Origin of the sequence: Curtobacterium sp. SL109 (genome assembly GCF_026672405.1) — a bacterium.
Classification (GTDB): Bacteria; Actinomycetota; Actinomycetes; order Actinomycetales; family Microbacteriaceae; genus Curtobacterium.
The window spans coordinates 1,870,055-1,927,725 of sequence record NZ_JAPPRB010000002.1 but is presented as its reverse complement, the minus strand read 5'-3'; the positions used below and the strand labels follow the sequence as shown (position 1 = coordinate 1,927,725).

The window sequence follows — 57,671 nt, the reverse complement described above, 5'->3', positions numbered from 1 at the left end:
GCCCTTTGGACTCCCAGAACCGCTGGAACGTCTCGGCGAGTTGTTTGGTGTCTGTCTCCACTTGCACCGGCACGTAGTAACCGAACCTGACGCCACTCTCGCAACGCTCTGCACTTGGTGACGGCGTTGTCGGCCAGGCCAGATCGGCCTGACGCTCCGATTCTTCAAGCAGACGGATCGCCGCTTGCTGCGCCTCATGTGGCGATGTCATGGCTCCCTGCCCCTTTGCGCACCCGCCCGCACTGAGTCCGACGACCAGGCCGAGCAGGACGACGCGAACGATCTTGTCTCGATTGCGGGTCAAGGCATCGTCACTTTCGCTGTCTCGGCAAGCGTTCTTGTACCCACGTCAAGGTACCCGTGATCCGGCGATCCCTTCGGTGCAATCAGGTCGTGGATGTCGACGTCGACCGCTCCCCGTGTCTCCATGACGGAAGCTCCGGCGAAGCCATCCGCCGGATCAGCTCGATGTGGAACGCTGTACTTCCGACCGATGTACGCCACATCCCCTTTCTCAGCTGCTTGCGCCGCATACATGTGTTCTGCGTGCGTGGCCGCAGCATCCGGAACAGTAGCTGGGATGCCCGCCGACCCGTATGTCACGAAGGAGTGCACTCCCACTGTCGGAGTCTGCGACAGCGCGAGTGACGCCATAGTCGAGCCGTACGAGTGAGCTGCGACGTTGAGCTGCGCATCCTCGCGGACCGACCTGAAGCCTGAGAGATCCGCTGCGAGTTTCGGAGCGCCTGAATTCGCATACGACTCCCCGAGAACGCCGAGGTTCCCAGTGGTCAATGCATTGGGCGGGGCCGCGTACCCAAGCCAGGTGACGACTGCGCTGTCGACCGTGTCGTCCAGCTGTTGCTGGGTTCCGATCACGTTCGCCCCCGCCCGCATGTACTGGGTCGTATCCGCGAGAGACGACCCCATTCCGGGAACGAGGAAGGTCACGCCGTCCACGGTGTCGAGGTCACCCACCGAGAACGCCCCGAGGGGTGGATGCCCAGGATGGAACGTGACCATCTGCCGAGGCACCTGCTTCACCAGGTCGAGTTCAGTCCGTGGCGCTGCCAGGTAGTTCTTGATTGCATCGTGCTGCTGCTCCGCGGCACGGAGCTTCGCCAGGGCCCGGGAGTAGGCGGTCCGACCCACTGCACTCGCGACCGACTCCTTCGCACGCTTCAGATCAGCCTTCGCAGAATCGAAGGCCTTCTCCGCGCTGATCCGGTTCGCCTGGTCCCGCGCCCAGTACGCGACGCCGTTGAGATTGCCGATCACTGCGGGCAGGGCGGTGATCAACCCGTCCTGGGCAGCGGAGTGCTCGCCCGCACTCCCACGGCCGCCCATGCTGTCCCACCACTGCTTCACGACGTCTGGCTCCATCGATGCGAGTCGCGTCTCGATCTGCTTCTGCAGCGCGGCGAGTTGTTCCGGCGGCATCGTGGTGAGGGCCGCGAGGAAGGCAGCGTCGGACATCGACGGCATCGATGCGGCGAAGGAGATGGTGTTCCCGACGACGTCCGAACCGGAGAGTGCGGACGCGGCCGCACGGTCGGCAGCCTGGCGACGCGCCACGAGCTCCGTCCACTGCGTCGCGAGCCGCGCTTGCGTCAGAGCGAGGTCATCGCTCGAGCTCTGGAGACGACGCAGGGCAGCCCGATCAGCATCGGACGCGTCATCGGCGTGCGCGGCGTGCGCTGCTCGGGCAGTCGAGTTCGCGTTTCTCGCGACGTCGGCCGCCGCGTTGTCCTGAGCGATCCGGATGCGCTGGGCTTCGTCCTGGATCTGCCGGACCTGTTCGGCGTAGGTCTCCAGCGCGGTCGCGGCGGCGTCGACCCGATTGCGGACTCGGTTCGCGGCATCGGGGAGTGTCGATGCCGTCGCGGTGAAGCGTTGCCTGGACGCACCTTGCCATCCGTCGGCAAGGGCGGAGGCTCGGGTCGTCGCGCTCGCGCCGGCCGCGATGGATCGTGAGCGCTCGGTGAGCTGCTTCGCCAGTCGCTTGATCGTTCCGGGGTCCCCGGACAGGGGATCCGCGGTCATCTGCCCGCCGCCTTCCCGGCGAGGTCCTGGTCAACGTCTTGGAACGACGACTTGGTGTCGTGGGCATAGGTCGAGAGAGTCATCGCGCTGTCGCTGAGCCACTGGGCCATCTGCTGCTGCATTGCTCGCATCGTCGCGAACGCCTGGTCGACCTCGGAAGCACCGAACGCGCCAGTTGGACCGTCGACCGAACCGTGCGCGAATGACCTGGCCGCCGAGTCCATCCGCTCAGACACCTGGTCGAGCACGTCGTACGACACCGTGAGTGCGGCCATGCGGATCCCCCTCTTCGCCGGGACAACTCCCCGACGGCAACATATCAGACGTACCTCGATCGGACAGCTTCCTCGACCGGAGCACGGCGGAAAGTCCATACGCCATCCTCCGAGCGGATGCGTCGGATGTCCGTCCCACTCGAAGCAAGCGAGCCAGCGAACGGCCGTCGTGAGCTCACGACCGAGGTTCGTCGGTCCGGTACCCCTGGTCCTCCCAGTGCCGAGCTGCTGCATGGACGGGGCTTCTAGGGCTCGACGGGCTCCATGCGGCATGCTCGCGGGCACCAACCGAACTACGCGTCCTCCTTCGTTGTGATGGCATGAGTGATGTTCTTCTCTCCCCTGCTAGCGTGACGGACGGTCGGCGGAGGGGCTGGCGACCAGACGCCGTCAGGATGCGGCCAGGGGATGTGGTGATTCGTGCGGCGAGCAGTCAGGATCGGTGGCACATTCGCGGTCGCGGCGACCTTGGTCCTGGTCAGCGGGTGCGCAATGAATGACGGCGCCCCACTGGATGCTCAAGTCGAAATCAGCCGAGCAAAGGCTCTGACTCAACGGACGGAACTCGCGGCCGTCTGGCTGCTCCCGAAATCGGACGTCAAGAACATCAAGCAGCTCTCGAAAGGAACGTTCCTGCGCTGCTCCGCCGGATATCAGTGGAGCGGGAACACCCGAGTGACGTTGGGCGACGGGGTGGACGGCGCTACAGCGCAGAAGCAAATCGCCGTCGCAGCAAAGAAGCGCGGTGACGACGTCAGCCTGGACACCGTTCTGGCCGGAGGCAAGCGCTACTCCAGCACGACGGAACAGGGTGTCCTGCTGCTCGTGACGGTGTGGGACGAGGGCCGAGCGATCGAAGTGAACTCCGCGTCGCCGTGCTTCGACCCGCCGTCGGACTTCGACAAGCCTCGGACGTTCTGAGTTGCGTTGGATCGTGATTGGCATTGCGGCAAGTGTCGCGCTGCTCCTCAACGGGTGCGCGCGTTCCGACCAGCCCCAGCTGGAGACGCCCTCAGAGACGATCGAGAAGGCGAAGAGCGCAACCCAGGACGGTGTCGTGCAGGTGGCTGATCTGGCACCCGACACCCTGGTTCAGGGGCTGGATCAGAGTCCGACCGGATCGTTGGTCTCTTGCCGGGACGGCAAGCAGTGGGCCGGGCACGCGACGGTGACGCTTCGGCGGAGCGCGAACGCAGCTGCGGTCATCGATGGCATCGAGGACTCCATCTCCGACACAGAATGGATTGCCTCGCGAGACACGACTGGTCAGGGCAAGAGCCGACTCACCCTTCGATCGAACTCGGGCCTGTCCCTTCTGATCAGACCGGATGGCGGAGCGTCGATCAACATCGCCTCGTTCTCGGACTGTTTCGCTCTGCCATCCGACTTCGTACCTGCACGGTCGTACTGAACCGTGTCCGATGCTCGCGATGGCCGTGGTTCGCTCAGGGGTGGTGCACGATGAAGTCCGCACATGTGTTGCTCGGGCTGACATTGGTCATCGGACTCAGTGGATGTGCATTGAAGAGTGACCTGCCAATGAACCCTCAGGACCGGATTCTCCTCGTCAAGTCACAAGCGCAGGCAGCCGAGATGAAAACGGCTGAGCTCGTCCCCCGCGATGTCCGCGCCGATATTCGACAAGCAGACAAGGGAACGCTCCTGTCGTGCTCCGGCGGCCGGCAGTGGTCTGGCAGCACCAGGATCCAGCTGAAGAACCCGATCGACGGTGAGCGGGTGGTGAACCAGCTCGGCAAGGTAGCGCTCGACCACGGCTTCAGGGTCACGCGCAGCACCACGCCCGATGGAGCTGCCCGCTTGCGCCTCGTCGATGGCCGCGGAACGACGGTGTACGCGTCGACGTGGGTGGATGGGAGATCGATCGAGGTCAATTCGTTCTCGAAGTGTTTCCCGCTCCCGAAAAGCTTCCACCCTGAACGCTCCTACTAGCGCGTCGGGCGAACGGCCGGGCGGAAGGAGAACTGTCAGCATGAACCCTAGAAGGCGCCCCTGGGTCGGGTTCGGAGCGCTCACGCTCCTCATCGCGCTCGCAGGCTGCTCCTCGTCGAGCCTCCCCGATGAGCCGAGCGAGCGAATCGCAGCCGCGAAGGCCGCAAGCCAGTCGGCAGAAGACACCGTGGCCGACTTCGTTCCTCGTGAAGAGGTTGAACGCCGTCACCAGATCCCCACCGGCAACCTCATGTCGTGCTCGTCCGGCAAACAGTGGTCAGGCAACACGACCATGCACCTGGTGCGTCGGTACGACGCGGATCGGCTCGTCGACACCGTCGCCCGGAAGGCGACTCGCGCAGGTTTCACGCTCGAACGAGACGTCTCCCGATCGGGAACGCCTCGCTTGAGCCTGACGAACGATGCGGGTGTCTCGCTGCTCTTCGGGGTCTGGAATCACGGCACAGTCGTCAACATCGACTCGTTCTCGATGTGCTTCTCACTACCGACCGGCTTCTCGCCACACCCGTCGTACTGACTTGGCTCGACCTTCATCCCCCACGGCTCGTACTAGCCGCGCGCAGGTTCGTTCTGACACTGCTGCGAGGTCCCGAGCGACTTCAGGACGAGCTGAGACCTCGAGCACCATCCTCCGATCGGAGGACCCCACCCCGCCCGCCCCACCGATCCGCCGACCGCCTCCCCCGATCAGGCTGGTCTCATGCCCGACTCCTCCGCCATCGAGGTCCACCACCTCGCGAAGCAGTACCCCACCGGCAGACGCGCCGTTGACGACGTCTCCTTCACGATCGAGCGCGGGGAGACCTTCGCCCTCCTCGGCCCCAACGGCGCCGGCAAGTCCACGACCGTCGAGATCCTCGAGGGCCACCGCTCCCGCACCGGCGGCGACGTCCGCGTCCTCGGCCACGACCCCGCGAAGGCGAGCCGCAGCCACAACGCCCGCATCGGCATCGTCCTGCAGTCGAGCGCGGAGTCCCCGAACGTCACGGTCGCCGAGCAGCTGAACCACTTCGCCAAGCTCTACCCGAAGCACCGCACCACGGACGAGCTCCTGCACGCGACAGGGCTCGAGACGCACCGCAACGTCCGCCTGAGCAAGTTGTCCGGCGGTCAGCGTCGCCGCGTCGACGTCGCGCTCGGAATCATCGGCCGCCCCGAGGTCCTCTTCGTCGACGAGCCGACGACCGGCTTCGACCCCGAGGCGCGTCGCCAGTTCTGGGACCTCCTCCGACAGGTCCAGCGTGAGGGCACGACCATCCTCCTGACGACGCACTACCTCGACGAGGCTGCCCACCTGGCCGATCGGGCGGCGGTGATCGTCGACGGCCGGCTGCTGGACATCGCGCCGATCGACGAGCTCGGGGGTCGGGCAGCCCGGCAACCTCGAGTGATCTGGCGGGATCCCGACGGTCAACGAAACGAAGAACGAACCACCGACCCGACCACGCTGATCCGCAGCAACACGGACCCGATGCACGACCTCGAAGTCATCCGCCCGTCCCTCGAGGACGTCTACCTGGAGATGGTGGGACACGCATGAACCCGGCAACCGTGGGCATCGCCCGCATCAGCTACGAACTCCGCTCCTACTTCCGGGCGCCCGAGTCCGTCTTCTTCACGTTCCTGTTCCCGATCATCATGCTGGCGCTGTTCTCCGTCGCGTTCAGCAGCGCCGCCGACATCCAGGCCGGTCCCGGCACGAGCGTCGACTACGCCACCTACTACCTCCCCGGTCTCGTCGCGACCGGCATCCTCCTGTCGGGCACCCAGGCCCTCGGTGTCGACATCGCGACCGAACGCAGCGACGGCACCCTCAAGCGCCTCGGCGGCACGCCCCTCCCCGTTCTGAGCTACTTCGTCGGCAAGATCGGCATGGTCCTGGTGACCACGTTCGTCCAGACGGCGATCCTGCTGGCCGTGGCGAGCCTCCTGTTCGGTGTCGACCTGCCGACCGACGTGAGCCGCTGGGGTGTCTTCGCCGGCGTCCTCCTCCTCGGCATCGCCACCAGCTGCGTCCTGGGCATCGCGATCTCCGCCCTCCCCCGTGAAGGTCGCCGTGCCACCGCCACCATCGTCCCGGTGGTCCTGGTCCTGCAGTTCATCTCCGGCGTCTACCTCCCCTTCACCCAACTTCCCGCCTGGTTGCAGGATGTGGCGTCCGTCTTCCCCCTCCGGTGGATGGCGTCCGGCATGCGGTCGGTGTTCCTGCCGCAGGCGTTCGAGTCCGGTGAGCCGGGAGGCTCGTGGCAGCTCGGCCTGGGAACCCTGGTGCTGGTCGGTTGGCTGGTCCTGGGCACGGTGGCCTGCGTGGTCACCTTCCGGTGGAACCGCAAGGACGCCTGATGCCCCGGCACGTCCGGCCTGTGGACAACTGCCTGCGGCCCCCTGAAGGGTGGGATGCTGTCGGCATGGACACGGTCACGGAGCGCGAGGACACCTGGGTACGGAACCGGTGGCTGCACGCCTTCTTCGCTGCCACCATGTCCCTGACCGCGGTGATCGCGGTGTTCGGCTGGTCCCCCTGGTCGACCCGGTGGCCGGCGTTCGCGATGATCGTCGTGCTGGTCGTCGCCTACGCGGCGTACGGGCACCGGGGCTATGACAGTCATCGACCGGCAGCGGCGTTCCTGCCGTTGGTGGTCCTCGCCGCTGCCGTGCTGCCGGCAGTGACACCGAGCACGGCCTTCGTGCAGTGCATCCTCTTCCCGCTCGTGTGGTGCCAGTCGCAACGCATCCGCACCGGCGTCGTGCTCTCGGTCGCCGTCGGCGTCGCGAGCGGCATCGGCCTGCAGGTCAGCGGCGGCCCGGACGAGATCGTGAGCACCCTGCTCATCGAGGGCATCAGCGTCGTGGGCGCGTCCGCGATGGGCGTCTGGATCTCGAGCATCGCCGGCCTGTCGGAGTCCCGCCGCGCCCTGCTCGACGAGCTCCGAGCGACGCAGACATCCCTCGCTGAGGCGAACCGCGCCGCCGGCATCGCGAGCGAACGGGAACGTCTCGCCCGGGAGATCCACGACACCGTCGCGCAGAACCTGGCCGGCATCGTCATGCTGACCGAACGCGCCCGCCGTGACCTCGCCGACGACCACAGCGACGCGCTCGAGGAACGCCTGACAGTCCTCGAGGAGTCAGCCCGAGCAGCACTCGAGGAGTCACGCGTCCTCGTCGCCGCCGGAGCCGCTGGAGCGTCCCACGACAGCCTCGCCGGCGTCCTGCACCGCCTCGGCGAACGGCACACCCGCGAGACCGGCACACCGGTGACCATCGAGGCGGCGGACTGCCCGCTGGACCGCGACGCGCAGGTGGTCCTGTTGCGTGTCGCCCAGGAGGCCCTGGCCAACGTCCGCGCGCACGCCAACGCCGCCTCGGTGGGCGTCGCACTGCACCACGCGCCCGAGCAGACCGTCCTGCGGATCCAGGACGACGGCGTCGGCTTCGCCACCGCCGCCCGGAGCGTCGGCCGCGGGCTCGCCGGGCTCAGGGAACGGCTCGCCCTCGCTGGCGGGACCTGCGTCGTGACCAGCGCTCCGGGCGACGGCACCACCGTGACGGCGACGCTGCCCACGGTGACCACCGCCGGACCGGTCCTCCCGCACCAGGGGACGCCGAGCCTCCCGGCCGTCGCGCGCCCCGTGGCGGAGGTGACCCGGTGATCCGCGTCGTCGTGGCGGACGACCACCCCATCGTGTGGGCCGGCATCGTCGCGCTGCTGCAGTCGGCGCCGGACGTCGACGTCGTCGGTCAGGCGTCCGACGGCGAGGCCGCCGTGTCGATCGTCCGCGCCGAACGCCCCGACGTCGTGCTGATGGACCTTCGTATGCCGCTCCTCGACGGCGACGCGGCGACCGCGCAGATCGTCGCTGCGCAGCCCGACGTCCGCGTGCTCATCCTCACGACGTACGAGTCCGACGACCAGATCCTCGCGGCGATCGAAGCCGGCGCCACCGGCTACCTGCTCAAGGCCGCGCCCGAGACGGAGATCCTCGCCGGCGTGCGGGCGACAGCCCGAGGCGAGACCGCGCTCGCTCCCTCAGCGGCCGCGGCCCTCGTGCGTCGCGCGACCGGAGGAACGCCCGTCGGCCCGAACCTGACACCGCGGGAACTCGAGGTCATGCGGCTCGTCGCGCAGGGCAACAGCAACCCCGCCATCGGCAGGGCCCTGTTCCTCAGCGAGACGACCGTGAAGACACACCTCGGCCACGTGTTCGAGAAGCTCGGCGTGAACGACCGCACGCGTGCCGTGACCCGCGCGATGGAGCTCCACCTCCTACCCTGATCGCGGAGCTCTATATATCACACTCCGGCTGATGTACGGTCGACGCATGAGCAACCAAGCCACTGCCGCATGGGTCGGCGTCATCATCACACTCGTGATCTCGATCTGGAGCATCACCGTCGCACGACGCGCCGAACGCACCGCGAGGACGGAGCGGAGCGTTCGCGAGGCCGCCAAGGTCAGCGCCTGGATCTCCACCACCTGGTCGGTCTCCGCGCCGGAGGACGACTCCCAGAAGAGCAACATCCTGGTCATCCGGAACTCGTCCGATGCGGTCATCCACGATGTGGAGGCCACGGCGCTGATGAACAAGCGAGAAGCGACCTTCTCTGCTGCGGTGTGCCCGCCAGGAGAGTCCTTCGCGACCTGGAAGCCGGGCGGGCGCTTCGCGTGGGAACTCCTCGCGTCGTGCAGTGAACTGGCCACCGGGAACCGGGGATCCCGGGCGTTCACGAAGAGCCCGAACTGGAGGCTCGTCTCCCTCCGGTTCACCGATGCCTTCGGGGCTCGCTGGGAGTACCGGTCCGGCGAGGGCGTCACGCTCGTGCGGTGACCGTCACCAGGTGAGGACGAACCGGCCTCGGGTCCCGCCGGCCTCGAGCCGCTCGTGCGCCTCCGTGGCACTCGACGCCGGCAGCACCTCGGCGATGCGCGGCGTGATCGTGCCGCCCTCCACGCCGTGGCGCAGTCGCTCGAGCTTGTCGAACGAGCGGTACTCCTTCCCGACGAGCGCCCGCTCGAACCGGACGCCCTCGGCGCCGTTCCCCTCCCAGCCCCGCACGTCGATGAACACGCCGCCCTGGCGGAGTGCCGGGACGACGACGTCACGCTGGACCGCACAGTCGGCGAGGGCGTCGACACCCTCGGGCACGATGCGCCGGACAGCCTCCGCGAAGGACTCGCCGCGCGGGACGATGTGGTCCGGCCCGAGGGACCGCACGAGGGTCTCGTCCTTCTCGGCAGCGTCAGCGATCACCGTGATGCCCTCGGACGTCGCGAGCTGCACGAGGTAGTTGCCGAGCAGGCCGGCTGCGCCGGTGACAGCGAGGGTGTCGCCCCGGGAGAGCCCCGCCAGCTCGAGGATCTGGATGGCGGTGAGCCCGTTCATCGGGATCGTGGACGCCAGCTCCATCGAGGTGCCGCGCGGGATCCGGGTGAAGGACCCGACCGGGGCGACGAGCTCCTCGACGTAGGCCCCGCCGTGGGCGGTCAGGGGCAGTGCGATCGCCATGACCTCGTCACCGACGGCCCACCCGTCGACGTCCGGGCCGACCTCGTCGATCACCCCGGCAGCGTCCATGCCCGGCACGTAGGGAGCGGACGCGTGCGAGCTGTCTCGCTGCCCCGCGCGCACGCCCGTGTCCGTGGGGTTGACGGCGAACGCTCCGACCCGGATGCGGACGGACCCGGCACCGGCGTGCGGCTCCTGGACCTCGTGGACGGCGAGGGCCTCGGGCCCTCCGAACTGCTGCACTCCGACGACCTTCACCCGTCCGGTCTACCGGCCTCGACGACGCAGCGTTCTCAGGCGTCGGACCCCGAGCGAGCAGGACCAGGGCCAGGGCCAGGAGCAGTACCAGGACCGGCCCCGGTGGGCACGACCGCCCGTCGCATCTCGACCGAGTCACCAGGAGCGAACCCGATCGGCCGTCGACGCCCCGTCCGGACGAACCCGTGCCGCTCGTAGAACGCCCGCGCCCGTGCGCCCGCCGGGTTCTCGTCCACCCACAGCGCGATCGTGTCGCCACGTCCCCGAGCCCACGCCAGGACCTCCGCGAGCAACACCTCGGCGACACCGTGTCCGCGGCCGCGGAACTCCGGCACGACCCACACGCCAGTCAGCAGCAGACCGCCCTGCTGCTGCGCGCTCATCATCCCGATCCACCGCCCACTGACATCGTCGATCGCGACCAAGCTCGTCGCGTCGGTCGCGTGCCCTCGTCGAGCACGCATCCGCCAGTCGTCCTCGGACATCGCCGTCGTGGTCTCGAGGCTGGCACCGTACGACACCGGGTTGTCCGTCGCGTTCTCGATCCGCGCGGCCCGCACCGCGGGCCAGTCGTCCTCGGTGGTCACGCGGACGGAGAACCGCGCTCCTGGAAGCCCCGAGCGGTCCAGCACCGAGACGAGTTCCCGCTGCAGGGCACCGGGCAGAGCAGTGCCATGCGGCGAACTGATGGGTACGCCGAACGCAACTGCGGCCGCAGACCGTATCACCACCTCGAGCGCGCTGCGGGTGGCGGGCAGTGGGACGTCGGCAAGGTCCGCCGAGAGCGCCGCCCAGGAACCGGGACCGCCCTCCGAGCGCACGCTCGAGAGCAACCCGCCGATCGTCTGCATCGCCCCATCGTGCCAGGACCCACCGGACGGGAGGCGCGGGACCTGCCCGCCCCGCACCTCCCGCCCGACAGGACAGCCGGACAGCAGGACGCCTGCCTGCGCCTGCGACCCGACTGGACAGGAGGACGCCTGCCTGCGCCTCCTGCCCGACCCGACGAGCAGCGCTGCCATCGCCACCCGTCCGTTCTCGACACCGACCGATCAGCGGATGCGGAACACCCGCGCCGTCGGTGTGTCGCCTCCGTTGTCGACGTGGAGCACCCCGTCCTCCCACGTCACCGACCACGGCCCCGCCTCCCGCGGGAACAGCGGCTCCACGGAGACGTCCCGCCCCCGGAGTGCCGGCACCGGCAGCGACACCGAGTCCGACGCCCCGGGCAGCGACCACACCGACAGGAACAGGTCGCCCCCGGGGACGGCGAGCCCCAGGGCGATCCAGGTGTCCTCCCACGCCGGCAGCCCGAGCGGCCACACGGGGACGGTCGTCGGCAGCACCTCGAGCACCGTCCGGTGGGCCGCGATCGCCGCTCCCACGACCTCGAGCTGCGCCGGCGACATCGTGTTGAGGTACCCGGACAGGTACATCCGCCCGAGCACGCCGTTCACGAGCGACAGCACGAAGCGCTCATCGCTCATGTCGACAGCGGGGTAGGCCCAGTTGCCCGCCTGCTCGGGCAGCATCGCCGCGGGTGCGGCAGCCGCGATCGAGGCGTACAGCACCGGGTCCTGCTGGTCCGACGTGGACTGCATGTGCAGCCGTGAGAGCATGGCCTGGTCGGCCCGCATCGCCCCGGAGGCGCAGTTCTCGATGAGCAGCGACGGGTGCCGCTCCTGCACGGCGTCAATCCAGTCGAGCAGCGCCCGCTGGTGCTCGAGCATCCCCGGGAACGGCCCGGTCAAGGTGTTGTCGTCCATCTTGATGAAGGTCACCCCGAGCGTCCCGACCAGCCGGTCGACGACGGCGTCGAGGTGTGCGCGGGCCTCCGGCGAGCGCAGGTCGAGCAGGTGTCGCCCGTGCTCGGCGACCCGTACCCCGTGGTGCTGCACGAACGCGCGGTCCGGCAGGGTCGACGCCAGCGGGGAGTGGATCCCGATGACCTCGGGCTCGAGCCAGAGCCCGGCCTGCATGCTCCGGTCGCGGATGTGGTCGATGACGAGCGAGAGCCCGCCGGGGAACCGGGAGGCGGCCGGCTCCCACGCGCCGACGGTGTCCCACCAGTGCCCCTCCGCGTACCAGCCGGCGTCGATGCAGAACAGGTCGGCCCCGGCGTCGGCGGCCGCGTCGATCAGGGGGAGGAGCTTCGCCGTGGTCGGGTCCCCCATCAGGGTGTTCATGTAGTCGTTGAACACGAGCGGCATCGCGAGGTCGGCCGGTCGGAGGTTGCGCGTCGCCCGTCGTTGCCTGGTGAGCACCGCGAAGGCCTCGTCCACGGTGCCGGCGATCCCGACGGACACGGGCACCGAGGTGAACGGACGGTCCCTCGTCACCTCGGTCGTCCACTGGTGGTCCTGGTCCGTCGGTCCGCTGAGCAGCACGTACGCGTGGTGTCGGGTCTCCCCCAGCTCGTACAGCCACGGCCCGTTGTGCTCGACCTGCCAGGCGAGGGCGTACGACGGCGCCAGGAGCACGCCGATCGGCAGCGCCTCTCCTGTCGACCACGACCCGCGGTTCTGCACGACCGCCCGGCTCCGCGGCGGCTGGTGCTGGACGTCGCGGTCGATCCGCGCCAACCCGATGTCCCGCAGGGGGTCGGTGCGCCAGCGGCTCTCGGCCACCCAGTCGTTGTCGGCGTGCGCGAGCGCGAGCTCGTCGACGGTCGCGCCGGAGTCCGTCAGGAACGCGCCGGTCGCGAACGAGGACACGAAGTCCACGACGTGCTCGCCGTGCTCCGCCGACACTTCGGTCCAGGTCCGGAACGCGGGCACGTCGGCGTGCGCCCGGAAGACCGATTCGACCTGGAGGCCCGTGGTTGCGTCCGACTGGAGGATGCGGAACTCATGATCGGTCCCCTCCTCGGACGCCCGGTGCGACACCGGGCGCAGGCGCGCCCCGATCGTGGAGTCGACGTGCCGGAAACCGCCGGGGAACCGACCGTGCCCGATGGTCGTCAGCTCGACGAGCGGCTGCGGGTCGTCCGGCCCGTCGGCGAGGACGCCGGAAGCGAAGACGCTGGAAGCGAAGACGCCGGAAGCGAGGACGCCGCCCTCGCGGGTCCCACCGGCGGCGAGCGAGCCGAGCGCCGCGGGCACGAGCGACACCAGCGCCGCGGGCCCGTCGCTCCCGATCCGGAACCGGGCGGAGAAGCCCGGCGTGACCCAGTCGACGAACGTCGACCCGTCGCTCATCGTGCTCCCACCGGTGCCGGCTGGCTCGGGACCCACGCGCCGACGGTGTGGTCGTAGCACGTGGTGTTGTCGATCGTCGACCGGTCGAGCGCCGGACCCGCCGTGACCCGCCGCTCCCCGCGCTCGGGGTCCGGTGCCGCGTCGGCGAGCAGCCGGGTGTAGTCGTGGTGCGGGTCGAGGATCACCGCGTCCGAGGGCCCTCGTTCGACGACCCGGCCGCGGTAGAGCACCAGGATCTCGTCCGAGAAGTGTCGTGCGGTCGCCAGGTCGTGGGTGATGTAGAGGACGGCGAGGTGGTCCTCCCGCTGCAGGCGTCCGAGCAGGTTGAGGACGCTGAGCCGGATCGACACGTCGAGCATCGACACGGGCTCGTCGGCGATGAGCACCTGCGCACCCGGGGCGAGTGCGCGGGCGATCGCGACGCGCTGCCGCTGGCCACCGGAGAGCTCGTGCGGTCGGCGGGAGGCGAAGTCCTCGTCGAGGTTCACCCGCCCGAGCAGCTCCCGCACCCGGTCCGCGGTCTCCTCGGCGCCGCGGGCCCGGTGGTGCAGCTGCAGCGGCCGGGCGATGTGGTGCTCGATCGAGTGGAACGGGTTGAGCGAGGCGAAGGGGTCCTGGAACACCATCTGCACGTGCCGGCGGTACATGCTGCCGACGACGGGGGTGCCGTCCTCCAGGCGGACGTCGATCGATCCGTGGGTGACCGACTCGAGCTTGGCGAGCATCCGCGCGATGGTGGACTTGCCGGACCCGGACTCCCCGACGAGGGCGACGGTGCGGCCGGGGAGCAGCTCGAACGACACGTCGTCGACGGCCCGCAGCGTGGTGCGCCGGAGGCCCTTGCGGGTGTGGAAGTCCTTGCCGAGGTGGCTGACGGTCACACTGGTCATCGGTCCGTCTCCTGTGCTGCCTGCACCAGGACGGCCCTGGTGTCGGTCTCGGGTTCGACGCCGTCCTCGACCCCGCTGCGGATGAACGCGCCGCGCGCACCCGACAGGCTCGGGAACGACCGCAGCAGGCGCCGCGTGTACGGGTGCTTCGCGTCGTGCTGGATCACCGATGCCGGCTCGCACTCGACGACCTCGCCGCGGAGCATGATCGCGATCCGGTCGCTGATCTCCAGCAGGAGCGGCAGGTCGTGCGTGATGAACACGACCGCGAACCCGAGCTCGTCGCGCAGGCGGACGATCTCGCGGAGGATCTCCCGCTGCACGACGACGTCGAGCGCCGTCGTGGGTTCGTCCATGATCATGATCTGCGGCTCGAGCAGCATCGCCATCGCGATCATCACGCGCTGCCGCATGCCGCCGGAGAGCTCGTGTGGGTACGCCGTGATGCGCGACGGGTCGACGCCGACCCGGCGCAGAGCGTCCTCCGCGATGGCCCGTCGCTCCTTGCGGGACAGCCCCTTGCGGTGTTCGACGAGGGCGTCGTCGAGTTGGGCGCGGATGGTGGTGACCGGGTTGAGCGCGTTCATCGCCCCCTGGAACACCATCGACAGCTTCGACCAGCGCACGGCTCGGAGCGCTTCGTGGCCGAGGCCGAGCAGGTCCACGTCGGAGCCGTCCCGGTCGTGGAACGTGATGCTGCCGGAGGTGACCTTCGCCGGCGGTCGGTGCAACCGCGTGATCGCATAGGCCAGGGTGGTCTTGCCGCACCCGGACTCCCCCGCGAGTCCGAGGATCTCGCCGGGTGCCAGGGTGAGCGACACGTCCTTCACCGCGTGGACGGGGTGTTCGGCCTCGTAGACGACGTCGAGGTGCTCGATCGTCAGGACTGCGGTGGCGCTCATCGGGCGACCCCCTTCGTGTCGTGGGCTGCGGGGGCGACGCGGGGCGAGCCTCCCGACCGGGCAGCACGCTTGGCGCGACGGTCACGGCGACGCTGGGCGCGCACGTTGCCGAGCCGGGGGTTGATGACCTCGTCGATCGAGAAGTTCACCAACGAGAGCCCCATGCCGAGCAGCGCGATGAGCAGCCCCGGCGGGACGAACCACCACCACGCGCCGTTGGCGAGCGCGAACCCGTTCTGGGCGTAGAAGAGCATCGTGCCGAGCGTCGACGAGTTCGACGCCCCGAGCCCGAGGAAGGACAGTCCCGCCTCGCCGAGGATCGCCGCGATCACCGCGAAGACGAACTGCGACGCCAGCACGGGCAGCAGGTTCGGCAGGATCTCGACCGCGATGACCCGCCAGGGCCGCTCCCCGGCGACCCGGGCGGCCGACACGTAGTCGCGGTTGCGGATCGACATCGTCTGCGCCCGGAGCACCCGGGCGGACCCGGCCCACGACGTGATCGCGAGGACGACGGCGATGGTCCAGAGCCCGCGGGCTTCCCGCGGGACGAGACCCGAGATGACGATGACGAGCGGCAGGCCCGGGATGACGAGGAAGACGTTGGAGAAGAGCGAGAACGCCTCGTCCATGATCCCGCCGAGGTACGCGCCGAGGATCCCGAAGAAGGCGGAGAGCACGGTGGCGAGCAGCCCGACGATGAGGCCGATCTGCAGGCTGCCCCGGGTGGCGAAGGCGAGCTGCGCGAGGACGTCCTGCCCGGTCTGCGTGGTGCCGAGGAGGTTCTCCGCGCTCGGGCCCTGCAGCCCGGAGTCGCGGATGGTGGTCGGGTCGCCGACGAGCAGCGGTCCGATGACGCCGAAGAGCACGACGCCGAGGACCAGCGCGATGCCGGCGACGAGCCACGGGGTGAGGGTCGGGAGGAAGCGACGGATGCCGCCCTTCGACGCCCGTCGGGTGGCGATCGACGTGGTGCTGTCGGCCTCCTCCGTGAGCGCGCCGATGGTGGGCTCGGTCTCCTGCTGGATGTTGGTCATGGTCGTCTCTCCCTAGCTCCGCGCCCGCGTCCGCGGGTCGATGAGCCCGTACAGCAGGTCGACGACGAGGTTCGCGCCGAGGACCGCCAGGGTGATGAACAGGAAGATCCCCTGCATGAGCGCGTAGTCGTTGTTCGTCACCGCGGAGAGGAGCTTCGACCCGATGCCCGGGTAGGAGAACACCTGCTCGGTGACGACGGAGCCGGACACGATGAACCCGAGGGAGATCGCGAACCCGGCGACGGAGGGCAGCACGGCGTTGCGTGCGGCGTAGTTCCGCAGGATCTTGCCGTCGGGCAGCCCCTTCGCCTGCGCGGTGGTGATGTAGTCCTCGGACAGCGTCGACACCATCATGTTGCGCATCCCGAGCAGCCATCCGCCGAGGGACGCGAGCACGATCGTCACCGCCGGCAGCACGCCGTACTTGATCGCCGAACCGATGAAGTCGCCGTTGAACCCGGGCGTCAGCACGACGTCGTAGCCGCCCTGGGCGGGGAACAGGTGCAGTCCGGTGGCGAAGAAGTACACCAGGATCAGCGCGAGCCAGAAGTACGGCACCGCGGCGAGCAGGGTGGTGGCGGGCACGAACGAGTCGAGCCAGGTCCCCGGTCGCCACCCGACGAAGGCGCCGAGGCCCACGCCGATGACGGCCGCGACGATCGTGGCGATCCCGACCAGGGCGATCGTCCAGGGCAGGGAGCTGCCGATGACCTCGGTCACGGGTGCCGGGAAGTAGCTGACGGACACCCCGAGGTCACCGCGGAACACGTTGACCAGGTAGTGGCCGTACTGGGACCAGAGCGGCTCCGAGGTGTCGCCACCGAGGAGCAGCTCGTACGCCTTCCGTGTCGCCGGGGTGACCTGCCCGCCGCGCTGCTGGAGCTTGGCGAGCAGGATGTCCACCGGGTTCCCGGGCAGCAGCCGCGGGATGATGAAGTTCAGCGTCAGTGCCGCCCAGAGGGCCACCACGTAGAAGCCGATCTTGCGCAGGAAGTACGTCATCGTCGAGTGCTCCTCGGTCGCGATGCCATCGTGGTCAGCCCTTGGCCGGCTTCAGCGCCTTGAAGACCTCGGCGTTGTCCGGGCTCGCCCAGACCGCCGGGAAGGCGTAGAGGTCGTCCTTCGTCGGCCATCCGGTGAACTTCGCCGAGTGGAACTCGCTCGTCGTGCCGCCGGTCATCACCGGGATGTAGGGCAGGTCCTCGACGATGTGCTGCTGGACGACGTCGAACTCCGGCTGCGTCTTCGCGGTGTCGGTCGGGTCGATCGTTGCGAGCTTCGCGAGGGCGGCGTCGACGTCGGGGTTGCTGTACCGCGAGATGTTCATCGGGGCCGCCTCACCGACCTTCGCGGTGTTCGCCGTCGTGAAGTAGTTGTTGTAGAGGTAGTACGGGTTCGACGCCGGCCCCTGGCCGAGCGAGTCGATCGCGAGCTCGAAGTCGCCCTTGGTCTTCTTGTCGGTCCACTCGTTCCAGGACGACTGCTGCGCCTTCAGCTCGATGCCGGCGGCCTTGAGCTGCTGGGTCATCGTGTCGATCGCGGTGATGTAGTCGGTCCAGCCGGTGACCACCTCGACGGTCAGGGACAGCTTCTGGCCGTCCTTGGCGTAGATGCCGTCGGAGCCCTTCGCCCAGCCGGCGCCCTCGAGGGCCTCCGCCGACGCGTCCTTGTCCGCGTTGTCCGGCATGACCGCCGGCGACACGTCCTTCGAGATCGTGTCCTCCTGCGTGCTGGTCAGCGCGAAGGTCGGCGAGATCTCGCTCGCGGTGTTCTCGAACGCCAGCGAGTTGAGCTGCTTGCGGTTGATGGCGTCCGCGATCGCGTGCCGCACGGCCGGGTCCGTCTGGGGTCCCTTGCAGCCGAGCGCCGTGTTCGAGCAGGTGAGCAGCGCCATCTGGTTCTGCGGGACCGTGATGCCGTCGTACCCGGGGTACTTCGCGGCGATGTCGGACATGCCGGGGACCGGGCCGGTCTGCCAGTCGATCGAGCCCTGCGACAGGGCGTCGGCGCCGGCGGTGTTGCCGGAGAGCGAGAGGTAGCGGATGGTCTTCACCTTCGGCGCCCCGCCCCAGTACTTCGCGTTCGCCTCCAGGGTGAACGCCTGCGGCTTGAACGTGCCGAGCGTGTACGGACCGGTGCCGACGGGCTTGCGCATCACGTCGGTGGTCGGGTCGATGTCCTTCCACAGGTGCTCGGGCACGATCCAGGTCTTGCCGAGCAGGTTCGGGCCGAGCACGAACGAGGGCTTCGCGAACGACACCACGACCGTGTCGTCCCCCTCGGCCTTCGCGGTGCCGTCGTACCCGATCGAGTTCAGCGCCTTCTGCTTCTTGAGCATGTCGAGGGTGAAGACGACGTCCTTCGACGTGAAGGGCTTCCCGTCGCTCCAGGTCGCCCCGTCGCGGAGCGTGATGGTCAGCTGCGTGCCGTCCGCGTTCCACTCGTAGGACTTGCCGAGCAGCGGCTTCGGGTCGTTCGTGTTCACGTTCGTGATGAAGAACAGCGACTCGTAGATCGTCCCGACGCCACCGATGTTGGACGGCGACCACGGGTTGTAGTTGATCTGGTAGTCGCCGGACTGGCCGGTGTACGCGACCAGGGTCGAGGCGGCGTCGCCACTCGTGCTGGCGGAGCCGCTGGAGCTGCAGCCACTCAGCGCGAGGCCGGCTGCCAGGAGAACGGCGCCGCCGATGGCGAGCCGCGAACGGGTTGGGTTGAACATCGTTGTCCTCTCGGTCTGCGTCATCGCAGGTCCACGTTGTGAGCGTGATTGTTACACGCATAAACTAAGTCGGTCAAGGGGTGGCATCGTGTGACCCTGGGAACCCTGAGGAGACGCAATGGAGCGGACGACACTCGACGGCACGTGGACGGTCGAGGCGGTGCGCGGTCCGGCAGCAGCCGACGCTGCCACGACCCCGATCGAGGCGGTGGTCCCCGGCGTGGTCCACACCGACCTGCTGCGGGCCGGGTTGATCCCGGACCCGTTCGACGGCGACAACGAGGCCGCGACTCAGTGGATCGGCGACACCGTCTGGCGCTGGCGTCGCACTTTCGACTGGCACGCCCCGGCCGCCGAGCGCCACGACCTGGTCGCGGACGGCCTCGACACCCTCGCCACGATCGAGCTCAACGGCATCGTCGTCGCGACCACGGCCAACCAGCACCGGTCGTACCGCTTCCCCGTCGGGCACCTGCTCCGGGAGGGCACCAACGAACTCGTCGTGACCTTCGACGCCCCGGTCCCCGCGGCCGAGCGGCTGTCCGAGCTGCACGGCGGCGAGCTCCCCCACGTCAACCACCACCCGTACAACGCACTCCGCAAGAACGCGTCGAACTTCGGCTGGGACTGGGGCATCGACGTCGCGACGAGCGGCATCTGGAAGTCGATCGGCATCGAGTCCTGGAGCGGCGCCCGGATCGCGTCCGTCCGGCCGCTCGTGGACATCGACGGCACCGACGGCGTGCTCACCGCACACGTGGACGTCGAGCTCGCCGGGTCCGGCAGCCGCTTCACGCAGGCCATCGGCAGCGCGCCCGTCACCGCAGCAGGCGGTGCCGACACCGCCGGACTGGAGGCCCGGGTCACCCTGGCCCCGCACCGCGCGTCCGCAGCGTCCGCGGTCACCGGCACCGAGCCTCCCGTCGGAGCCGGAGCGGTCGGCGTCAGTGTGGTCGGTGGCACCACCGCGGTCGGATCGCGCCGCGTCGCGGACGGGTCGGCCACCGTCCGGCTCGTCGTGCCGGAGGTCGCCGTCTGGTGGCCGCGCGGCGAGGGCGACCAGCCCCTGTACGACGTCCGCGTCGAGGTCGGCGACGACGTCTGGACCGGCCGGGTCGGCTTCCGGACCGTCACCCTCGACACCGCGGCGGACGCGGGCGGGGCACCGTTCCTGCTGCGCGTGAACGACCGACCGGTGATGGTGCGCGGCGCCAACTGGATCCCCGACCACGCCTACCTGACCGAGATGACGCCCGAGCGGTACGCGGACCGGATCCAGGACGCGATCGACGCGAACATGAACCTGCTCCGGGTGTGGGGCGGCGGGATCTACGAGTCCGACGACCTGTACGACCGGTGCGACGAGCTCGGGGTCCTCGTCTGGCAGGACTTCCTCTTCGCGTGCGCCGCGTACGCCGAGGAGCCGCGGCTCCGGGACGAGGTCGAGCCCGAGGTCCGCGAGGCCGTCACCCGCCTCAGCCCGCACCCGTCCCTCGTGGTCTGGAACGGCAACAACGAGAACCTCGTCGCCTACGCGGAGTGGGGGTGGCGCGCCTCGCTCGTCGGTCGGACCTGGGGCAACGGCTACTACCGGGACCTGTTCCCGGCGGTCGTCGCCGAGCTCGACCCGACGCGTCCGTACACGCCGGGCAGTCCGTTCTCGTTCGACGAGTACCTGACGCCGAACGACGAGCGGAACGGCAGCGTCCACATCTGGGACGTCTGGAACCGCCTGGACTACCGCGCCTACGCCGACTGGCAGCCGCGCTTCGTGGCGGAGTTCGGGTTCCAGGGACCGCCGGCGTGGTCCACGTTGACGGCGGTCGTGCACGACGAGCCGCTCGACCCCGACGGCCACGAGATGCTGGTGCACCAGAAGGCCGACCAGGGCAACCGGAAGCTCGCGGACGGCATGCGGGGGCACCTGCCCGAGCCGACCTCCATCGAGGACTGGCACTTCGCCGCGCAGCTGAACCAGGCGCACGCGATCCGGTTCGGCATGGAGTGGTTCCGGTCGCGCACCCCCGACAACACCGGGATGGTCGTCTGGCAGCTCAACGACGACTGGCCCGTCGTCTCGTGGGCGCTCGTCGACCACGCCGGCATCCGGAAGCCCGTCTGGTACGCCGTGCGACAGGCGTACCAGCCCGTGCTCGTGACAGTGCAGCCCGGGGCCTCCGCGTCGTCGGTGCTCGACGTCGTGGTCGTCAACGCGTCCGGCGCCGCGGTCGAGGGCCAGGTCGAGGTCGCCCGGATGTCGTTCGACGGCACCGTGCTCGCGTCGGGGTCCTTCCCGGTCACCGTCGGGGCCGCCGATGCCGCTCGTGTGGCCCTGCCGGCGTCGCTGGCGGTCCCCGGGGACCCGGCGTCGGAGGTGCTCGTCGTCACCGGGACACTCGGCCGGACCGTGTACGACTTCGCCGAGGTGATCGACCAGGCCCTCGAGTCGGCACCGTTCACCACCGCGGTGGAGCCGACGACGGACGGCGCCCGGGTGACGGTCACCGCGACGTCGTACGCGCGGGACGTGTCGCTGCTCCCGGACCGCGTCGACGCTGCGGCCCGCGTGGACGACGGGCTGGTGTCGCTGCTGCCGGGCGAATCCGTGACGTTCACCGTGACGGCGGCCCCCGGGATCGACACCGGGGCGCTCACGACGCGCGAGGTCCTCCGGCACGCGGGGTCCCTGCTGCGTTGACCCACGCGCCCGCTCCGCCCGGCCGACCTGGCCGGGCGGAGCGGGCAGCGCTCAGTCGAGCGCCACGCACTCCAGCACGATCGCCGTCGCCGGCGCGAGCATCGGCAGCCGCACCCCGACGTCCTCGAGCACCGCCCCCGACAGCTCCACCCACCCGCGACCGAGCCACGGCGGCGGCACCATGTCGAGTCCGCGCGGCACGCCGATGCCCGTCGCCGGGGCCACCCGGTAGCGCCGCGACCGGTCGAGACCCCGCAGCCGGACCGGCACCGCGAGCGACTGTGGGCCGGTCACGGTCCGGGCCACGCGGACGAGCGCCCGCGACCGGTCGACCGCCACCACGGAGGTCGCGTCGAGCCCGGGGTCCCCGAGGTCGAGGTGCCGCAGCCGTCCGGTGTGCAGCAGCGCCCGTGACCGTCGGTACAGCGCCGTCCACGCGCGGAGCCGGTCCAGCTCCGCCGGGGCCAGCCGCGTGACGTCCGTCTCGATGCCCGCGGAGCCGAACAGCGACACCGCCATCCGGAAGTCCAGGTCGAGGTGCCGACCGGTCGTGTGCGACACCTCGGGGCCGACGTGGCTGCCGATGAGCTCGAGCGGCAGGAGCGCCTCGGTCCACCGCTGGATGGCCAGCCGCTCCACCGCGTCGTTCGTGTCGGACGGCCACACGCGGTCGGTGTGCTCGAGGGCGCCGAGGTCAACCCGGGCTCCGCCGCTCGCACACGACTCGATCTCGAGCCACGGGTGGCGTCGGCGGAGGTCGTCCATGAGCGTGTACACGCCCCGGGTGTGTGCGTCGATGCCTGCACGTCCTGCGTGCACCGCGTGGACGACATCGCGGTTCGCGTCCCACTTGACGAACTCCACGTGGTGCCCACCGATGACCGCCGACATGCTCTCGAGCACGAAGGCGCGGGCTGCCGGGTTCGCCAGGTCGAGCACGTGCTGGTTCCGCCACGTCCGCACGTCGTCGTCGGGTCGCTGCAGGAGCCACTCCGGGTGCGCGGCGGCGAGCTCCGACGCGGGGCTCACCATCTCCGGCTCGAACCACAGCCCGAACTCCATCCCGAGCTCCCGCACCCGGTCGACCAGGGGGCGGAGCCCGTCGGGCCAGACGGCCGGGTCGACCTGCCAGTCGCCGAGCGACGTGGTGTCCGACCGGCGTCCGAGGAACCAGCCGTCGTCGAGCACGAACCGCTCGACGCCGATGTCCGCGGCCGTCTCGGCCAGGGCCACCAGCGGAGCGAGGTCCTGCTGGTAGTACACCGCCTCCCACGTGTTCAGCACGACGGGCCGCGGGCGTCGCGGGTGCCCGGGCCGCGCGCGGATCGAGCCGTGGAGCCGGTCCGACATGCCGTCGAGTCCCTCGTCGCTCCACACGAACACGGCGTCCGGGGTCGTGAACGTGTCGTCCTCCCCGAGCACGACCTCGCCCGCGCGGAGCAGTTCCCCGGCTCCGAGCAGTGGCCGCGCCTCGGCGAGCACGTCGTGGCGGTGCACGGAGTCCGCGCTCCACGCCAGGTGCACGGCCCAGACCTCCCCCGCGTCGTCCGAGAACCCGGGCGTCCCGAGCACCAGCAGCGTCGGCGCGTCGTGGCCCGTGCGCCCTCGGCGGCTCTCGCGCGCGTGGCTGCCATGTGTCAGGGTCCGCCGCTGCGGGGTGCGTTCCCGCGTCCAGCGCCCCGCCAGGTCGAGGACCTCTCCCGCCCGTTCCCCGACGGGCAGCACCGCCTCGAGCGCCTGGAGGTGCACCACCGCCGCACCGTGGTTCGTCACGGCATGTCGGACCCGCAGGACCCCCGCGGAGTCGAGCGCGAACTCGCTCCGCAGCCGCAGTTCGGCGGAGGCCGCGGTCACCGTGACGAGCCCCTCGTCCGACACCACGACGACGTCCTGCCACCGCGGGACGAGCGGCAGCCCGTCGACGTGTCCGGCGATCCCCGGTCGCCCTTCCCAGCCGTCCCGTTCCGTCGGCAGGACCGTCAGTGGCCAGGGCGCGTCGAAGGCACTCGGTGAGACGGGTCGCCCCACCGCCAGCAGGAGCTCGTCCGTGTCGATCGTCCCGACCGGTCCGACGTCGCGGCCCCAGTGCAGCACCTCCGGCAGACCGTCCGGCGCCGTCACGAGCACGAGCGACACCCCGGCGGCGCGGAGCACGTGTGCCTGCCGGGCCTGGTCGGACGGTCGTGTCCGTGCGGCGTCCTGGTCGACGACGGTCACGCGTCCCGCTCCTCGCGGAGCACGCGGACGCGGCCTGCCGGCACCACGGTCTCCGGCCCGTGGCCGGAACCGTCGAGCAGGTCCACGCCGGACGCGCGCACCGTGACGGGCTCGGCCAGGTGGTTGACGAGGAACAGGAACGCGGAACCGTCGCGTCCGACGCGACGCACCGCCTCCAGTCCGGGAGGCCCGGTGACGGTCCGCGGGACCGCCCGCTCCGCCACCACCTGGTCCACCACCCGCTGGATGCTGCCGTCCGCGAGGGCGGCGGAGACGTACCAGGCACCGCCGCCGACGTCCCGGCGAGTGACTGCGGGGCGTCCGGTGAGCGGGCCGTCCGCGTAGCAGAGGACCACGTCGGCGTCCTCGGTGACGACGGCCTCGGCCCAGTCGGTGACGACCTCGCCGTCGTCGAGGGTCCAGCGTTCGTCGGGCTGCAGCGGCGTGAACTCCTCCGACCACGCGCCGAGCAGGTCGCGGAACGCCCCGGGGTAGCCCCCCGTCCGGATCCGGGCGTGCTCGTCGGCCACGCCCGAGAGGTACGTGACGACGAGGGTCACGCCGCGCTCAGCGAGGTCCGCGACCCGGGCCGCAGCGGCGTCGTCGACGATCAGCAGCGTCGGCAGCACCACCACGTCGTACCCGGTCAGGTCGGCCTCGAGCGGGACCACGTCCGTCAGCACCTGTCGGTCGAAGAACGCCCGGTGCCAGGCGCGGACTTCCCGCGATGCCCGCAGGCCTCGATGCGGCTTCAGCCCGGACTGCATCGCCCACCCGGACGGCTCGTCCACGACGATCGCCACCCGGGCCGGCTCCACGGTGCTGCCCTGGACCGGCGCGAGGGCGCGGAGCGCACGCCCGAGGGCCGTGACCTCGCGCCAGATGCGGGTCGCGGTGCCGGCGTGCGGGAGCATCGCGGAGTGGAACTGCTCAGCCCCGGCGGTGGAGGCACGCCACTGGAAGAACAGGGCTCCGTCGGACCCGCGAGCGACGTGCGCGAGCGAGTTCCGGAGGATCTCGCCCGGCTCCTTCGCCCGGTTCCGCTGCTGCCAGCTCGGGCTGCCAGTGGAGTGTTCCATGAGCAGCCACGGCGTGCGGTCGGTCGTGATCCCGCGCATCCGGTCGGCGGACGCGGCGAGGTCCTGCTCGCGGCGGGGGTCGTCGACGAGCGTGTAGTGGTCGTTCGCGGGGATCGCCACGTGCTTCGCCCACTCGGCGTAGTCGACCGTCTGTGACCCGGCGCCGACCATGAAGTTCGTCGTCACGGGGACGCTCGAGTGGCGTTCGATCGTCGTCTTCTCCATGGTGAAGTGCGCGAGGAGCGAGTCCGACGAGAACCGTTCGGCGTCGAGGAACAGCCCCGGGTTCGGGGCCAGGTTGTGCCCGCCGTGTGGCAGCCCGATCTCCTCGAAGTCCGTGTACGTGTGCCCCCAGAAGGCCGTTCCCCACGCGGCGTTCACGGCGTCGACGTCGGCGTACCGCTCCCGGAGCCACCGGCGGAAGGCTGCCGTCGACGCGTCGCAGGCACACCGGGCGTTGCCACCGCCCAGCTCGTTGCTGACGTGCCACAGCCGCACGGCGGGGTGCTGCCCGTACCGCTCGGCCACGGCGTCGACGATGCGGTGTGCGTGCTCGCGGAAGACCGGGGAGTCCGGGCACCAGCCGAGCCGCTCGCCCGGACGGCGGACGACGTCGTCGCGGTCCACGGGCAGCACCTCGGGATGCGCCGCGAGGAGCCAGCTCGGCGGTGCAGCCGTCGGCGTCGCGAGGTCGACCGCGATCCCGTTGGCGTGCAGGAGGTCGAGGACGTCGTCCAGCCATGCCCACGTGTACTCCCCCGGTGCCCGCTCGAGGAGTCCCCACGAGAACACCCCGACCGTCACGAGGTTGACCCCGGCCTCGCTCATCAGCCGGACGTCCTCGTCCCAGACCTCACGTGGCCACTGCTCGGGACTGTAGTCGCCGCCGAACGACAGACCGTCGGTCGGCCAGGGGACGGATGGGGCTTCGGACACGGCATCTCCTTCGATGGTGGGTCCGTTCCAGCCTCCCGTGCTGGTGCGCCTTTGTCAACGTGCGTAACTAACGCGCTGGAGGCTCTGCTGCTCGTGTCATGTGGATCGTCACTCGGCGAGCAGCCGGCGAATCGCGAGCACCGCTCCCGCCCGGGCCCACTCGGAGAACTCGAAGGGCTGCACCTCGACCGTCACCGGCTCCGTGTACGGCTCGAGCGCCCCGCGCAGCGCCTCGTCCACCGCGGATCGAGCGATGTCGTACACGGGCAGTCCGTCGCCGGTGAGCACGAGTGTCGAGGGGTCGGCGATGTGCACCACCGTCGCCAGGACCACGCCGAGCGCGCGGCCGGCATCCGCGAAGGCCGCGAGGGCTCGCTCGTCACCGGACCGCGCACGTTCGACGACCTCGTCGTAGGTGGCATCCGTGTGCCCGGAGTTCCGCACGATCACCGGGCTCGGGAGGTAGCTCGACGCACATCCGAGGTGCCCGAGCCCACAGTCGGGACCACCGCCCAGCACCGGCAGGTGTCCGATCCGCCCGAGGCGACCGTGCTCCCCCGTCGACACCTGCCCGTTGGCGATGAGTCCGAGTCCAAGGCCTTCCCCGACCGTGACGAGCGCCATCGACCGCCCACCCGTCGCCGCGCCCGCGCCGAACCAGTGCTCCTTCGCCGTGAGCGCGTGTACGTCGTTCGCCGTGAACGCCGCCAGGCCCGTCCGTTCCGTCACCATCCGCGCGAACGGCACGTCCGTCCACCCGAGGAACAGCGAGTGCGCGACGACGGCCTCGCCCCCGACCGTGCGGACGTCCCCGGGCAGGGACACCCCGATCGCACACATCGCGGGATGCGCCGTCCGGAGCCGCTCCTCGACCGCGCGGATCTGCTCGGCGACGTCCTCGGCGCGGGTCGTCGGCATCGACTCCTCGTGCAGGGCGAGGACACGTCCGCCGAGGTCGGTGACGGCTGCGTAGAGCCGGTCCTTCGTGAGCTTGATCCCGAGGAACTCCCACTGCCCCGAGCTCGGGTGCAGGAGCTCCGACGGCCGACCAGTGGCTCCTCGGACATCCGTCCCGACTTCGACGACGAGCCCGTGCCCCACGAGGATGCGCATCGCCCGGGTGAGGCTGGCACGCGAGAGCCCGAGCGACCGAGCGATCTCCGCCCGTGACAGTTCCCCGTGGATGAGGATCTCCCGCAGGGCCAACCGGGATCCGTCCGGCAGGACCGGCCACGCATTCGTCATCGTTCCTCCGTCGTCGGCTGATCCTAATGCCGGCGACGCTCACCGTCGTTCCCGAGAGCACAACGGCCCCGCCGAACGCAGAAAACCCCTGACCACGAATGGTCAGGGGTTCCCTGGTGTTGCAGAAGAAGTCCGGCGGCGTCCTACTCTCCCACAAGGTCCCCCTTGCAGTACCATCGGCGCTGAGAGGCTTAGCTTCCGGGTTCGGAATGTGACCGGGCGTTTCCCTCTCGCTATGACCACCGGAACACCATCGACCAGATCCTGGTCTCAGACTGCTCCGCCGTAGCGGTGTATTCAGTTTGATTCCCGATCATCTGTCGGGAACCACAAAGTGGACGCGAGCCCCCACCGAAGTGGGGAAATAGTTGGTGTCAAGTCTTCGGCTTATTAGTACCGGTCAGCTCCACGGGTCGTTAGTCCCCGCTTCCACATCCGGCCTATCAACCCAGTAGTCTGCTGGGAGCCTCTCACACTCAAGGTGCATGGAAATCTCATCTCGAAGACGGCTTCCCGCTTAGATGCTTTCAGCGGTTATCCGGTCCGAACGTAGCTAATCAGCGGTGCCCTTGGCAGAACAACTGACACACCAGAGGTTCGTCCATCCCGGTCCTCTCGTACTAGGGATAGATCTTCTCAAATTTCCAACGCGCGCAGCGGATAGGGACCGAACTGTCTCACGACGTTCTAAACCCAGCTCGCGTACCGCTTTAATGGGCGAACAGCCCAACCCTTGGGACCTACTCCAGCCCCAGGATGCGACGAGCCGACATCGAGGTGCCAAACCATGCCGTCGATATGGACTCTTGGGCAAGATCAGCCTGTTATCCCCGAGGTACCTTTTATCCGTTGAGCGACAGCGCTTCCACAAGCCACTGCCGGATCACTAGTCCCGACTTTCGTCCCTGCTCGACCTGTCAGTCTCACAGTCAAGCTCCCTTGTGCACTTACACTCGCCACCTGATTGCCAACCAGGTTGAGGGAACCTTTGGGCGCCTCCGTTACTCTTTAGGAGGCAACCGCCCCAGTTAAACTACCCATCAGGCACTGTCCATGAACCCGATCAGGGTCCTACGTTAGACATCCAAAGTGACCAGAGTGGTATTTCAACAATGACTCCACGAACACTAGCGTGCCCGCTTCACAGTCTCCCACCTATCCTACACAAGCCACTCCGAACACCAATACCAAACTGTAGTAAAGGTCACGGGGTCTTTCCGTCCTGCTGCGCGTAACGAGCATCTTTACTCGTAGTGCAATTTCGCCGAGTTCACGGTTGAGACAGCTGGGAAGTCGTTACGCCATTCGTGCAGGTCGGAACTTACCCGACAAGGAATTTCGCTACCTTAGGATGGTTATAGTTACCACCGCCGTTTACTGGGGCTTAAATTCAGAGCTTCGCCCAAAGGCTAACCCCTCCTCTTAACCTTCCAGCACCGGGCAGGCGTCAGTCCGTATACATCGTCTTGCGACTTCGCACGGACCTGTGTTTTTAGTAAACAGTCGCTTCCCACTGGTCTCTGCGGCCTTCAACGCTCACGGAGTAAATCCGGTCACGCGTCCGGCCCCCCTTCTCCCGAAGTTACGGGGGCATTTTGCCGAGTTCCTTAACCATGATTATCTCGATCTCCTTGGTATTCTCTACCTGACCACCTGAGTCGGTTTCGGGTACGGGCGGCTGCAACCTCGCGTCGATGCTTTTCTCGGCAGCATAGGATCACTGATTTCCCCTCACGGGTACGCGTCGGATCTCAGGCATACAGACGACGGATTTGCCTATCGTCAGCCCTACATCCTTACACCAGGATCACCTTACGGATACCATCGCCTGGCTCAGCTACCTTCCTGCGTCACACCTGTTCATACGCTAACCGCACCAGCATGGGGTCGAGCGTTAGACCGGCCACCATCACCCCGAAGGGATCCGGTTGATCCGGGTTAGGACTCTTAGCACCACTGGATTAGCTTGGGCGGTTGTTCGCCGGTACGGGAATATCAACCCGTTGTCCATCGACTACGCCTGTCGGCCTCGCCTTAGGTCCCGACTTACCCAGGGCGGATTAACCTGGCCCTGGAACCCTTGGTCTTTCGGAGGACGGGTTTCTCACCCGTCTTTCGCTACTCATGCCTGCATTCTCACTCGTGTAGCGTCCACGGCTGGATCACTCCGCCGCTTCACTCGCCACACGACGCTCTCCTACCACTCCGCACGACTGAACCACGAAGGCTTGTCTATAGTGCGAAATCTACAACTTCGGTGGTGTGCTTGAGCCCCGTTACATTGTCGGCGCGGAATCACTTGACCAGTGAGCTATTACGCACTCTTTCAAGGGTGGCTGCTTCTAAGCCAACCTCCTGGTTGTCTGTGCAACTCCACATCCTTTCCCACTTAGCACACGCTTAGGGACCTTAGTTGGTAGTCTGGGTTGTTTCCCTCTCGACGATGAAGCTTATCCCCCACCGTCTCACTGCTGCGCTCTCACTCACCGGCATTCGGAGTTTGGCTGACGTCAGTAACCTGTTGAGGCCCATCGGCCATCCAGTAGCTCTACCTCCGGCGAGAAACACGCAACGCTGCACCTAAATGCATTTCGGAGAGAACCAGCTATCACGAAGTTTGATTGGCCTTTCACCCCTATCCACAGCTCATCCCCTCCATTTTCAACTGAAGTGGGTTCGGTCCTCCACGACGTCTTACCGTCGCTTCAACCTGGCCATGGATAGATCACTTCGCTTCGGGTCTAGGACATGCGACTGAATCGCCCTATTCAGACTCGCTTTCGCTACGGCTGCCCCACACGGGTTAACCTCGCCACATATCACTAACTCGCAGGCTCATTCTTCAAAAGGCACGCCGTCACCCCTACTAAGGAGGCTCCGACGGTTTGTAAGCAAACGGTTTCAGGTACTATTTCACTCCCCTCCCGGGGTACTTTTCACCTTTCCCTCACGGTACTTGTCCGCTATCGGTCATCTGGGAGTATTTAGGCTTATCAGGTGGTCCTGACAGATTCACACGGGATTTCTCGGGCCCCGTGCTACTTGGGATACACATCCGGCCATAACACCATTTCGTCTACGGGGCTGGCACCCACTACGGCCCGGCTTTCAAACCGGTTCGACTATGATGCGCTGTAACCGTCCCAGTCCGGCAGAACTGAGTGACGTGTCCCACAACCCCGACCATGCAACGCCCGCCGGCTATCACACATGATCGGTTTAGCCTCATCCGCTTTCGCTCGCCACTACTCACGGAATCACATGTTGTTTTCTCTTCCTGTGGGTACTGAGATGTTTCACTTCCCCACGTTCCCTCTACCCGCCCTATATATTCAGGCGGGAGTCACCAGGTCGCAAAACGCCTGGCGGGGTTTCCCCATTCGGAAATCCTCGGATCAAAGCTCGATTATCAGCTCCCCGAGGCTTATCGCAGATTTCTACGTCCTTCTTCGGCTCCAGATGCCAAGGCATCCACCGTTTGCTCTTAGAAACTTGACCACAAAGATTAAAATTGCGATCCAACGTCACAAGCCACACACGAACCGAGAAGGCCCGTGCTGCTCATCACGCGAATCTAAAGATGCTCGCGTCCACTGTGTAGTTCTCAACATACGATCGGCACCACACTCCCCCAGAGGTAACCCTCCAGCTTCATGCGGCCCAACGAAGGACCCGTAGGCCCAACCCCCACCGTGCCGTAGGTCCACACCTCCCGAATCGGAAGACGCGACCCACACCCGGTAGGAAGCCTGGTCCCTCAGGACCCAACAACGTGCACCAGCTGCTCGCTCCACCCCGACCCGTTCCAACCAGGCAAGCCCGGTGTACTGAAGATCGGGAGCATCACTCCCAACTGCACTGTCAATGTTCCACCCATGAGCTACCCGTCGGACACGGTCGGTCCGAATCGGGCGCCTGGACCAGTGAACCGGACACCATACGGTGACCAGCACTGACCAGATGCTCCTTAGAAAGGAGGTGATCCAGCCGCACCTTCCGGTACGGCTACCTTGTTACGACTTAGTCCTAATCACCGATCCCACCTTCGACGGCTCCTTCCACAAGGGTTAGGCCACCGGCTTCGGGTGTTACCGACTTTCATGACTTGACGGGCGGTGTGTACAAGGCCCGGGAACGTATTCACCGCAGCGTTGCTGATCTGCGATTACTAGCGACTCCGACTTCATGAGGTCGAGTTGCAGACCTCAATCCGAACTGAGACCGGCTTTTTGGGATTCGCTCCACCTTACGGTATCGCAGCCCTTTGTACCGGCCATTGTAGCATGCGTGAAGCCCAAGACATAAGGGGCATGATGATTTGACGTCATCCCCACCTTCCTCCGAGTTGACCCCGGCAGTCTCCTATGAGTCCCCGGCATAACCCGCTGGCAACATAGAACGAGGGTTGCGCTCGTTGCGGGACTTAACCCAACATCTCACGACACGAGCTGACGACAACCATGCACCACCTGTACACCGACCACAAGGGGGCGACCATCTCTGGCCGTTTCCGGTGTATGTCAAGCCTTGGTAAGGTTCTTCGCGTTGCATCGAATTAATCCGCATGCTCCGCCGCTTGTGCGGGCCCCCGTCAATTCCTTTGAGTTTTAGCCTTGCGGCCGTACTCCCCAGGCGGGGCGCTTAATGCGTTAGCTACGACACAGAAACCGTGGAAAGGTCCCTACATCTAGCGCCCAACGTTTACGGCATGGACTACCAGGGTATCTAATCCTGTTCGCTCCCCATGCTTTCGCTCCTCAGCGTCAGTTACGGCCCAGAGATCTGCCTTCGCCATCGGTGTTCCTCCTGATATCTGCGCATTCCACCGCTACACCAGGAATTCCAATCTCCCCTACCGCACTCTAGTCTGCCCGTACCCACTGCAAGCCCGAGGTTGAGCCTCGGGATTTCACAGCAGACGCGACAAACCGCCTACGAGCTCTTTACGCCCAATAATTCCGGACAACGCTTGCACCCTACGTATTACCGCGGCTGCTGGCACGTAGTTAGCCGGTGCTTTTTCTGCAGGTACCGTCACTTTCGCTTCTTCCCTACTAAAAGAGGTTTACAACCCGAAGGCCGTCATCCCTCACGCGGCGTTGCTGCATCAGGCTTTCGCCCATTGTGCAATATTCCCCACTGCTGCCTCCCGTAGGAGTCTGGGCCGTGTCTCAGTCCCAGTGTGGCCGGTCACCCTCTCAGGCCGGCTACCCGTCGTCGCCTTGGTGAGCCATTACCTCACCAACAAGCTGATAGGCCGCGAGTCCATCCCCAACCAAAAAATCTTTCCACCACCAGACCATGCGGCCGGCGATCATATCCAGTATTAGACGTCGTTTCCAACGCTTATCCCAGAGTCAGGGGCAGGTTACTCACGTGTTACTCACCCGTTCGCCACTAATCAACCCAGCAAGCTGGGCATCATCGTTCGACTTGCATGTGTTAAGCACGCCGCCAGCGTTCGTCCTGAGCCAGGATCAAACTCTCCGTAAAAAAATTACAACCAACACCGAAGTGTCAGCGAGTTGATTCTGACTGTTGACTGTCTACTGACAATCTTCAATCCAAAAGGAATTGTCTCCGACACCGAGCAAGCTCGGCGACGAGGTCAATAAATTGGCATTGACAATGTGCACGCTGTTGAGTTCTCAAGGACCAGACGCACTCCCCGCTCGACCCGTGAAGGATTCCGCCAGAGAGGCATTCGTTCTTGGTTGACCACCGATGACGAACATCGGTGGTGGTTGCCTGACCGGGACCCCGTCCGGACTGCGTCTCAGGGTGTTCACCCTGTGACCGTCTCGGCCGTTCCGTTCTCCGCATCAGCGGCAACGAGTGATTACTTTACACACGGCCCCAGGGCCCCGCCAACCGTCCTCGCACCCGGGCGTGTCGCGCCCAGGTGAACGGCAGGAGGACCCAGCGACACCAGCGGAGATCCGGGGGTTGAACAGCACGCGCGGGCCCGGGGACGACCGAAGGCACGGTGCCGATGAGCACCGTGCCTCCTGAGACGAAGGACGAGGGACGAACCTCGACTCCTGCCGGCTACTCCGCCGCAGCCAACTGCCCGCAGGCGCCGTCGATCTCCTTGCCGCGGGTGTCGCGGAGGGTGGTCGGGATGCCGGCGGCGTTGAGTCGGCGGACGAACTCGTCCTGCACGTGGACCTCGGACGACGTCCACACGGAGCCCGGGGTCGGGTTGAGCGGGATCGGGTTCACGTGCACCCAGCCCTTGCCGCGCTTGTTGAGCTTCTCCGCCAGCAGGTCGGCGCGCCAGGCGTGGTCGTTCATGTCCTTGATGAGCGCGTACTCGATCGACACCCGCCGACCGGTCTTGACGTAGTAGTTGTGGGCGGCGTCGATCGCCTCGTCGGCCTTCCACTTCGAGTTCACCGGGATGAGCTCGTCACGGAGTTCGTCGTCGGGCGCGTGCAGCGACAGCGCGAAGGTGAGCGGGATGCCCTCGTCCGCGAGCTTGAGCATCGCGGGCACCAGCCCGACGGTCGACACCGTGATGCCTCGGGCGCTCATCCCGAGCCCGCTCGGTTGCGGCGCCACCATCAGGCGGACGGCGTCCATCACCCGCTTGTAGTTCGCGAGCGGCTCCCCCATGCCCATGAACACGATGTTCGTCACGCGCTCGGCGTCGACGCGGTCCTGCCCGCCCTTGCGCGGGTCACCACCGAGCTCCCCGGCGGCGATCGCCGCGTTGGCCCGGACGATCTGCTCGATGATCTCCGCCGTGGACATGTTCCGCGTCAGCCCGGCCTGTCCCGTGGCGCAGAACGGGCAGTTCATGCCGCACCCGGCCTGGGACGACACGCACAGGGTGATCCGGCCGGGGTAGCGCATCAGCACCGACTCGACCAGGGCACCGTCGTGCAGCTTCCAGAGGAACTTGATCGTGTCGCCCTTGTCCGTCGCCAGCCGCCGGGTCTCGGTGAGCAGCGGCGGCAGCATGCCCTGCACGAGCTGCTCGCGCTGGGCCGCCGGCAGGTCGGTCATCTTCGCCGGGTCGGACGTGTAGTGCGTGAAGTAGTGGGTCGCGAGCTGCTTGGCCCGGAACTTCGGCAGACCGAGCGCGACCACGGCGGCCTCGCGCTCCTCGGTCGTCATGTCGGCGAGGTGCACCGGCGGCTTGCCGCGCTTCGGCGACGCGAACTGCAGCAGGGGCCGGCCGTCGCCGTCGGTCGCCTGCTGCCAGCCCTCGGTGCGAGGGCGCACCTGCGGTCGGGCGGAGCGTGCTGCTGCGCTCTGCTCCTCGAACGGGGTGCGGATCTCGGTGGCCATCACTCCAGCTTACGGGAGGCTCGGCCCCACTCGGCAGTGCGGCAGCCGCCCCGGTGGACCCTCGGGTCCAGGGCACGCCGGGTGCGTCCGACGCGGGGCGTCAGGAACCGGCGGGCAGGAGCCGGGCGAAGTGGTGGGCGGCCGAGTACATCGGGACGATGTCCACGACCTCACCGGGGTGCGGGGCCTGCAGCACGAGGCCGTCGCCGAGGTACAGCCCGACGTGGTCCTCGTTGTCGTAGACCACCATGTCGCCCGGCTTCGCCTCGGACTCGGGGACGGTCGTCGCGACGGCGTCCTGCGTGGGGACGTAGTGCGCGAGCGGGATGCCGACGGCCTGGTACGCCACCATCGTCAGCCCGGAGCAGTCGATGCCGGCGTGGCTCGCACCGCCCTCGACGTACGGGTCCCCCATGTAGGCCAGCGCCGTCTGCAGCACCGTGGCACGGTCGCCACCGGGCGACAGCGCTGCCGACAGGGCTGCCTGCGCCTGGGCGGTGGTGACGCCGAAGCGGAGCACGAGGGTGGGGTAGGACACGACCGACGTCGTGGTCATGCCGTCCGAGGAGATGATCGGGACCTCGACGTCGTGGGCGACCGTGAAGGTCTGCAGCTGCTCGGACGTCGTCGTCGCGTGGACCGGTGCAGGCTCGGGCGTCGCGGCGTTCGCCGGGATCGAGAGCGACAGGGTCGAGGTGATCGCCAGGGCCGGAGCGAGCAGGAGCGCGGCGCGGCGAGCGTTGGCGGCACGGCGGACGTGCCGCGGGTCGACGGCACGCTCGGCACGGAGTCCGGCCGTCCGGGAGGCCACGTCGGCAGGCGGTGCAGCGACGAGCGGCCGTGCCAGGCGTGTCGGAGCGGGGGCGACCACGCGGGCCGGAGCAGCGGCGACCACGCGGGCCGGCTGCTCGTGCTCGACGACGCCGGCCCGGGTGGCGGCAGTGCCGGCGGCGGAGCGACGGCCGCGACGCGCGGGGCCGGTGGTGGAGCTCGAGCTGGAGGTGGAGCTGGGGACGGGAGCGGGTCGACGGTCGTCGTCACCTGCTGGCAGTGCGTGGCGTCCCATGGTTCCTTCCGGATCAGAACCGCCCGTCTGGTGCGGCGACTCGGGAAGATAACGTATTGGTCACGAACCTGATCCCGGCTGGGGAACGGCGGGGAGTTCCTGCGGCCCGTCACAGACTCACCGCGGTCTGGAGGTGTCCTGCCAGGCCAGGGTGAGCCTCCTGTCCGTGGTGGGATCAGGCCGGGACGAGCGCGAAGTGGGTGCGGGCGACGGCTGCGTCCTCGGCCGGCGGCCGCCCGTAGGCGGCGCGGTAGTCCCGCGAGAAGTGCGACGCGCTGCGGTACCCGACGGCGGACGCGGCCTGCGCCGCGGTGTCGCCGTGGACGACCATCCGACGCTTGGCCTCCCCCAGGCGGAGCCGCTTGAGGTACTGCATCGGCGACATCCCCGTCGCGCTCCGGAAGCGGGCGTAGAGCGTGGACTCGCTCGTGCGGACGGCGTCGGCGAGCGTCGTCATCGACCACGGCTCGGCCGTGCGTTCGGTGAGCAGGCGGGTGGCGGCGACGACGACCTCGGCCTCGCCGGTGCCGATCGCGGCCAGGATCCGCGGCGCCTGGTCGGTCTGCAGGAGGCGGAGCACGACCTCCCGGCTGACGAGCGGTGCGAGCACGGGGACGTCCTCGGGGGTGTCCATCAGCGCGACGAGCCGGGCGAAGGCGTCGGCCAGTGCGGGCGTCCACGTGCCGAGCCGGCCGGGCTCGGCGTCGGACGGGGTCGGGCGGGCCATCGCACCGGCGACGTCGGCCACCACGGACGCGTCGAGCTGCCAGACGGCCGACACGAAGCCGACCTCCGGCTCGGTCTCGACGACCCCGGCGATGACGGGCAGGTCGACGGGCGTGATGATGAAGTGCTCGCGGCCCCAGACCTGGTCGTCGTCCCACACGATCGAGCGCTTGCGACCGGCCAGCACCACCGAGAGCGACGGCGTGTACCGCTGGTAGCCGAGCGGGGTGGTGTCGTGCACGCGGGACACCGTGAGCCCGAGCTCCGGCACGGTGCGGCGGTCCTCGACACGGCGGAGCGCGGTCGCGAGCGCGCGGTCGAGGTGGTCGCTGGTGCCGTCGTCCATGTGCCCATCCAACCCCGCCCGGCCGTGGGCGGCGGCACCACTGCCGGGGTCGTGCGGGATCGGGCAAGGACCTCGCGGATCCGGGCAAGCCGACGAGCCGGTGCCGCCAGGAGGCTGGATGCATGCAGACCAACGAAGCAGTCCTCGAGTCCCTCCCCCGTGACGACCGGCTCGCCGGCCGCACCGCCCTGGTGACCGGCGCGACCAGCGGCATCGGCGAGGCGATCGCCCGTGTCCTCGCGGCCTCCGGTGCCCGGGTCGCCGTGTCCGGCCGCAGTGCCGAGCGGGCCCAGCGGGTGGTGGACGCCATCACCGCCCAGGGCGGCGACGCGGTCGTCGTCCGCGCCGACCTGTCCGACGAGCCCGACACCGTGCGCGACCTCGCCGCCCGGGCCACCGACGCGCTCGGTGGACGGGTCGACGTGCTGGTGAACAACGCCGGCGTCTACCCCGGCGGCCCCACCGCGGCCCTGTCCGACGCGGCGATGCAGGAGCTCTGGGCGACCAACGTCCGCGCGCCACACGTGCTGGTCGGCGAGCTCGCCCCGGCGATGGCGGCGCGGGGCTCCGGCGTCGTGGTGAACGTCGGGTCGTGGATGGCCCGCGTCGGGGTGCCGTTCATGGCGCTCTACCCGGCGACGAAGGCCGCCGTCGAGCAGCTCACCCGGGCGTGGGCAGCCGAGTTCGGGCCGAGCGGGGTGCGGGTGAGCACGGTGGCGCCGGGCGCGACGGCGACGCCGGGGAACGCGGACTCGGCGGACGCGCTGGCGGCGATGACGGCGGGGACCCCGGCCGGGGTGCCCGTGCGGCCCGTCGACATCGCGTTCGCGGTGCGGTGGCTCGCCTCGGACGAGGCCGTGTTCGTGCACGGCGGCATCATCGACGTGGACGGCGGAGTGGCGTCGACGCGGATGGGCTGACCCGGCGCCGACCAGGACCGATCGGCGCTGGTCGGTGCCGACCGGACCTGACCGACGCGGGCTAGAGGCTCGTCATGCCGCCGTCGACGCGGAACTCGGCCCCGGTCGCGAAGGACGACTCGTCGCTGGCCAGGTAGACCATGATCCCGGTCACGTCGTCGGGCGTGCCCGCGCGGCCGAGCGGCGTGCGCGCGACGATGGCCGCTCGCGCCTCCGGGTCGGTCGCGATCGTCGTCACCAGGCCGGTCTCGGTGTAGCCGGGCACCACCGTGTTGACCCGGATGCCGTCGCGGGCGTACGCCATCGCGGTCGAGCGGACGAGCGCGTGGATGCCGCCCTTCGTCGACGAGTACGCGGCGAACGTCGAGCCCTCGCCGTTCAGGCCCGTCGGGCTGCCCGTGCAGACGATCGAGCCGCCGCCACGGGGCCGCATCGCCCGCACGGCGTGCTTGAGCGTGAGGAACGTGCCGGTCAGGTTGACTGCGAGCGTCCGCTCCCAGGCCTCGAGCGGCACGTCGGCCACGGCGGCGTCCTGGCCGAACAGCTGCACGCCGGCGTTGGCGACCACGACGTCCGGCACGAGGCCGTCGTCCGCGAGCGACGCGAACCCGTCGGCGACCGAGGGCTCGGACGCGATGTCCATCGTCAGCGGGACCGCGAGGGCACCGGCTGCGTCGGCCGCCGTCGTCGCCGCGGCGGTGTCACGGTCGGCGTAGACCACGCGGGCCCCCTCGGCCACGAACCGGTCGGCGATCGCCCGCCCGATCCCCGATCCCGCGCCCGTCACGAGCGCCACCTTGCCGTCGAGTCGCCCGGTCATCGCATCTGCCCCGTCCCGCGGGGCGCCGTCGCCCCGTCCGTCCGTTCAGCGTACCGACCGGAGCGGAATGGTCAACCGGTTGTCCAGCAGTGGCGGTGACGGGCTGGACACGGTTGACTGACGCCGTGATCGACGACGACGCACGCGCGGAAGCCTGGCCGGACGCCACCCCCGAGGAGTCCGTCACGGTCGGCCCGTGGCGGCTCCGGCTGCGCGGGACCGAGGTCGCGGACCTCACCCACGACGGCACGCCGGTGCTGCGGGCCGTGCGGTTCGTCACGCGGGACCACGACTGGCGGACCGCCGAGGACACCCTGATCAGCCGGACCGTGGACCGGACGAGCACGGGCGTGGACGTCCGGATCGCCGCGCGGAGCGGGTTCGACGGGGACGACGTGCTCGAGTACACCGTCGCGGTCCGCATCGAGGGCGACGTCCTGCGGGTGGACGGGTCCGCGACGACGCTCCGTGCGTTCCGCCGCAACCGCGTCGGTCTCGTCGCGCTGCACCCCGCCGGACTCGCCGGGGTGCCCCTGGTCGTCGAGCACCCCGACGGCCGGCCGTCGATCACGTCGTACCCGCTCTGGATCGCCCCGCACCAGCCCGCCGTCGACGTGGTCGGGTACCGCTGGACCGCCGGCTCGATCGCGGTCGCGATGACGATGACCGGGGACGTCTTCGAGATGGAGGACCAGCGGAACTGGTCCGACGCGTCCTTCAAGACCTACTCGACGCCGCTCGCGGAGCCGTTCCCGGTCGCGCTCGAGCCCGGCGACACGGTCCGGCAGGCGTTCACCCTGCGCTGCGCGCACGTCGAGACGGGAGGCTCGGTGACGGTCCTCTCGGACGTCCCGCCGGTCGAGGACCCGGCAGAGGACCCCACGGCCTCCCCTGCCCCGGTGCTCCAGTTGCTCGCGTCCTCGGCCCCGGCGGCCCTGCGCCCGCCGGACGACGCGCTGCGACCCGGCGTGCCGGTCCTCGTCGAGCCGGTCGTCGGGGCGCCGAACGCGGCCGCCGTGCTCGCGTCGGCCCGCCGTGACGCGGTCCACGCCCCGCTCGACGTCCGCTTCGTGACCGACGACCCGGTCGCGCTGCGCGCCGCGATCGACGACGTGCTGAGCAGCGGCGCGGTCGTGCGCGTCGGGGCGTTCGACCCGCGGACCCACGTGACGACGCCGGCACTGCAGCAGGCGCTGCGGGAAGCGGCTCGGGCGGACGGTGGCCTCGAGGTCGTCGCCGGCACCCGCGCGCACTTCACCGAGCTGAACCGGGCGATCGAGCTCTTCCGGGACTGGGACGGGCCCCTGACCTTCAGCGTGACGCCGCAGATGCACGACCGGTCCCGTGCCCAGGTGACCGAGGCGGTGCGGATGCTGCGCTGGGTGGCGATGAGTGCCTCCAGGCTGGCTGCCGGCCGAGCGCTCCACGTCGGGCCGGTGACCCTGCGTCCGCGGTTCAACGCGGTCGCGACCTCGGCGCCGGTCCCGCTGACGCGCGCCGACGTCGAGGACGGCCACGGGCCGGAGTTCGTGCCGGACGCGACGGACCCGGAGCAGCACTCCCCCGCGGCGGACGCGTGGTTCCGCCGGGCCGTGCACGCACTGCGGGCCCCGGGCCTCGTGAGCATCACGCTCGACGAGGCCTGGGGCCCGCGGGGGTCGACCGGGCGGTCGCTCAGCGCTTGATCGCGTCGATCTTCAGCATCTTGGCGATGACGCTGTCGAGCTCGCTGTCGTCGAAGACCTGCTTCCAGTCCTCCTTGATGAGCTTCTCGCGGCCGTAGCCCATCGCGATGTGGCAGGCGTCCGAGAACGGGTTCGAGCCGCGGAGACCGTTCGTCAGCGCGATCCAGGTGTGGCCGTAGAGCATCGCGCGGGCAGCCTCGCGGGGCACGCCGACGCCGTTGACGGTCTCCTCGAGCGCGTCGTGGAGGAAGTCGCCGATCATGCAGGCGATGGTCTCGACGAGGGTCGGCTCGAGCACGGCGAGCTGCTTGACGGTGACCCAGTGCACCTGGATGACGGGGGGCGTACATGGTCGTGATGACGGCCTCGGCGATCGCCTTGGCACGGTCGCCCTCGTCACCGAGCGACTCGGAGGCGTCGAAGGCCGCGATGACCTCCTGCGGGGCGGCGATGCCACCGAAGGTGTCGTCCCACTCCTCCTTGCTGGTCCGCTCGAGGAACACGGACGGGTGGCACGGGTGCGCCACGGCGTAGTGGATGTCCTCGCGCTTGGCGAGGAGGCCCGCGTAGGCCGCGGCGGGGTCGAGCGTCAGGATCGTGGCGCCGGCGCGCATCTCGGGGACGAGCTGCTCCGAGACGGTGCCGAGGAGGACGTCCGGCACGGCGAGGATGACGACGTCGGCGACCTTGGCGGCCTCGATGCTGTCGGTCAGCTCGCGGCCGAGGTCCTTGATGCGCTCCTGGCCGGCGGGCGAGGCCTCGCTGTAGCGCGTCGTGTACTCGCTCTTGGCGAAGTTGTTCGAGACGCGGGTGCCCATCTTGCCGCCGGCGCCGATCACGGCGACGGTGACGTCGGCGGTGCCCGAGCCGGCTGCGGTGGTGTGGCTGATGGCGGTGTCGGTCATGATTCCCTGCTCCTGGTGTACTCGATGGTGTGTTCGGTCCACGCCGCCTCGATGCGGGTGGTGGTCTGTGCGGGGGTCTCCCCGGGCTCCGGCTCGGCGACGACGGTGTCGTCCTGCCACGGGAGCCAGAACTCGATGACGCGGTTGACGCCCCGGGTCTGCGGGTCGATCGCGTCGCGGATGCCGACGTGGTCGATGCGGCCGGTGCCGATCGGCACGCCGGTGTACTGGAAGCCGACCCAGCCCGGGGTGCGGGTGAAGTCGGCGTCCTTCACGTGCCAGTTCCGGACGTACGGGGCGGTCATCCGGACGACGTCCGCCGGGTGTTCGAGGGCCGCGACGGTGTTCGCCGGGTCGAGGCAGACCCCGAGGTGCTCGGAGCCGATCCGGGCGACGACGGCGACGAGGTCAGCGGTGGGCACGACTTCGTAGGTCTCGAGGGCGAGCGTGACGCCGGCGGCCTCGTACGCGGGCAGGGCCTGGCGGAGTCGCCGTTCGGTCTCGGCCGCGTCGGGCCGGTCGTCGCCGCTCGTCCACATCGAGCGGACGAGCGTCGCGCCGAGCTGCTCGGCGACGTGCAGGTACCGGGCGAGGTGCTCGGGCGCGGTGCCGCGGGTGCCGACCTCGAGCACGAGGCCGAGGTCGTCGGCCAGGGCCTTCAGCTCGGTCAGCCGCTCGTCCGACGCGGTGTCGAGCGGCAGGTGGTCGCAGATCTGGAACAGGTCGACGCCGTCGTGGGACGCCGCGTCGCGGAGGACGTCGTCGAGGGACATCGGCGCCGGCACACGGTCGGACATCCGCCAGAAGTAGGCGTACGTCGAGAGTCCGAGGAGGGAGGTCATGCGTCGGCCCCCAGCTGCTCGGCCTCGTCGAGGATCGTCCGGATCGCCGCGGGGTCGTGCGCGAAGCGGCCGAGGAACAGCCCGCCGATGCGGCCCCCTCCCCGCGTCAGCAGGCCTGGACCAGCGCTGCCGCCGTAGATGACGACGCTGCCGGCGAGCTCCGGCCGGGTGGCGAGGTGGGCCTCGATGCCGGTGAGCACCGCGACGATGTGGTCGTCGGGCGCGGGTGCCGGGGCACCGATGGCCCAGACCGGCTCGTACGCCACGACGACGGGACCGGCGATGCCGTCCGCCACCGCGGTCTGGACGAAGCGGTCGAGCTGGGCGGTCACCTCGGTGACCGCATCCGCGATCTGGTCCGGCCGGGAGGCCCGGGTCGACTCGCCGACGCAGATGAGGGGACGCAGGTGGTTCCGGAAGGCGGCGTGCACCTTCCCGGCGACGTCCTGGTCCGACTCGTGGAACAGGGAGCGCCGTTCGGCGTGCGCGATCTCGACGAGGTCGACGCCGATCTCCGCGAGCTCACGCCCCGAGACCTCGCCGGTGAAGGCGCCCTCGTCCGCCCATGCCAGGTCCTGCGCGCCGAGGAGCACGCCGGAACCCGTCAGCGCCGCACGCACGGGGACGAGCGCCGGGAAGGTCGGGATGACGAACAGCTCGACGCTGCCGTCGGTCACCGCCGGGTGCGTGCGGGCGATGTCGGCCACGGCCTCGGCCCACGCGATCGTGCGGGCGTGGCCGAAGTACATCTTCAGGGACACCCCGATCGTCAGTCGGGGCGTCGCCGTGGCCCGGGTCACGCGTCGGTCCCGACCGGGGCGCTGCCGTCGTACTCGCAGATCGCGTTGACCTTGTCGGCGCTCGCGCTGCTCTGGTCGAAGGTGTAGCCGAGCCACTCCTTCGCCATCCGCCGTGCGACCTCGATGCCGACGACCCGCTGGCCCATGCAGAGGACCTGGGCGTCGTTCGAGAGGACCGAGCGCTCGACGCTGAAGGAGTCGTGCGCGGTGACGGCTCGGATGCCGGGCACCTTGTTCGCCGCGATCGCGACGCCGAGCCCGGTGCCGCAGATGAGGATCGCGCGGTCGGCCTCGCCGTTCGCGACCAGGCGGGCGGCGTCGACGGCGACGTGGGGGTAGGCGGTGTGGCCGTCCGCGTCGACGCCGACGTCCACGACGCTGGCGACGCGGGGGTCGGCCTCGAGGTCACGCTTGATGACTTCCTTGTAGTCGAAGCCGGCGTCGTCGGAGCCGACGACCAGACGGAACTGCTCGCTCATGGGGATGCCTCTCTCGTGGTGGTGCTGGTGCTGGTGCTGGTGCTGGTGCTGCGTCGGGGTCAGGCCCGGACGCTGAGCGTCCGGAGGACCGCGGCGGTGATGAGGGCGAACGACACGGCACCCGCGTCGGGGGTGCCGACCGCGTCCTCGCCGTGCGTCCGGGCCCGTCCCATGCGGGGCAGGAGCGCGGCGGTGGCGTCGGCCGCCTGCTGGGCCGCGGCGGAGGCGGCCGTCCACGCCGTGACGAGGTCGTCACCCGCGTCGATGCGCTCGGAGAGCACCGCGTCGAAGGGGACGAGGGCGTCGACCATGGTCTTGTCGCCGACGACCGCGCCGAAGGCGAGGACGGCGTCGGTGGCGGCGTGCACCGCGGTCTGGACGGTGGCCGCGTCGGGCCGGTCGGTGTCGCCGAGGACGCGACCCAGCGCCTCCAGGGCGGCGCCCCAGATCGCGCCGGAGGTGCCACCGGCCTTGTCGGACCAGGCGTCCCCCGCGATCGCGAGGACACTGCCCGCCCCGGCACCGCGGTCGGCGGCGTCCCGGGCGGCGGCATCCGCGGCGGTGGAACCACGCTGCATGCCGATGCCGTGGTCCCCGTCACCGGCGACCGCGTCGATGCGGCCGAGTTCGTCGGCGTGCGCGTCGATCGTGGTGCGGATCGCGGTGACCGCGTCGGCGACGACCCGGGCGGACGCCTGCGAGTCGGGGGTGCCGAGGGTGACCGGTGCGGCGACGTGGGCGGTGAGGACGTCCTCGGGGAGCCGTTCCTGCGGGACGGCGCCGCCCTTGCGGTAGGCGGGGGTGTCCGTCGGTGCTGCCCACAGCGCTTCGAGTTCCGCGTCCGGCCAGAAGAGCGTGAGGGAGACGCCGGCCATGTCGAAGCTCGTGACGAGTTCCCCGACCTCGGGTTCGACGACCACGGCGCCGGCGTCGGTGAGGAGCCGCTGGACGGTGGCGTAGACGACGAACAGCTCCTCGTACTTCACGCTGCCGAGGCCGTTGAGGATCGGGACGACGTGGGCGCCGTCGGCCGTGACGCCGTCGGGCAGCTCGGTGAGGAGCTTGTCGACCAACAGCGTCGCGAGTTCCGCGGCGGTGGGGACGTCGGTCTCGTCGATGCCGCGCTCACCGTGGATGCCCATCCCGATCGCCATGCGCCCCTCGGGGACCGTGAACAGGGGCTCGTCGGCGCCGGGGAGGGAGCAACCGGAGAACGCGACACCGAAGGACCGGGTGCGCTCGTTCGCACGCTCCGCGATCGCCGTCACCGCGTCGAGGGTCATGCCCTGCTCCGCAGCGGCACCGGCGACCTTGAACACGCAGAGGTCCCCCGCGATCCCACGACGCTTCGCCGCTTCGTCCGCCGGTGCGGAGGCGACGTCGTCGGTGACGCGGACCGTGCGGACCTCGATGCCCGCGTCCCGCAGAGCCCGTTCGGCGGCGTCGAAGTTCAGGACGTCGCCGGCGTAGTTGCCGTAGGACAACAGCACCCCGCCACCGTGCTCGGACGCCGTCGCGACCGCGGTGACCTGCTGCGCACTCGGGCTGGCGAACAGGTTCCCCATCGCCGCACCGGCCGCGAGCCCGTGCCCCACGAGACCGCCGAACGCCGGGTAGTGGCCGGAACCGCCACCGATGACCAGGGCGACCGTGCCGTCCGGACTCGCGGTGGACCGGGCGACGCCGCCGTGGACCTTGCGGACACGGGACTGGTTCGCCGCGACGAACCCGTCGACCATCTCGTCGGCGAAGTCCGCCGGGTCGTTGAACAACCGGGTCATGCGCCTGCCTCCGTGGTGACCGCGCGCTCGGCGTCGGTGGTGGTCGGGGCGGTGCCGGTCTCGCCGCGGTGCTGGCGGGACACGACGACCATGAGGATGCTCGAGAGCACCATGAAGAAGCCGACGATGAACATCGGGACCTGGTAGCCGCCGGTCCACTCGCTGACGATGCCCGTGATGTACGGGGCAGCGAAGCCGCCGAGGTTGCCGATCGTGTTGATGAGCGCGACGCCCGCTGCTGCTGCGGCCCCGGTGAGGAACTGCGTCGGCATGGTCCAGAAGTTCGGCAGGGCGGCGAAGATCGCGCAGGCCGTGACCGCGATGACGGCGACGGTGGCCGCGGGCGAGTTCATGAACAGCGCCACCGGGATGCTGAGCCCACCGACCAGGGCGGGGAGCGCGATGTGCCAGACCTTCACGCCGCGGCGGAACGCGTCACGGGACCAGAAGTAGAGGACGACCGCGGCGGGCACGTACGGGATCGCCGTGATGAGACCCTTCTGGAACAGGTCGAACGAGGTGCCGAACTGCTCCTGGAAGCCGTCGATGATCGTCGGGAGGAAGAAGCTCAGCGCGTAGAGGCCGTAGATGAAGCCGAAGTAGACGAACGCCAGCATCCAGACGCGGCCGTTGCCGAACGCGGCGCGGAGGGCGCCCTTGCCGTGGCCGTCGTTCTTGCCCTGGTTCTCCTTCGCGAGCGCGGTCTCCAGCCAGACCTTCTCGTCCTCGTCGAGCCACTTGGCCTGGGACGGCTTGTCCTTGAGGACGAAGAGGCACAGGACACCGACGATGATCGCCGGGATCGAGACGCAGAGGAACATGAAGCGCCAGCCGGCGAGGCCGCCGAGCAGGCCCTCGTGGGTCATCAGCCACCCGGCGAGCGGGGAGCCGATCACGCTGGTGAGCGGCTGCGCCAGGTAGAACAGCGCGAGCATCTTGCCGCGGTGGCGTGCCGGGACCCAGGTGGAGAGGAACAGGATCGCGCCCGGGAAGAACCCGGCCTCCGCGATGCCGAGCAGGAAGCGCAGGCCGACCAGCTGCGGGTAGTTCTGCACCCACGTGAAGAGCAGCGAGACGATGCCCCACGTGATCATGATGCGGGCGAGCCAGATGCGGGCACCGAACTTGTGCAGCGCGAGGTTCGACGGGACCTCGAGCACGAGGTAGCCGATGAAGAAGACCCCGGACGCGAAGCCGAACTGCGCGGCGGTCAGGCCGAGGTCGGCTTCCATGCCGTTCGGGGCCGCGAACGAGATCGCGGTCCGGTCGAGGAAGTTGATGAAGAACATCAGCGCCACGAACGGCACGATGCGGATGGCGATCTTCCGGATGGTCGTCTTCTCGACGACCGAGGTCGGGATGCCTCGGGTGGCGGGGATGTCCACAGTGACTCCTGCTGGGGGAACGACGTTGGTCGGGGTTGGAACGCGGACCATCCTGCGCCCTTCGACGCAAGTTGTCAACCGGTTGACCAGAGGGTCGACTGCGCTGGGACCGGGAGCGTCGCACCGCTACGCTCGGCACATGCCCGCGTTCAGCGAGAACGACCCCCTCAACATCCGGCTCGAACTCGAGTCGGTGCCGGTCGGGTCCCCCGCGTCCGAGGTCGCCCGACAGCTCGTGTCCCTGCTCACCGCCGGTGACCTGGCCCCCGGGTCGCGCCTGCCGTCCGAGCGGGTGCTGGCCGAGCGGCTGGGCGTCGGCCGATCAGCGGTGCGGGAGGCCCTCGCCGCGCTGGAGATCCTGGGCATCGTGCAGATCCGTCCGGGCTCGGGCACGTACCTGCGCGGCGGCATGTCGGACCTGCTGCCGACGACCCTGTCGTGGGGGCTGATGCTCGCGTCGAACCGCACGCGGGAGCTGCTCGAGATACGGTCCTCGCTCGAGCGCACCGCGGCGATCCTGGCGGCGCAGCGCGCGACGGACGAGGAACTCGACGCGCTCGGCGACCACCTGGACCGGCAGGAGGCCACCCTCGACGACCCCTCCGCGTTCATCGAGGCCGACGTCCGCTTCCACGTGCAGCTCGCGCGGGCCGCCGACAACGACGTGCTCGCCGACCTGCTCCAGAGCCTCCGGTCGATGCTGAGCGTGTGGGTCGGCCGCCGCGTCAGCACCCGTGAGGCCACCGAGGCCGCGTACAACGAGCACCGCGCGATCTACGACGCCATGCGGACGCGGGACGTCGCCGCGACGCTGCGGGCGATGGACGAGCACATGGCCACGGCGAGCGCCCGCATCGAGCACGCGGACGCGGTGCCGGCGGAGTAGCCGTCGCTCGGGGCGCTCGGGGCGCTCGGGGCGCTCGGGGCGCTCGCGCTGGTGCGAGGTTGACCACCCCGTGCGGCGCCGAGGGTCCGCACGGAGTGGTCAACCTCGCACCGGCGGCGGGGAAGGCGCACGGTGCGACGTTGCCGAACCGGCAACGGGGCTCGCGTCCGGATGGCGCGGTGTGCGTCACTGGGCGGATGCACACGCACGAGCACGGCACCGACTCCCCCGGCGACACACTGCCCGACGCCGCGACGTACTGGGAGTCCCGGTACGCCGACGGGGACCGGATGTGGTCCGGCCGGGTGAACGCCGTGCTCGCCGACGTCGTCGCGACGCTCGAGCAGCAGGGGCCCGTCGGGTCCGCGCTCGACCTGGGCTGCGGCGAGGGCGGCGACGTGCTCTGGCTGGCGTCGCGGGGATGGCGAGCGACGGGGGTCGACCTCTCCCCCACCGCCGCTGCCCGAGGTCGCGCAGCCGCGGTGGACGCTGGCGTCGAGGACCGCGCGCGGTTCGATGCCGGCGACCTGGCGACGTGGGACACCGACGAGCGCTTCACGCTGGTGACCGCCTCGTTCCTGCAGTCGTGGCCGGTCGAGATCCCCCGCGCGGCGATCCTGCGCCGGGCGACCCGGTTCGTGGCACCCGGCGGACACCTGCTGGTCACCGCGCACGCCGCCCCGCCCGGCGAACTGCCCGAGGAGCTGCGGTCCTACCGCTTCCCGACGCCGGACGACGACCTGGACGCACTCGGCGTGGCACGCGGCGACGGTGCTGCTGCCGACGCCGATGCCGATGGTGCTGATGTCGACGGCGCTGATGCCGACGCCGACTGGGCAGTGGTCGCGGCCGAGCTCCGCGCGCGGTCCGTCACCCGCGACGACGGCACCACGCACGACCTGCTCGACAGCGTGGTGCTCGTGCGGCGACGCTGACCCGATCGGCGCTCAGTCGGCGTCGAACAGCACCGGGACGCGGACACCGACCTCGTCGAGCCGCACCAGGACCTCGCGTCCGCCGTGACGCACCACGTGCTCGCCCAGCGCCCGCGAGGTGCGTGCCCGCAGGCCGGCCTCGACCAGTTCGGCGCCGTCCTGCCCCACGGCGCCCCAGGTCACGTCGACGTCGATGCCGGGCCGGGCGACGAGTCCGCGGACGGACCCGTGCGCGAAGACCTCGGGCACGGCGGGGAGCAGGTCGAGACGACCGCGGTGGGACTGCACGAGCATCTCGGCCACCGCGGCGACGACACCGAGGTTGCCGTCGATCTGGAACGGCGGGTGCGCGGCGAACAGGTTGCGGTAGAGACCGCCACGCTGCCCCTCGTCGTCGACCCCGTCCATCGTGCGGAACACGAGCGGCAGGAGCCTGCCGATCGCGGCGGTGTCCCCGAGCCGGGCACGGAGCGCGAGCTTCCACGCCAGCGACCACCCGGTGGAGTCGTCGCCGCGGGCGTCGAGCGTCCGGGCGACCGCGGCGGCCATCGACTCGTCGAGCGGTTCGGTGCCCGGGTACGCCGCGACGAGCGATGACACGTGGCGGTGCCCCGGCTCGGCGTGCCCGCGGTCGGCACGCCACTCCGGGACGGCTCCGTCGGTGCCGGGCTCGATCGGCGGCAGGGCGTCGGCGAGCGCCGCCAGTCGCGGGTCGGGCACGAGGCCGACCCGGTCGCTGAGCCTCCGGTACGCGGACACCGTCATGCTGATGAGCGCGAGGTCCATCGCCGAGTCCGTGTCGACCGACCCGGGGACACCCGTCGCGGTGACGAAGTGGTTCTCCGGCGAGGTCGAGGGGACCGTGTGCCGGAGACCGTCGTCGCCGGTGACGAGCCAGGCGTCGACGAACGCGAGCGCCCCGACCACGAGCGGCAGCAGCACGTCGCGGACGTAGGCGTCGTCGGCACCGTGGTCGGCGTGCGCGATCAGCGGGTCGAGCACCCAGAGCGCACCCATCGGCCAGAACGCGTACGCGGGGTCGTGCTGGCCCTCGCCGATGGGCTGGGTGTACCCCCAGGCGTCGGTGTTGTGGTGCGCCACCCACCCGGGAGCGTCGTACAGCCGGCCCGCGGTCTGCTCCCCGCTGCGGGCGACGGCCTGGACCAACGCGACGAGCGGCTCGACGGTCTCGGGCAGCGCGGTGACCTCGGCGGGCCAGTACGCCATCTCGAGGTTGACGTTCGTGGTGTAGTTCGCGCTCCACGGCGGCCGGAGTGCGGCGTTCCAGATGCCCTGCAGCGTCGCGGGCAGGCCACCGGGGCGGGACGAGCAGATGAGGAGGTACCGGCCGTACGCCACGAGGAGTGCCGCGAGACCGGGGTCCGTGGCGATGCCGTCGTCAGCGACCCGGGCGAGGCGCTCGTCCGTCATCAGGTCGGCCTGGTCTCCGTGGTCGCCGTCCGGCAGCGTCAGGGTGAACCGGTCGTACAGCGTGGCGTGGTCGGCTCGCTGTCCATCGCGGACCCGGTCGATGCCGGTCGCGATCGCGGTGTCCACGAGTCCGGCCGCGACCGAGGCGGCGTCGGCAGCGGTGCCCGACGGCGCGCGGCCGGCCCCTTGGGCGGTCGTCGCCGTGGCGAGGACGATCCGGACCGTCCCCCAGGCCGGCACCCGGACGCGCTCGGGGCCGGAAGCAGCGTCGGTGGTGAGCGGACGATCGTGCTCGTCGACCACCCGGAGCACCGCGGCGCCCTCGAGCGCGGGACCGTCCCAGCGCACCGGGTCCGGCACGTCGCCGTCGTGGGGCGGCCAGACGTCGCTCGGCAGCCGGACGAGCAGCACCGCGTCACCCGGCCCGGACGCCGCCGCACCGGCAGCAGCCCCGGCACCGGACGACCCGTCGAGCGGCGCGTGCAACAGCGTCTCGAGCGACACGTCCACCGTCCCCACGCCGGAGTCCGGGAACACCAGTTCGTGCACGAGCACCCGGTGGGGCCAGGACGCCCAGGTCGCGGTGCGGACGGGCTGGCCGTCGAGCACGAAGGACGTCGTCGCGGTGGCGGTCGCGAGCTCCAGCGTCCGCTCGTGGTCCTGCACGGTGCCGTCTCCGACGGGCGTGGTCGACACGAGCAGGTCGACGAACGGCACGTAGGCCTGCGTGTGCCGGTGCTGCACCCGGCGGAGCGCGTCGGCGGCGTCGTCGAACCGCTGCTCGGCGATCGCGGCGCGGGAGTCGGCGAGCGCTGCCCGGACGGTCTGCGGGTCGAGCGGGTCGACGTGTTCGGTCTCGACGGTGCCCGACCACGCGGACCCGTCGTTGACGCCGACGCGGTCGGTGAGCGCACCGCCGTGGCACATCGCCCCGAGCAGGCCGTTGCCGACGGGGAGTGCATCGGTCCAGGTGGTCGCGGGGCCCCGGTACCGGTGCACGGCGCTCATGCGGACCCCAGCGGGACGTGGGCGGCGACGCTCCGCACGACACGGTCGACGACGACGGCGGGCGTGGTGTCCCACACGGACTGGTTGAAGATCTCGACCTCCACGTCTCCGGTGTACCCGGCAGCGGCGACCGCCGCACCGATCGGGCCGAAGTCGATGTGTCCGTCGCCCGGGTACCCCCGCGAGAGCAGGGGGTCGGCGGCGAGCGGGGTCACCCAGTCGCACACCTGGTACGTCGCGATCCGTCCGGCGGCACCGGCGCGGGCGATCGACGACTCGAGGGCCGGGTCCCACCAGACGTGGAAGGTGTCGACGGCGACGCCGACCGCCTCGGCGGGGAAGGGTGCGGCCAGGTCGAGGGCCTGCGCGAGGGTGGAGACCACGGCACGGTCGGCCGCGTACATCGGGTGCAGGGGCTCCACGGCGAGCTGGACCCCGGCGTCGAGGGCGTGTGGCACGAGCTCGGTCAGGGCGTCGGCGACCCGGGCGCGGGCGGCACCGAGGTCCTTCGAGCCGGTGGGCAGTCCCCCGGCGACGAGGACCAGCACGGGTCGGGACCCGGGAGCGCCGGCACCGGCCAACGCCGCGGTCTCGTCGATCGCGCGGCGGTTGTCGTCCATGGCCAGTCGGCGCTCGGCCCCGTCGGCGAGGGTGAAGAACCCGCCGCGGCAGTGCGTCGACACGCGGAGCCCGGAGTCGCGGACCATCCGCACGGCCTCGTCGAGCCCGACGTCGGCGACGGGTTCGCGCCAGGTGCCGATCGCCTCGACGCCCGCCGCGGTCACCGCCGCGATGGCCTCGGCCAGGGAGGCGTGCTTCACCGTCGCCTGGTTGACCGAGAGCCGGGCCGCGCCCACGGCCGCCGCGGGACGGGCCGCGCCGACGACTGCCGCGGGGCGGGCCGCGCCGACGGCTGCCGCGGGGCGGGCCGGAGCCGGGGCGCTCACGCGACCGACTCGGGGACGGGAGCGGCGTCGGCAGCCGAACCGGGCCTCCTGGCCGCCTGTGCACCACGGACCGACGTGACGCGCCGGTCCACCCCGTGCAGTGCGAGCAGCGCGTGCCAGCGCTCGGCTGCGGTCTCGGGGTGTTCGAGCGCACCGCAGGCGTTGGCGAGCCGGGCCGTCTCCGACAGGTGCGGCAGGCTGCGGCCCGCGTGCAGCCCGCCGACCATCGCTGGTGACGACTGGTGACCGTTCAGCCAGGCCAGGAACGCGATCCCGGTCTTGTAGAACCACGTCGGGGCGGCGAAGACATGGCGCGCGAGGGCCTCGGTCGGGCCGAGGACGGCGCGGAAGGCGGCCTCGTCCGGCAGGGCACGGACCGCGGCGGACGCGGCGGGCCCGACGGCGGCGAAGGCACCGAGCAGCGCGTCCGAGTGCGCGGACCCGTCGCCGGCGATGAGGTCGACGTAGTGGAAGTCGTCGCCCGTGTACATGCGGGTGCCCTCGGGCAGACGGGCACGGAGGGCGACCTCGGCCGACGCGTCGAGCAGGCTCATCTTGATCCCGCTGACCCGCTCGCCCGCGTCACGCATCACCGCGAGCACCGTCTCGGGCGCCGACCGCTCGTCGCCGAAGTAGCCGGCGAGCGCCGGGTCGAAGGCGGCACCGAGCCAGTGCAGGACGACGGGTGCCCCGGCGCGCGCGATGACCCGCTCGTAGACCGAGCGGTAGTCGTCTGGTCCGGACGCGGCGCGCGCGAGGTGGCGGCTCGCCATCAGGACCACGCCGGCGCCGGCGTCCTCGGCGTGGTGCAGCTGGCGGACGTAGGCGTCGACGATCGCGTCGAGGCTGGCGTCCTCGGACGCCAGGTCGTCGGTGTTCACCCCGACGACGATGCGGCCGCCGACGCTCGCGGCCTCGGCGGCGCTGCGGGTCACGAGCTCGCGGGTCGCGGCCGGGTCGAGGCCCATGTTGCGCTGCGCCGTGTCCATCGCGTCGGCGACGCCGAGGCCCCAGGACCACAGGTGGTGCCGGAAGGCCAGGGTGCTGTCCCAGTCGAGGTCGGCCGGGGCGCCGGGCGTGGTGTCGGACCCGACGCGGGGCACGACGTGGGCGGCGGCGTACACGACGCGCTCGGTCAGCGGGCCGTCGGGCTTGGTCCACGTGGGTGCGGGCTGCAGGGGCACCGTCGTGGTGGTGCCGTCGGCGGCGAGCAGGGTCAGGTCCGTCATGCGGAGACCGCCTGGAGGCTCGGGTCGGTTCCGGCGGGGGTGCCGTCGGTCCCGTCGTCGGTCCGGTCGCCGGTCCGGTCGTCGTTCCGGTCGTCCGTCCGGTCGTCGGTCCGGTGCGGCTCGGGCAGGTGGAGTTCGGGCAGGTCGACGCGGCGGCCCTCGCGTGAGGACACGAGGCCGGCCTCGGCGAGCGCGACACCGCGGGCGCCGGAGAGCAGGTCGTACGGGTGCGGGCGGCCGGCGACGAGGTCGCGCACGAAGTCCTCCCACTGCGCGCGGAACCCGTTGCCGTACTCGTCGTTGTCGGGGACCTCGAGCCACTGCCCGCGGTAGTCGCGGTCGTCGCGCAGGTCCGGGTTCCACACCGGCTTCGGCGTCGTCGTCCGCGGCTGGACCCGGCAGCCGAACAGCCCGACGACGGCGCTGCCGTGGGTGCCGTCGACCTGGAACTCGACGAGCTCGTCCCGGTCCACCCGCACGGCCCAGCTCGAGTTGATCTGCGCGGTGATCCCACCGGCCAGGTCGAACACCCCGTAGGCGGCGTCGTCCGCGGTGGCCGGGTAGGCGCGGCCCTGCTCGTCGGTCCGCTCGGGGATGTGCGTGACGGCGCGGGCGTACACCGACTCGACGCGGCCGAACAGCTGCTCGAGGACGTAGTTCCAGTGCGGGAACATGTCGACGACGATGCCGCCGCCGTCCTCGCTGCGGTAGTTCCAGCTCGGGCGCTGGGCGTCCTGCCAGTCCCCCTCGAAGACCCAGTAGCCGAACTCGCCGCGGACCGAGAGCACCCGGCCGAAGAACCCGGAGTCGATGAGCCGGGCGAGCTTGCGCAGGCCGGGCAGGTAGAGCTTGTCGTGCACGACGCCGTTCGGCACGCCGGCCTCGGCGGCCAGGCGGGCGAGCTCGAGGGCCTCGGCGGAGGTCTCCGCGGTCGGCTTCTCGGTGTAGACCGCCTTGCCCGCGGCGATCGCCCGGCGGATGGCGTCGGTGCGGGCGCTCGTGACGGCGAAGTCGGCGAAGACGTCCCAGCGCGGGTCGGCGAGCGCGGCGTCGAGGTCCGTCGTCCAGTGCTCCAAGCCGTGGCGCCGGGCGATCTCCTCGAGCTTGCCGGCGTTCCGGCCGACGAGCACCGGTTCGAGCTGCACCCGGGAGCCGTCGGGCAGCAGCACGCCGCCGTCCTGCCGGATCGCGAGCACCGAGCGGACGAGGTGCTGCCGGTAGCCCATGCGTCCCGTGACGCCGTTCATGATGATGCCGAGGGTGCGGGTGGTCAACGCGTGCTCCTTTGCTCGCCGAGCTGCTCCCGCCGGTGCGGAAAGCGCTTGCCCGGCACCGTACACCACGGCGTGCTCGGAGCGCAGCCCCGAGGTCGGCGGCCGCGTGCGGAGCCCGGGTTGGGAGTGCCGGGCCGGATCCCCGGGGCACCGAGCGGTCATGACACCCCGCTCACGTCCGCCGAGCGGTCACGACTCGTCGATCGGCCCCGTGCGGGACGACGAGCTGTGGCCGGTGGACGACACGCGAGCGGGGTGTTGCGACCGGTCGACGAGCGCGCGGGGCCAGGGACGGCAGGGCGGCGGTCGGGGTGTCGGCCGGGGCGGCGGTCGGGGTGTCGGCAGGGCGGCGCTCGGGGTGTCGGTCGGGGTGTCGGCAGGGCGGCGCTCGGGGTGTCGGTCGAGGTGTCGGTCGAGGTGCCGGCCGGGGTGTCAGCGCGCGGTGCTCGCGCGCAGGACGACCTCGCCGTCGACGTCGTCCGCGTCGTCGTCGGTGCCGAGCGCCCGACGGACCGCCCGTGCGCCGATCTCCTCGAGCGGCAGCCGCACGGTGCTGAGCGCCGGCACGACGTCGACGAGCATCCGCACGTCGTCGAACCCCGCGACGCCGATGTCGACGCCGGGGACGAGGCCGCGCTCGCGGATCGCCGTGAGCGCCCCGACCGCCATCAGGTCCGTGACGGCGAACACGCACCGCGGCGGCGACCCCGCGTCGAGCAGCTGGGTCATCGCCTGGTAGCCCCCGTCCCGCGAGAACGCCGACGGCACCACGGCCCCGTGGTCGAGCCGGATGCCGTGGGCGGCGAGTCCGGCGACGAAGCCCTCGACCCGGGCGTGCGCGGTCACGAGGTCGGGCTCCCCCGCCAGCACGGCGAAGGACCGGTGCCCCTGCTCGACGAGCGCTCCCGCCAGGGCCGCGGCCCCGCTGAGGTTGCGGACGACGAGCGCGTGGACGCCCTCGACCCCGGCCGCCGCGCCGTCCACGTCGGACACCAGCGCCGAGACCCCGGCACCACCGGCGACCAGGGCGGCGATCCCGTCACGGACCGCGTCGCCGTTCCCGCCCAGGTGACGGCTGACGGCGAGCACCACGGCGCGGGGGCGGAGACCGGCGACGACGTCGAGCACCTCGCGCTCGCGGGAGGCGTCCCCGCCGGTCGAGGTGATCGTGACGACGAGCCCGGCCTCGTCGGCGGCCCGGATCGCACCGGCGGCGATCGCGGCGAAGTACGGGTCGGCGATGTCGCCGACGACGAGGGCCAACGAGGTCGTCGTGCCGCGGGCCACCGCCTGGGCCTGCACGTTCGCGGTGTAGTGCAGCTCGCGGGCCGCGACGTGCACCCGCTCCAGGAACTCCGGACGCACCCGACGAGCGCTGCCGTTCAGCGCACGGGACGCGGTGGCGAGGGAGACCCCGGCGCGCTGCGCGACGTCCGCCAGGGTCGCGGTGCTGCGGTCCGACACGACGGCGTCCTCTCCGGTGCGCGCTGCCGTGCGCGTCCGGCGTCAGGCTAGCGGTTTCCACGGCCTCGACGCCGGAACCAGCCACATCGAGGAGCGAGCGCGCGTGCCCGGGCGAGCCGAGCCTCCCGGCTGACACCGATGTGAGGACAAATGCGGGAAAGCGCTTGCCGAATCGCCACCGGGTCGTGTAGACAATGGACCCTCGGCCGAGACATCCCGAATGCTCGTCCACGGCGAACAGCCCGTGGCCCGAACGAAAGCAGTGACGATGAAGTCATCCAAACGAGTGCTCGCACTCGCCGGCGGCCTCGCCGCCCTCGCGCTCCTCTCCGGCTGCGCCTCCGGTGGTTCCGGGGACGACGGCGGGAAGGTGGACAAGCTGACGTTCTGGCTGTCGACCTCGACCGCGCAGGAGAAGGGCTACCAGGACCTGGCGACCGCGTACGAGAAGGAGTCGGGCGTCAACGTCCGGATCGTGAACCTGCCGTACGACGGCCTGCAGACGAAGCTCCGCGAGTCCGCCCAGGCGAAGTCGCTGCCGGACGTGGTCCGTGCTGCCGCCATCGACCCGATCTGGACGTCGCAGACGGTCGACCTCAGCTCGATCACCGACAAGAAGGCCAACGGCATCAACCAGGACCTCGTCGCGAAGGCGAAGGACGGCAAGGTCCTCTCGATCCCGTCCGACATCACCGCGGCGGGCCTGTTCGTGAACAAGTCGCTGTTCGAGAAGGCGGGCGTCAGCTACCCGACCGACCCGACGAAGGCCTGGACCTGGGACGAGTTCCTGAAGGCTGCCGACGAGGTCAAGGCGAAGACCGGCGCGAAGTACGACCTGACGTTCGACGCCTCGCCCTCGCGACTGCGTGCGTACATGTACACGAAGGGCACGACCTTCCTCGAGCAGCAGAAGGACGGCTCGTTCGAGAGCAACGCGAAGATGGTCGGAGCCCTGCAGGACTTCGCCGACATGAACGACGACAAGACGATGCCGAAGTCCGTCTGGGCCAGCGGGCAGGATCCGAACGCGCTGTTCAAGAGCGGCCAGGTCGTCGCGTACTTCTCCGGTGTCTGGCAGACCTCGGACTTCGCGTCGAACGTCGACTTCGACTGGGCGAGCGCCGCGACCCCCGCCGACCCGACCCACGCCACGGAGATCAACTACGGCGGCAACATCGTCGGGTTCGCCAACTCGGACGCCCGTGGTGCCGCCGCGAAGAAGTTCATCGAGTACGTGTACGAGCCGGCGAACTACACGAAGCTCTCCGCGACCAACGGGTTCCTGCCGGTGGAGAACGGGCTCGACATCGACTACCCCTTCACCTCCCAGGCCGCCAAGGACTCGTTCGCGCTGTACACGAAGGAGATCGAGGCCGCCGACCCGATCTCGAGCGCCTACGCCAACGAGGCCGCCACCTGGGCGATCGAGGGCAAGGAACTCGGCACCGACCCCACCACCACCGAGGTCGGCAAGCTCATCAACGGGCAGCAGTCGGCGAAGAAGACGCTCGACACGATCACGAAGTACTACGAGGAACAGGTCGGCTGATGACCTCGGCCGCCGGGTGCCTGCACCCGGCGGCCGCCCCTCCGGGTGCCCGCGTCTGGCGGCCGCCCCTCCTCCACCCCGGCACGACGAACGAAGAGGATCATCGTGAGCACCAGCACCGCAGCGGGTGACGTCACCGCCACCGCGGCCGTCCCACCCGGACCAGCCCGGTCGAGCACGCCGGGCCGACCACGCCGTCGCCGCTCCGGCGTCAGCCGACCGGTCCTCGCACCGATCGCCTTCGTCGCCGTAAACGCCGTGCTGTTCGTGGTGTTCTTCGTGTGGCCCGCCGTCATCGGCCTCGGCTACTCGTTCACCGACTACAACGGCGTGAGCGACCCGACGTTCATCGGCCTGGAGAACTACACCGAACTCTTCGGCGACTCCACCTTCTACGCCGCACTGGTCCGCACCCTGATCTACGCGGTCGTCGCCGTCCCGCTCGGCTTCGTGCTGTCGCTCTCGATGGCCCTGATGCTCACGAGCCCCGCCGCGAAGGGCCGGAGCGTCGCCCGCATCGTGTTCTTCGTCCCGTGGCTGATCTCCCCCATCGTCACCGGTGTCATCTGGCGGTGGATGTTCGGCGAGAACTTCGGCCTGGCGAACTTCGTCATCGAGTCCCTCGGCGGCAAGGCCGTGCCGTGGCAGTCGAACGCCGACCTGTCCCTGCTCGTGGTGATCTTCGCCACCGCGTGGGCCGGCGCCGCGTTCAACATGCTGCTGTTCGTCGCCGCCATCCGCAACGTCCCGCAGTCGTACTACGAGGCCGCGTCGCTCGACGGTGCCGGCGCCTGGCACCAGTTCCGCTACATCACGCTGCCGAGCATCGCGCCGACCTCGTTCATCGTGGTGCTGCTGTCCTCGCTCGGGGCGTTCAAGGAGTTCGCCACGATCCAGGCGCTCAACAACGGCGGTCCGGGCAC

General features: G+C 69.9%; 44 protein-coding genes, 3 rRNA genes and 1 pseudogene (2 of these 48 running past the window's edge). 16 read left to right on the top strand and 32 right to left on the bottom strand.

Features of this window, described 5'->3' with window-relative positions; genetic code table 11:
- The 3 genes in view from OVA28_RS10615 to OVA28_RS10605 are tightly spaced (each overlapping or abutting the next) and all read right to left on the bottom strand, a layout consistent with a single transcriptional unit that may run on beyond the window.
- Positions 1-304, bottom strand: partial view of a hypothetical protein gene (locus OVA28_RS10615; protein ID WP_268096911.1) — the 5' portion only. Its footprint begins 173 nt before the window's first position; 304 of the gene's 477 nt are visible here — the first part of the coding sequence; its start codon is at positions 302-304; the stop codon falls past the left edge of the window.
- Entirely contained in the window at positions 301-2,043 is a 1,743-nt protein-coding gene (locus OVA28_RS10610) for an alpha/beta hydrolase (protein ID WP_268096910.1), read from the bottom strand. The genes OVA28_RS10615 and OVA28_RS10610 overlap by 4 nt, the downstream gene beginning before the upstream one ends.
- On the bottom strand, positions 2,040-2,318 hold the full coding sequence (locus OVA28_RS10605; protein WP_268096909.1) for a hypothetical protein: 279 nt from the start codon (positions 2,316-2,318) through the stop codon (positions 2,040-2,042). The genes OVA28_RS10610 and OVA28_RS10605 overlap by 4 nt, the downstream gene beginning before the upstream one ends.
- Before the next feature lie 492 nt (positions 2,319-2,810).
- On the opposite strand from OVA28_RS10605, the gene OVA28_RS10600 reads away from it, so the two are divergent.
- From OVA28_RS10600 to OVA28_RS10560, 9 genes are all read left to right on the top strand, one after another.
- The gene (locus tag OVA28_RS10600; protein ID WP_268096908.1) at positions 2,811-3,239 is read left to right on the top strand and encodes a hypothetical protein; all 429 of its coding nucleotides are present in this window, start codon (positions 2,811-2,813) and stop codon (positions 3,237-3,239) included.
- 1 nt (position 3,240) lies between these two features.
- Positions 3,241-3,729: a hypothetical protein gene (locus tag OVA28_RS10595; RefSeq protein ID WP_268096907.1), complete on the top strand. Its 489-nt coding sequence runs from the start codon at positions 3,241-3,243 to the stop codon at positions 3,727-3,729.
- Between the two features lie 50 nt (positions 3,730-3,779).
- Positions 3,780-4,268, top strand: coding sequence for a hypothetical protein (locus OVA28_RS10590; RefSeq protein ID WP_268096906.1), 489 nt, complete (start codon positions 3,780-3,782; stop codon positions 4,266-4,268).
- Positions 4,269-4,455: 187 nt separating this feature from the next.
- Positions 4,456-4,806 (top strand): hypothetical protein, encoded by a 351-nt coding sequence (locus tag OVA28_RS10585; protein WP_268096905.1) that lies wholly within the window; start codon positions 4,456-4,458, stop codon positions 4,804-4,806.
- Between the two features lie 183 nt (positions 4,807-4,989).
- Complete coding sequence (locus OVA28_RS10580) at positions 4,990-5,829, top strand: ABC transporter ATP-binding protein (protein WP_268096904.1); 840 nt, start codon at positions 4,990-4,992, stop codon at positions 5,827-5,829.
- Positions 5,826-6,632, top strand: coding sequence for an ABC transporter permease (locus OVA28_RS10575; RefSeq protein ID WP_268096903.1), 807 nt, complete (start codon positions 5,826-5,828; stop codon positions 6,630-6,632). The genes OVA28_RS10580 and OVA28_RS10575 overlap by 4 nt, the downstream gene beginning before the upstream one ends.
- A gap of 65 nt (positions 6,633-6,697) precedes the next feature.
- On the top strand, positions 6,698-7,942 hold the full coding sequence (locus OVA28_RS10570) for a sensor histidine kinase (protein WP_268096902.1): 1,245 nt from the start codon (positions 6,698-6,700) through the stop codon (positions 7,940-7,942).
- On the top strand, positions 7,939-8,565 hold the full coding sequence (locus OVA28_RS10565; protein ID WP_268096901.1) for a response regulator transcription factor: 627 nt from the start codon (positions 7,939-7,941) through the stop codon (positions 8,563-8,565). The genes OVA28_RS10570 and OVA28_RS10565 overlap by 4 nt, the downstream gene beginning before the upstream one ends.
- Before the next feature lie 46 nt (positions 8,566-8,611).
- Positions 8,612-9,118 carry a hypothetical protein gene (locus OVA28_RS10560; protein WP_268096900.1) on the top strand — a complete coding sequence of 169 codons (507 nt, stop codon included), beginning with the start codon at positions 8,612-8,614 and terminating at the stop codon, positions 9,116-9,118.
- Positions 9,119-9,121: 3 nt separating this feature from the next.
- Here the strand turns inward: OVA28_RS10560 and OVA28_RS10555 are convergent, their stop codons facing one another.
- The 8 genes from OVA28_RS10555 to OVA28_RS10520 form a co-directional block, all read right to left on the bottom strand.
- The gene (locus OVA28_RS10555; protein ID WP_268096899.1) at positions 9,122-10,054 is read right to left on the bottom strand and encodes an NADP-dependent oxidoreductase; all 933 of its coding nucleotides are present in this window, start codon (positions 10,052-10,054) and stop codon (positions 9,122-9,124) included.
- A 35-nt stretch (positions 10,055-10,089) separates the two neighbouring features.
- On the bottom strand, positions 10,090-10,905 hold the full coding sequence (locus OVA28_RS10550) for a GNAT family N-acetyltransferase (protein ID WP_268096898.1): 816 nt from the start codon (positions 10,903-10,905) through the stop codon (positions 10,090-10,092).
- A 201-nt stretch (positions 10,906-11,106) separates the two neighbouring features.
- A complete protein-coding gene (locus OVA28_RS10545) occupies positions 11,107-13,287 on the bottom strand; it encodes a glycoside hydrolase family 36 protein (RefSeq protein WP_268096897.1) in 2,181 nt (726 codons plus the stop codon).
- Positions 13,248-14,141 (bottom strand): ABC transporter ATP-binding protein, encoded by an 894-nt coding sequence (locus OVA28_RS10540; RefSeq protein WP_268096896.1) that lies wholly within the window; start codon positions 14,139-14,141, stop codon positions 13,248-13,250. The genes OVA28_RS10545 and OVA28_RS10540 overlap by 40 nt, the downstream gene beginning before the upstream one ends.
- Positions 14,138-15,043, bottom strand: coding sequence for an ABC transporter ATP-binding protein (locus tag OVA28_RS10535; RefSeq protein WP_268096895.1), 906 nt, complete (start codon positions 15,041-15,043; stop codon positions 14,138-14,140). The genes OVA28_RS10540 and OVA28_RS10535 overlap by 4 nt, the downstream gene beginning before the upstream one ends.
- Positions 15,040-16,080 carry an ABC transporter permease gene (locus tag OVA28_RS10530; RefSeq protein WP_268096894.1) on the bottom strand — a complete coding sequence of 347 codons (1,041 nt, stop codon included), beginning with the start codon at positions 16,078-16,080 and terminating at the stop codon, positions 15,040-15,042. The genes OVA28_RS10535 and OVA28_RS10530 overlap by 4 nt, the downstream gene beginning before the upstream one ends.
- A 12-nt stretch (positions 16,081-16,092) precedes the next feature.
- Entirely contained in the window at positions 16,093-17,082 is a 990-nt protein-coding gene (locus OVA28_RS10525; RefSeq protein ID WP_194662767.1) for an ABC transporter permease, read from the bottom strand.
- A gap of 34 nt (positions 17,083-17,116) precedes the next feature.
- A complete protein-coding gene (locus OVA28_RS10520) occupies positions 17,117-18,802 on the bottom strand; it encodes an ABC transporter substrate-binding protein (protein WP_194662769.1) in 1,686 nt (561 codons plus the stop codon).
- 118 nt (positions 18,803-18,920) lie between these two features.
- On the opposite strand from OVA28_RS10520, the gene OVA28_RS10515 reads away from it, so the two are divergent.
- Positions 18,921-21,500, top strand: a complete 2,580-nt coding sequence (locus tag OVA28_RS10515; RefSeq protein ID WP_268096893.1) for a glycoside hydrolase family 2 protein — start codon at positions 18,921-18,923, stop codon at positions 21,498-21,500.
- A gap of 51 nt (positions 21,501-21,551) precedes the next feature.
- Here OVA28_RS10515 and OVA28_RS10510 read toward each other — a convergent pair whose 3' ends face one another.
- The 9 genes from OVA28_RS10510 to OVA28_RS10470 form a co-directional block, all read right to left on the bottom strand.
- Positions 21,552-23,717, bottom strand: coding sequence for an alpha-galactosidase (locus OVA28_RS10510; RefSeq protein ID WP_268096892.1), 2,166 nt, complete (start codon positions 23,715-23,717; stop codon positions 21,552-21,554).
- Positions 23,714-25,732 carry a beta-galactosidase gene (locus OVA28_RS10505; protein ID WP_268096891.1) on the bottom strand — a complete coding sequence of 673 codons (2,019 nt, stop codon included), beginning with the start codon at positions 25,730-25,732 and terminating at the stop codon, positions 23,714-23,716. The genes OVA28_RS10510 and OVA28_RS10505 overlap by 4 nt, the downstream gene beginning before the upstream one ends.
- Before the next feature lie 108 nt (positions 25,733-25,840).
- Positions 25,841-26,977, bottom strand: a complete 1,137-nt coding sequence (locus OVA28_RS10500; RefSeq protein ID WP_268096890.1) for an ROK family transcriptional regulator — start codon at positions 26,975-26,977, stop codon at positions 25,841-25,843.
- Between the two features lie 130 nt (positions 26,978-27,107).
- Positions 27,108-27,224 (bottom strand): 5S ribosomal RNA (gene rrf / locus OVA28_RS10495).
- A 123-nt stretch (positions 27,225-27,347) separates the two neighbouring features.
- Positions 27,348-30,475, bottom strand: a 23S ribosomal RNA gene (locus tag OVA28_RS10490).
- Between the two features lie 473 nt (positions 30,476-30,948).
- Positions 30,949-32,470 (bottom strand): 16S ribosomal RNA (locus tag OVA28_RS10485).
- The 16S, 23S and 5S rRNA genes sit together here, the layout of an rRNA operon.
- A 555-nt stretch (positions 32,471-33,025) precedes the next feature.
- Positions 33,026-34,270, bottom strand: a complete 1,245-nt coding sequence (gene rlmN, locus OVA28_RS10480) for a 23S rRNA (adenine(2503)-C(2))-methyltransferase RlmN (protein ID WP_194663143.1) — start codon at positions 34,268-34,270, stop codon at positions 33,026-33,028.
- Positions 34,271-34,370: 100 nt separating this feature from the next.
- Positions 34,371-35,336: a C40 family peptidase gene (locus OVA28_RS10475; protein ID WP_268096889.1), complete on the bottom strand. Its 966-nt coding sequence runs from the start codon at positions 35,334-35,336 to the stop codon at positions 34,371-34,373.
- A 175-nt stretch (positions 35,337-35,511) separates the two neighbouring features.
- On the bottom strand, positions 35,512-36,408 hold the full coding sequence (locus OVA28_RS10470) for an AraC family transcriptional regulator (protein WP_268096888.1): 897 nt from the start codon (positions 36,406-36,408) through the stop codon (positions 35,512-35,514).
- Between the two features lie 122 nt (positions 36,409-36,530).
- On the opposite strand from OVA28_RS10470, the gene OVA28_RS10465 reads away from it, so the two are divergent.
- Positions 36,531-37,328, top strand: coding sequence for an SDR family NAD(P)-dependent oxidoreductase (locus OVA28_RS10465; RefSeq protein ID WP_268096887.1), 798 nt, complete (start codon positions 36,531-36,533; stop codon positions 37,326-37,328).
- A gap of 61 nt (positions 37,329-37,389) precedes the next feature.
- Here the strand turns inward: OVA28_RS10465 and OVA28_RS10460 are convergent, their stop codons facing one another.
- Positions 37,390-38,148, bottom strand: coding sequence for an SDR family NAD(P)-dependent oxidoreductase (locus OVA28_RS10460; protein WP_194663151.1), 759 nt, complete (start codon positions 38,146-38,148; stop codon positions 37,390-37,392).
- A 125-nt stretch (positions 38,149-38,273) separates the two neighbouring features.
- Between OVA28_RS10460 and OVA28_RS10455 the strand changes: the two genes are divergently transcribed.
- Positions 38,274-39,833, top strand: a complete 1,560-nt coding sequence (locus OVA28_RS10455; RefSeq protein ID WP_268096886.1) for a hypothetical protein — start codon at positions 38,274-38,276, stop codon at positions 39,831-39,833.
- Here OVA28_RS10455 and OVA28_RS10450 read toward each other — a convergent pair.
- The 6 genes and pseudogenes from OVA28_RS10450 to OVA28_RS10425 all read right to left on the bottom strand — a co-directional run bounded on the left by OVA28_RS10450 (position 39,823) and on the right by OVA28_RS10425 (position 46,025).
- Positions 39,823-40,738: pseudogene (locus OVA28_RS10450) on the bottom strand (phosphogluconate dehydrogenase C-terminal domain-containing protein). The gene OVA28_RS10455 and the pseudogene OVA28_RS10450 sit on opposite strands and share 11 nt — an antisense overlap.
- Positions 40,735-41,580, bottom strand: a complete 846-nt coding sequence (locus OVA28_RS10445) for a sugar phosphate isomerase/epimerase family protein (RefSeq protein ID WP_268096885.1) — start codon at positions 41,578-41,580, stop codon at positions 40,735-40,737. Before OVA28_RS10445 ends, OVA28_RS10450 begins: the two are co-directional and overlap by 4 nt.
- Positions 41,577-42,380, bottom strand: a complete 804-nt coding sequence (locus OVA28_RS10440; RefSeq protein WP_268096884.1) for a triose-phosphate isomerase family protein — start codon at positions 42,378-42,380, stop codon at positions 41,577-41,579. Before OVA28_RS10440 ends, OVA28_RS10445 begins: the two co-directional genes overlap by 4 nt.
- Positions 42,377-42,859, bottom strand: a complete 483-nt coding sequence (locus OVA28_RS10435) for a ribose-5-phosphate isomerase (RefSeq protein WP_268096883.1) — start codon at positions 42,857-42,859, stop codon at positions 42,377-42,379. The genes OVA28_RS10440 and OVA28_RS10435 overlap by 4 nt, the downstream gene beginning before the upstream one ends.
- Before the next feature lie 59 nt (positions 42,860-42,918).
- On the bottom strand, positions 42,919-44,640 hold the full coding sequence (locus OVA28_RS10430; RefSeq protein ID WP_268096882.1) for a dihydroxyacetone kinase family protein: 1,722 nt from the start codon (positions 44,638-44,640) through the stop codon (positions 42,919-42,921).
- The gene (locus OVA28_RS10425) at positions 44,637-46,025 is read right to left on the bottom strand and encodes an MFS transporter (RefSeq protein WP_268096881.1); all 1,389 of its coding nucleotides are present in this window, start codon (positions 46,023-46,025) and stop codon (positions 44,637-44,639) included. The genes OVA28_RS10430 and OVA28_RS10425 overlap by 4 nt, the downstream gene beginning before the upstream one ends.
- Before the next feature lie 139 nt (positions 46,026-46,164).
- Between OVA28_RS10425 and OVA28_RS10420 the strand changes: the two genes are divergently transcribed.
- Entirely contained in the window at positions 46,165-46,911 is a 747-nt protein-coding gene (locus OVA28_RS10420; RefSeq protein WP_194663164.1) for a FadR/GntR family transcriptional regulator, read from the top strand.
- 197 nt (positions 46,912-47,108) lie between these two features.
- Positions 47,109-47,846: a class I SAM-dependent methyltransferase gene (locus tag OVA28_RS10415; RefSeq protein WP_268096880.1), complete on the top strand. Its 738-nt coding sequence runs from the start codon at positions 47,109-47,111 to the stop codon at positions 47,844-47,846.
- 12 nt (positions 47,847-47,858) lie between these two features.
- Here OVA28_RS10415 and OVA28_RS10410 read toward each other — a convergent pair whose 3' ends face one another.
- The 5 genes from OVA28_RS10410 to OVA28_RS10390 all read right to left on the bottom strand — a co-directional run bounded on the left by OVA28_RS10410 (position 47,859) and on the right by OVA28_RS10390 (position 55,199).
- Complete coding sequence (locus OVA28_RS10410) at positions 47,859-50,285, bottom strand: glycosyl hydrolase family 95 catalytic domain-containing protein (RefSeq protein ID WP_268096879.1); 2,427 nt, start codon at positions 50,283-50,285, stop codon at positions 47,859-47,861.
- On the bottom strand, positions 50,282-51,142 hold the full coding sequence (locus tag OVA28_RS10405; RefSeq protein ID WP_268098194.1) for a sugar phosphate isomerase/epimerase family protein: 861 nt from the start codon (positions 51,140-51,142) through the stop codon (positions 50,282-50,284). Before OVA28_RS10405 ends, OVA28_RS10410 begins: the two co-directional genes overlap by 4 nt.
- A gap of 86 nt (positions 51,143-51,228) precedes the next feature.
- Positions 51,229-52,461 (bottom strand): DUF993 family protein, encoded by a 1,233-nt coding sequence (locus tag OVA28_RS10400; protein ID WP_268096878.1) that lies wholly within the window; start codon positions 52,459-52,461, stop codon positions 51,229-51,231.
- Positions 52,458-53,708, bottom strand: a complete 1,251-nt coding sequence (locus OVA28_RS10395) for a Gfo/Idh/MocA family protein (protein WP_268098192.1) — start codon at positions 53,706-53,708, stop codon at positions 52,458-52,460. The genes OVA28_RS10400 and OVA28_RS10395 overlap by 4 nt, the downstream gene beginning before the upstream one ends.
- A gap of 459 nt (positions 53,709-54,167) precedes the next feature.
- The gene (locus OVA28_RS10390; protein WP_194663174.1) at positions 54,168-55,199 is read right to left on the bottom strand and encodes a LacI family DNA-binding transcriptional regulator; all 1,032 of its coding nucleotides are present in this window, start codon (positions 55,197-55,199) and stop codon (positions 54,168-54,170) included.
- 268 nt (positions 55,200-55,467) lie between these two features.
- Here OVA28_RS10390 and OVA28_RS10385 point away from each other — a divergent pair, with 268 nt between their 5' ends.
- Positions 55,468-56,748: an extracellular solute-binding protein gene (locus tag OVA28_RS10385; protein WP_268096877.1), complete on the top strand. Its 1,281-nt coding sequence runs from the start codon at positions 55,468-55,470 to the stop codon at positions 56,746-56,748.
- Between the two features lie 105 nt (positions 56,749-56,853).
- Positions 56,854-57,671: the 5' portion of a carbohydrate ABC transporter permease gene (locus OVA28_RS10380; protein ID WP_268096876.1), read on the top strand. Its footprint extends 157 nt past the window's final position; 818 of the gene's 975 nt are visible here — the first part of the coding sequence; its start codon is at positions 56,854-56,856; its stop codon lies off the right edge, out of view.

What these genes read in the sequence shown, in the direction of transcription:
- OVA28_RS10385 (WP_268096877.1), top strand. Translation starts at nt 55,468, where the DNA reads ATGAAGTCATCCAAACGAGTGCTCGCACTCGCCGGCGGCCTCGCCGCC.
- OVA28_RS10600 (WP_268096908.1), top strand. Translation starts at nt 2,811, where the DNA reads ATGAATGACGGCGCCCCACTGGATGCTCAAGTCGAAATCAGCCGAGCA.
- OVA28_RS10395 (WP_268098192.1), bottom strand. Translation starts at nt 53,708, where the DNA reads ATGAACGGCGTCACGGGACGCATGGGCTACCGGCAGCACCTCGTCCGC.
- OVA28_RS10525 (WP_194662767.1), bottom strand. Translation starts at nt 17,082, where the DNA reads ATGACGTACTTCCTGCGCAAGATCGGCTTCTACGTGGTGGCCCTCTGG.
- OVA28_RS10460 (WP_194663151.1), bottom strand. Translation starts at nt 38,148, where the DNA reads ATGACCGGGCGACTCGACGGCAAGGTGGCGCTCGTGACGGGCGCGGGA.
- OVA28_RS10500 (WP_268096890.1), bottom strand. Translation starts at nt 26,977, where the DNA reads ATGACGAATGCGTGGCCGGTCCTGCCGGACGGATCCCGGTTGGCCCTG.
- OVA28_RS10540 (WP_268096896.1), bottom strand. Translation starts at nt 14,141, where the DNA reads ATGACCAGTGTGACCGTCAGCCACCTCGGCAAGGACTTCCACACCCGC.
- OVA28_RS10560 (WP_268096900.1), top strand. Translation starts at nt 8,612, where the DNA reads ATGAGCAACCAAGCCACTGCCGCATGGGTCGGCGTCATCATCACACTC.
- OVA28_RS10420 (WP_194663164.1), top strand. Translation starts at nt 46,165, where the DNA reads ATGCCCGCGTTCAGCGAGAACGACCCCCTCAACATCCGGCTCGAACTC.
- OVA28_RS10520 (WP_194662769.1), bottom strand. Translation starts at nt 18,802, where the DNA reads ATGTTCAACCCAACCCGTTCGCGGCTCGCCATCGGCGGCGCCGTTCTC.
- OVA28_RS10550 (WP_268096898.1), bottom strand. Translation starts at nt 10,905, where the DNA reads ATGCAGACGATCGGCGGGTTGCTCTCGAGCGTGCGCTCGGAGGGCGGT.
- OVA28_RS10530 (WP_268096894.1), bottom strand. Translation starts at nt 16,080, where the DNA reads ATGACCAACATCCAGCAGGAGACCGAGCCCACCATCGGCGCGCTCACG.
- OVA28_RS10535 (WP_268096895.1), bottom strand. Translation starts at nt 15,043, where the DNA reads ATGAGCGCCACCGCAGTCCTGACGATCGAGCACCTCGACGTCGTCTAC.
- OVA28_RS10445 (WP_268096885.1), bottom strand. Translation starts at nt 41,580, where the DNA reads ATGACCTCCCTCCTCGGACTCTCGACGTACGCCTACTTCTGGCGGATG.
- OVA28_RS10580 (WP_268096904.1), top strand. Translation starts at nt 4,990, where the DNA reads ATGCCCGACTCCTCCGCCATCGAGGTCCACCACCTCGCGAAGCAGTAC.
- OVA28_RS10515 (WP_268096893.1), top strand. Translation starts at nt 18,921, where the DNA reads ATGGAGCGGACGACACTCGACGGCACGTGGACGGTCGAGGCGGTGCGC.
- rlmN (WP_194663143.1), bottom strand. Translation starts at nt 34,270, where the DNA reads ATGGCCACCGAGATCCGCACCCCGTTCGAGGAGCAGAGCGCAGCAGCA.
- OVA28_RS10570 (WP_268096902.1), top strand. Translation starts at nt 6,698, where the DNA reads ATGGACACGGTCACGGAGCGCGAGGACACCTGGGTACGGAACCGGTGG.
- OVA28_RS10575 (WP_268096903.1), top strand. Translation starts at nt 5,826, where the DNA reads ATGAACCCGGCAACCGTGGGCATCGCCCGCATCAGCTACGAACTCCGC.
- OVA28_RS10610 (WP_268096910.1), bottom strand. Translation starts at nt 2,043, where the DNA reads ATGACCGCGGATCCCCTGTCCGGGGACCCCGGAACGATCAAGCGACTG.
- OVA28_RS10590 (WP_268096906.1), top strand. Translation starts at nt 3,780, where the DNA reads ATGAAGTCCGCACATGTGTTGCTCGGGCTGACATTGGTCATCGGACTC.
- OVA28_RS10415 (WP_268096880.1), top strand. Translation starts at nt 47,109, where the DNA reads ATGCACACGCACGAGCACGGCACCGACTCCCCCGGCGACACACTGCCC.
- OVA28_RS10400 (WP_268096878.1), bottom strand. Translation starts at nt 52,461, where the DNA reads ATGACGGACCTGACCCTGCTCGCCGCCGACGGCACCACCACGACGGTG.
- OVA28_RS10430 (WP_268096882.1), bottom strand. Translation starts at nt 44,640, where the DNA reads ATGACCCGGTTGTTCAACGACCCGGCGGACTTCGCCGACGAGATGGTC.
- OVA28_RS10410 (WP_268096879.1), bottom strand. Translation starts at nt 50,285, where the DNA reads ATGAGCGCCGTGCACCGGTACCGGGGCCCCGCGACCACCTGGACCGAT.
- OVA28_RS10470 (WP_268096888.1), bottom strand. Translation starts at nt 36,408, where the DNA reads ATGGACGACGGCACCAGCGACCACCTCGACCGCGCGCTCGCGACCGCG.
- OVA28_RS10605 (WP_268096909.1), bottom strand. Translation starts at nt 2,318, where the DNA reads ATGGCCGCACTCACGGTGTCGTACGACGTGCTCGACCAGGTGTCTGAG.
- OVA28_RS10435 (WP_268096883.1), bottom strand. Translation starts at nt 42,859, where the DNA reads ATGAGCGAGCAGTTCCGTCTGGTCGTCGGCTCCGACGACGCCGGCTTC.
- OVA28_RS10475 (WP_268096889.1), bottom strand. Translation starts at nt 35,336, where the DNA reads ATGGGACGCCACGCACTGCCAGCAGGTGACGACGACCGTCGACCCGCT.
- OVA28_RS10465 (WP_268096887.1), top strand. Translation starts at nt 36,531, where the DNA reads ATGCAGACCAACGAAGCAGTCCTCGAGTCCCTCCCCCGTGACGACCGG.